The sequence below is a fragment of the Ruegeria sp. YKSE079 genome, from assembly GCF_059612845.1.
On sequence record NZ_JBXWRJ010000012.1, the window covers coordinates 1 to 55,543 of the forward strand.

A 55,543-nucleotide genomic window follows, 5' to 3' on the forward strand; every position below is an offset into this window, starting at 1 on the left:
CCTGTTTTCAACACCTTACAAGAAATACACCCGCCCAAATCAAACCAAAAAAACAAACACCACAAACACACATCCCAAAAAATAACAAAACAAAACCCCAAACAATCGGACCATCGCACCATATGTTGTGGACGCCCATCTTGGCGGCACAAGAATTCACTCCACCTGCAAGTACCGCGAGTCGGTTTTACCGCAGCACTTTACATCGGGCCTGTCGGTTTCGGCCCCGCATGCGCCCGGAAGTATTTGCCAGACGCCCCTAATTCCCTAGGGTTGCCGGGACAGTCGACAGCAAGGCGGACATGACGAAATGAAACTGATGCGTATCGGGCAGCCGGGGCAGGAGAAGCCGGCGATTCTGGACGATGACGGGCGGCGGCTGGACGCCTCGTCTCTGGTGGCGGATTGGGGGGGATCGAACCTCGAGCCGACCAAACTCGCGGAACTGGGTCAGGCGGTGCTGGCAGGACTGCCCGTCTTGCCGAATACCGAAAGAATCGGCCCTTGTGTTGCCGGGCCGGGCAAGTTCATCGGCATCGGCCTGAACTATTCCGACCATGCGGCGGAATCGGGGCTGCCGGTACCGACGGAACCCATTCTGTTCATGAAAGCCACGTCGTGCATCTGCGGGCCCAATGACGACGTGATCATCCCGAGGGGATCCGTCAAGACGGATTGGGAGGTCGAGCTTGCGGTGGTGATCGGCCGCGCGGCGCAATATGTGCCTGTCGCCGAGGCGCTGAACCATGTCGCCGGTTATTGCGTTGCCAACGACATATCCGAGCGCAGCTTTCAGATGGAGCGCGGGGGCCAGTGGGTCAAAGGCAAGAGCGCCGACACATTCGGCCCCATCGGCCCGTGGCTGGTGACAGCTGACGAAGTGCCGGATCCGCAGAACCTGAAGCTTTGGCTCAACGTCAACGGGACGGCCCGCCAGAACGGCAACACGGCCACGATGATCTTTGGCGTGGCCGAGCTTGTCTCTTACGTCTCGCAGTTCATGAGCCTGCATCCCGGCGACGTGATCAGTACGGGCACGCCACCGGGTGTCGGGATGGGACAAAATCCGCAAGTGTATCTGTCACCGGGCGATGTGGTGGAACTGGGTGTCGAAGGCCTGGGCGTTCAGCGACAGCGGCTTGTCTCGGCGGACCAGGCCCCCGGAACCACAATCGGCGAACACTAGGCAGGTTGCGTCAACTGTGCGAGGATAACCTTCGATGCCAACGGCTTGCAGGTCTCGCGCCCGCGCAGGGGCGGCACTTGTAGCGCAGGAACCGGGTATGATCGTTGAGTAACACCGAACAGACACAGGACACACCGCCCCTTGACCTGCCCGGTCGGGTTTCCCGTCTGCTGGCACATCCGCTGCTGAAACTGGTGGTGCCGCTGGTGATCGTGGCCATCGCCTTTGTCGTGCTGCGGGACCTGTCGGCGCATGTCAAATGGACGGACGTCAAGGCGGATGTCGCCGACAGCAAATGGAGCACATTGGCGCTGGCGCTGGTCTGGACGGCGGTCAGTTTCCTGTCGATCTCGTTTTACGACATTCTGGCCGTGCGCAGCGTGGCCGATGGCCAGGTTCCGGCCCGCGTGGCCGGGATCGCCGGGGCCAGCGGATATGCGATTTCCAACTTTCTGGGCTTTTCCTATATCACCGGCACTGCCGTTCGGTATCGCATTTATGCCTCGCTCGGGTTGGATCTTGGCCGCGTGGCGGGGGTGATCGCCACCTCATGGGTGGCGTTCTGGATGGGGCTGTGCCTGATACTGGGGGTTCTGTTGACCCTGCACCCCAGCGGTCTGTCCACTGTCCTGCCACTGTCGGACATGATCGAGACCGTGATCGGCATCGGCTTTCTGGTGGCGCTGGCGCTGCTTTTTGGCTGGCTGACCGGCGGCGCGCGGCGGTTCGATTTTCTGGGCTTCGGCTTTGACCTGCCGGGATTCCGGCTGGCCGCCCTGCTGACGCTGGCGGCCATCGGTGATGTCCTGGGGGCGGCGCTGACGCTCAAGGTGCTGATGCCCGCAGATCTGGTTTCGAGCTTTCCGTATTTCTTCACCATCTTCATTGCCGCCATCGCACTCGGCATCCTCAGCCACGCACCGGGCGGTATCGGCGTGTTCGAGGCCACGCTGATTGCCGGGCTGGGCGCGTCGGGCCGGTCCGACGTGATCGCCGCGCTGCTGCTCTACCGGCTGGTCTATACGTTCGTGCCCTTCCTCGTGGCCTGCACTACCATCGCCATAACCAGCGCCATCGCCCGACGACATGCGGTCAAGGGCGCGGCCACATGGGCCTATCGCATGACCCGCCCGGTGGTTCCGATGGCGGCAGCGGCGGTGGCGATGCTGGCCGGAGTGATCCTGCTGATTTCCGGCGCGCTGCCCGCCGACACCAGCCGGCTGGGTGTGCTGCGCGATTTTCTGCCCCTGTCCTTTGTCGAAGCCTCGCACCTTTTGGGCAGCGTGGTCGGCCTGTTGCTGGTTCTGGTATCGCGCGGCCTTTACCGCAAGCTTTACCGCGCCTGGGTGGTGGCGATGCTGCTGATGGCGGTGGGGTTTGTTCTGTCTCTGAACAAGGGGCTGGATGCCGAAGAAGCCATCTGCATGTTGTTCAGCATCACCCTGCTGGGCCTTTTTCGAGGCGCGTTCTATCGGGTGTCCGGCGCGTCGATCTTTCGCCTGAACATCCCGTGGTTCATCGGCATCCTCGCCCTGATGGCGGCGATCTTCTGGATCGGTATGTATGCCTATGGCCACGTGGCCTATCAGAATGCGCTCTGGTGGGATTTCGCGTGGCACGGCGATGCCTCCCGGTTCCTGCGCTCCAGCCTTGTAGTGGCGATCATCCTGGTTGCGGTTGCCTTCAACTCGTTCCTCAGCAAGCCGGTCAAGACCAGTGCGCCGGCGGAAATCCCCGAGGTGGTGCGGAAACTGGCGCTGGAAAGCCCCGATACCGAGTCGCAGATCTCGCTGTCCGGCGACAAGCTGTTCCTGATTTCGCCAGACGAAACGGCCTTTCTGGCCTATGCCGATACCGGCGCCTCGCTGATTTCCAAAAGCGAACCTGTCGGCGACGAAGAGGCCGGGCGTCAGCTGATCTGGCAGCTGCGCGAAATGGCCGACCGCGAAGGCAAGAAATGCGCCTTTTACAGCGTATCGCCCCGGTACCTGCCCACTTTCCTCGACCTCGGGCTGTCGATCCTGAAGATCGGCGAGGTGGCACGGGTCGATCTGACCGGGTTCACGCTGGACGGCTCGTCCAAGAAACGGTTCCGGCAAGCCCGCAACCGGGCCGAGCGCGAAGGCTATGTGTTCGAAGTGGTGCCGCGCAGGGACGTGCCTGCGATCCTGTCCGAACTGCACGGTATCTCGGACAGGTGGCTGACCAACAAGCAAGGCCAGGAAAAGGGTTTTGCCCTTGGAGCGTTCACCAATGCCTATATGTCCAATTTCGACCACGCGGTCCTGCGCAATGGCGAGGATGGCAGGATCGTGGCCTTTGCCAACCTGTTTCAGGGCGGGCACAAAAGCGAGCTGTCGCTTGACCTGATGCGCTATGAACCCGACGCGCCGAGCTTTGTCATGGACGCACTGTTTGCCGAAATGATGCTGTGGGGGTCACAGCAGGGGTTTCACTGGTTCTCGCTGGGTGCCGCGCCGTTCTCCGGGATCGAGAACCGGCAGCTGGCCTCGCTTTGGAATCGGATCGGCGGGCTGGTCTATGAGCATGGCGAGCATTTCTATCACTTCGAGGGGCTGCGCGCCTTCAAACAGAAATTCGACCCGGAATGGACGCCGAACTATCTGGCCAGTCCCGGCGGTCTGGCCGCCGCGCAGGTGCTGTACGAGGTCAATATCCTGATTTCCGGCGGCCTGCGCGGACTGGCCAAATAGGAGGCGGCGATGATCGACAAATTTCGCGACCACGCCGCCAACGAGCGCACTTTTCTGGCCTGGGTTCGGACGGTCATCGGGATCATCGGCTTTGGACTGGTTGCCGCGCGGCTGGGAAGCGACAAGGCGGCCTTCTGGTCCGAGGCCTCGATGCTGGGCGCCGGAGGTGTGGTTCTGGTGCTCGCCTATTTGCGCATGCGACACATCAAAAGGAACATCGCATCGAAGGATAACGTCGAGGACGACACGCTGGTGGCAGATGCGTTGCTGCTGCTTTTGATCGTGTTCCTGTTTGGCCTGCTTGGCGCCTTTGCGCTGCACGTATCTCAGTAATGTCAGCCGATCGCCCAGCGGATCAGCAGCGTCACCGCTCCCAGCACCACGACTCCTCCCGCCCAATAGAGGACGAACCAGCCCAGACGGGTGAACGTACGACGTCTGCCCATCAGTCATAGCTCTTTGACGGATCGACCTTGCCCCGGAAGATCCAATAGGAAAACCCGGAATAGGCCAGGATGACCGGCACCAGGATCAGCGCCCCGATCAGCGCGAACCTCAGGCTTTTGTCCGGCGCGGCCGCCTCGGCGATGCTCAGCGAGGGCGGCACCATGTCGGGATAGAAACTGATACAGACCCCGACATAGCAGATCACGAACAACAACTGCGCCGACAGGAACGGCCTCAGGTCCCGCCCGCTCGCAAGGCCATGCAACAACCGCCAGCCCGTGCCCAGAACCAGCAGCGGCATCGCAACCGAATAAGCGGCGGCGGGCCAGCTCAGCCAGCGGTCCAGATACTGCGGCTCCAGCAAGGCGGTGCGCCAAAGAACCAGGGCTATAAAGGCAAGAACCGCAAAAGTCAGACGGCGCGCCAGATGGCGCATCCGGGCCTGCAACTCCCCTTCGAGCTTGAGGTTCAGCCAGGTCGATCCCAGCAGGGCATAGCCCGTGACCACCGCCACCCCGCACAGGATCGAATACGGAGTCAGCCAGTCAAAAGTCCCCCCGGAGAATTCGCGGCCCGTAACGGATATGCCCTGAACCAGGCCGCCCAGAACGACGCCTTGCAGGAAGCCCGCTTGCAGCGACCCCCACCAGAACGCGGCGTCCCAGAACCAGCGCCAGTTCTGCGTGCGCCAGCGGAATTCGAACGCGACGCCGCGCAGAACCAACCCCAGAAGCATCCCGAAAATCGGAAGGTAAAGGGCGGGCATGATCACGGAATAGGCCAGCGGAAACACCGCGAACAAACCGCCTCCGCCCAGAACGATCCATGTTTCGTTGCCATCCCAGACGGGCACGACCGACTCCATCATCAGCGCCCGTTCGCGCGCCGATCTTGCCGCCGGGAACAGGATTCCGACCCCCAGGTCGAACCCGTCCAGCACCACATAGGCAAGAACCCCGAATGCGATGAGCGCGGCCCAGATGCTCGAAAGTTCGATCCCCAGCATCTCAGCCCCTCCTGTCCAGCGGATGGCGGCTGGCCACGTTCACCGGCTTGCCCGCATGTTCCGGCAGACCCACATCGGGTGCTGAGGACATGAGGCGGAGGATATAGGTGACGCCTGCGGCAAAAACCAAACCATAGACGACGATGAACCCCGTCAGGCTGGAGGCAACCGCCGAAGCCTCGACCGGCGACACCGAATCCGACGTGCGCAACACCCCGTAAACGGTATAAGGCTGCCGCCCGACCTCGGTCGTGACCCAACCCGCAAGTATTGCCACGAATCCGGCGGGCCCCAGCGCTACTGCGGCACGAAGCAGCCATGCGGACTGAAACAACCCCCCGCGCCAGCGCGCCCACACGCCCCAAAGACCCAGCAGCAGGATCGTCACGCCCAGCCCCACCATGATGCGGAAACTGAAAAAGACGATGCCGACCGGCGGCTGATCTTCAAGAGGCACCGTGTCCAGCCCGTCCAGCGGCGCGTTCAGGTCGTGTTTCAGGATCAGGCTCGAAAGCTTGGGGATCGAGATGTCATAGTCGATGCGCTGATTCTTCTGATCGGGAATGCCGAACAGAACCAGCGGTGCGCCATCCGGATAACTTTCGAAATGCCCCTCGATCGCCATGACCTTGACCGGCTGATAAACCAGCGTGTTGCGGCCCTGCGCGTCGCCCGCAAACATCTGCAGCGGTGCCAGGATGATCACCGCCCACATCGCCATCGAAAAACTGCGCCGCGCCGCCGGGTCGGCCCGGTCGCGCAGCAACACCCAGGCCGACGCACCACCAATCACCAACGAGGTGGTCAGGAACGCCGCAAGCACCATGTGGCTCAGCCGATAATGGAACGAGGGGTTGAAAATGACCTCTCCCCAATCGGTCGGCACGAATTGCCCGACGTCGTTGGTGGTGAACCCCGCAGGCGTCTGCATCCAGGAATTCACCGACAGAATCCACGTGGCCGACAACAGCGTGCCAAACGCCACCATGGCCGTTGCAAACATATGCAGCCCGTTGCCCACACGATCGCGCCCGAACAGCATTATGCCCAGAAAGCCGGCTTCGAGGAAAAAGGCGGTCAGAACCTCATAGGCCATCAGCGGCCCGATCACCGGGCCGGCCTTGTCGGCGAACCCGGCCCAGTTGGTGCCAAACTGAAACGACATCACCACGCCCGACACTACGCCCATGCCAAAGGCAACCGCGAATATCCGTCGCCAGTGATCGAACAGGGTGCGATAGACCTGCTCGCCTGTGGTCAGCCAGAGCGCATTCATCACTGCCAGAAAACTCGCCAGCCCGATGGACAGCGCCGGAAAGATGATGTGGAACGAGACGGTAAAGGCAAACTGCATCCGCGCCAGGGTTTCGGCGGTCAGATTGGCAAACATCCAAGCCTCACTTTCCCGACAGGAACCCGGTCACGTACCGCACCCGCCTCAGTCAAGACTCACCCCCGTCGGGGTTTTCTCCAACAGATCGCCCCAGTCGGTGCGATAGGCCATCTCGGCCAGAACCGTATCGGGCAAAAACTCGCGCCCCTGCCGGATCTGCCAGCCGCCGCCCAATCCCTTGTAGATGGCGATCAGGTTCTCCGACACCGAGGCCCGCGCATCGATCAGATCCGCCTCGGACCGCAGCAGGGCCGTCTGCGCGTTCAGCACCCGCGAATAATCCGCCGTCCCGTCGCCGTATTGCGCCACGGCAATGTCGGCGGCGCGTTTCGCCGCCTCGACGCTTTTCTGATAGAACCCTACCTGCTTGCGCGCCTCGCTATAGGCGACCATGGCGTTTTCGACCTCGGAATACGCAACCAGAACCGTGTTCTGGTAATTCGCCACCAAAGCCTGAAACGCCGCGTCCTGCGCCCGCACGTTGTTCTTGATCCGGCCATAGTTGAGCACATTCCACACCACCCCGGCGCTTGCCAGACTGGTGCCACTTGAGGAACTGAACAGGTCATTGCCCGACGACGCCTGCAAGCCGATGGAACCGGTCAGGATGAATTGCGGGTAAAGGTCCGCCATCGCGATGCCGACCTGTGCCGATTGCGCGGCGGCCTCCAGTTCCGCAGCGCGGATATCAGGGCGGCGGCGCAGCAACTCGGCCGGAACGCCGACCGCCACATTGGCTCGGCCCGAAGGGATACGACCGGAATTGCCCAACAGGCCGGTCATCCGCGACGGCGGCGCCCCCAGCAGCACCGCCAGGGCGTTCTTGGCCTGCTGCAGATCGCTTTCCAGCCCCGGCACCAGCGCCTTGGTGTTGTTGAGCAGCGCCGTGGCCTCCTGCACGTCCAGTTCCGTGGTGACGCCGTTGTTGAACCGCAGCTGCGCCAGATCAGAGGATTGCTGTTGCAGTTCGACATTTCTGCGGGCAACCGCCAGCGCCTCCTGCAATGCACGGATGTTGACATAGATCGCCGCGACATCGCCGGTCAGCGTTACCAGCGCATCATCGTAATTGGCCACCTGTGCTGCCAGATTGGCCTTGGCCGCCTGCGTGCCCCGACGCTGCGCGCCCCAGACATCCAGTTCCCACTGTGCGTCGAACCCGACTTCCGAGGTCGCAAATTCCGTATCCAGCGGAATGACGCGGCGGATATCGCGCACCGGGCCGATATTGTCGCTGATCTCGCGCCGCGTGGCCGAGGCGCCGACGACCTGCGATTGCGGGTAAAGCTCGCCAAAGGCGATGCCCAACTGCGCCCGCGCCTGCAACACGCGCGCGCCGGCAATCTGTAGCGTCAGGTTCTGGGCATAGGCCTCGGCCACCAGCTTGTTCAGCGTCGGATCGTTGAACGTCTCCCACCATTTCACCACCGGCGCACTGCGGGCGGTCAAACCGCTTTGCTGGCTGGCGCCGGGACTGTTGGCCTCGATCCACTGTTTCATGACCGGCGAGTTCGGACGAACAAAATTCGGACCCACCGGGGTACAGGCCACCGCCGCCATGAGGCACAGCCCCGCTAATTTGACCTGAACGCGTCTCACCATCCCAGGTTCATCCGAAAAAAACTCCATCAGATATCCAGTGGCCGGATAAAGTTGGCAAAGCTGTACAAGCGTATGTTGATCCGGCGCAGAAACTCAAAGCTTTTCCCCTGCCCCGTGTAAATCGCCACCGCCGCATGGCCGCCCGCCGGAAGCTCGTGCCCCTCGGGCAGGTCCACCGTGATCTGCACCGCAATCCGGCCCGGCAGCTTGGGCAGCACAAACTCGGGCAGACGCCCTGACGGCAGATACTGCCCCTGCGCCGTGGCCCACCAGACCGCTTCGACCCTGCCGGGCAGTATCTCGCCCGGATAGAGATCAAGGGCGACCTCGACCTCCTGCCCCGGCTCCACGAATTTCAGGTTTTGCTGGCGGTATGTGGCCAGAATGTACGGGTTGTCGTCGGTTACGAAACTGGCGATGGCCCCAAGGCGGACGTCGCCCACCACCAGACCGGGCCGGGCCTGCTGCGACACGATCATTCCATCCTCGGGCGCATAGATCGTCGTGTTCTGCAGAAAGTACTCGGCCTCGGCCAGTTGCGCACGGGCCTGCGCCACCCCGGTATTCACCCCGTCGATATTGGATTCCAGTGCCAATTCGGCCTTTTTCTGGTTGGCCTCGGCCTGCCGAACCTGCGCCTCGTCCTCGGTCACCTGTTCGACCCAGCGTTCCAGTTCATCCTGCCGCGCGCCACCGGCGGGCACCAGTTTCTCGTACCGCTGACGCTGATTGACTGCATATCCCAATTGTGCCGTCGCCCGTTCGACCGCCTCGGTCGCGGCCTTTACATCCTGTTCCATGATCTTGACGTTCTGCTCGGCGGCGGCCAGTTGCGCCTTGGCCGAATTCACCGCCAGCTCAAAGATCGTCTTGTCGAACCGATACAGAGGATCACCCTTCTTGACCGGCTGGTTCGGCGTCACCAGCACTTCGCTCAGGATCGTCGGTTGCGTCAGCTTGGGCACGATCTGGATCGTCGAACGCACCACATGCGCATCGACCGAGAAGGGCTGGAAAAACCGCAGAGCGACCAGAAAGATCAACAGCAGATGCGCACCCACCCAGAACGAGACGACGCCCCAGTAGATGTTGAATGTCAGCAGTTTCGCCTTGAAGAAGATGAACCAGACGAAAATGATGTAGAAAAGGGTGATGCCAACGGCGACGAACATATGGGGTCAACTCACTATCGGTTACGCCTTGGACTCTTCGTCGGTTGGCGGGTCCTGATATTCAGGCTTCACCTTTCCGCCAAGCCGTTCGATTTCCTTGCGGATCGCGTCGCGCTCTTGATCGGGGTTGCGGCGAATATCGACGGTGACGCCCTCGTGGAAGGCCCAGATAAAGGCATGCACCCACGGCACCACCGCCAGAAACCCCATCCAGCCCATGATCTTGACCGCTTCGGCATGAGGGTGATTGCGGCTGATGGCGATGCGGCCGGGCAATCCCATGATGAACAGCACCAGCGCCATGAACGCGACCAGCAACAGGATCAGCGCCGCAAAGGTCAGGTAGTCATAATACCCCAACGGTTGTCCCAGTAATCCCATCCGTCTCCTCCTCTTTGTCCTGGGTGCGTCACGACCCGCTTGTGCCCGCATCCTCCAGCAGCTTGTAATCCGTCGGCGGATCGGCACAGACCGTCGGCCCGCATTCCAGAAGCGCCGAGCCTGCGTTCAGCACAGCCAGCGCAAGCATCGTGAAGAAAGCAATCTTTGCCAGCCTGTTGCCGCCAAAGCGCTTTGCGGATTGCGGATCGGCGGGCCGTTCATATTGCCCTTCGGACAACAACATCACCGATGTGCCCACAATGACCAGAAAGAACGCGATCCCTGCCCAGGTATAATAGTGCAACCCCAGAACCGGTGACCCGTAATGCCCGGTGCCCGGCACGATATGCAGCAGAATCTGGCGGATGGACACGCTGCCACCATAGACCGCGGCGATCAGCATCAGCGCATAGTGGCGCGCACGCGGACCATAAAGCAGGTTCAGTCCTATCCCGAACCCAACCAGAACAAATCCGACCCTTTGCAACAGGCAAAGGGGGCATGGCAGTTCATAAAGCCAAAGCTGAAAGACAAACGCCAGCGCCAGCACAAGGCAAACCGCCAGCATCCCGACTGCGTTCAGAGTGCGTGAAGTTTCAAAACTCAACGTCATACGCACACCCTACAACTGAATCGTGAGGACAGAAGTTGCGTGGTATTTCAACCAATAGAGGCTGAGCAGAAACGTGACCGCAAACACGGAATAGGCAACGCGGTTCAGCGCGAAGAATGAAAGGATCATGCAAACAACCAAAAGCGCGAAAAGCAACGCAATCATCGCTCCGACCTCCTGTCTCGGGCGAAAACACATGTAACCAGTCCCGCCATAGTGGCAGCCCGGTTCTGTTGTGGCAAGCCTGCTGACATTGCGCCCCAAATGCCCGTGAAACGCCACGGCGGGCCCGCCGCTGCGCTGGATACATCTGAAGAAAATTTCGACCGTACATTGACCAAACCGCAGGAATTGGCTCACAAGGTTGCCCAATGGCATGAGGGACAAGATGAAAAACATACTGGTTACTGGTTCTGCGGGGTTTATCGGCTTTCATTTGTGCAGGCTCCTTTTGGCCGAAGGATTCCGAGTGCACGGCTATGACGGAATGACCGATTACTATGATGTCGCCCTGAAACGCCGTCGGCACCAGATGCTGATGCAGACACCGGGATTTACCGCGACCGAAGACATGCTGGAAAATCACGAGCGCCTGATGCGGGTAGCCGAGGAATTTCATCCCGATGTCATCATCCATCTCGCCGCCCAGGCGGGGGTGCGCTACAGCCTTGAAAACCCGCGCAGCTATGTCGAATCGAATGTCGTCGGCACCTTCAACGTGATGGAAGTGGCGCGCACCCTTCAGGTGGAACACCTGTTGATGGCCTCGACCTCGTCCATCTATGGCGCCAACGAGGACATGCCGTTCACCGAACTGGACAAGGCCGACAATCAGCTCACCATCTATGCCGCGACCAAAAAGGCGAACGAGGCGATGGGCCATTCCTATGCCCATCTGTGGAACCTGCCCACCACCATGTTTCGGTTCTTCACCGTCTATGGCACCTGGGGCCGCCCCGATCTGGCCTATTTCAAGTTCACCGACGCAATCCTGAACGACCGCCCCATCGACGTCTACAATCACGGCGACATGTATCGCGATTTTACCTATGTCGAAGATCTGGTGCGCGGTATCCGCCTGTTGATCGACGCGGTGCCGGTGCGCCCCGAAAGCGCTGCCGATATCGAGGATGGCGACAGCCTCTCGCCCATCGCGCCCTTCCGGATCGTCAATATCGGCAATTCCGACAAGGTGCGCCTGCTGGATTTCATCGAAGCGATCGAGGATGCGCTCGGCAAGAAGGCCGTTCGCAATTATATGCCGATGCAAAAGGGCGACGTGCCCGCCACCTGGGCCGATACCAGCCTGCTGCAGCGCCTGACCGGATATCGGCCCGAGACCAATATCCGCAAGGGACTTGCCGAATTCGTCGACTGGTATCGCGACTATTACGGCAAATAGTCCCCTCTCGCCGGTTCGGCGGGGAACCAAAGGTTCGGTGCATTCAGACGTCAATGCACCGAAAGCATCCCGCCTTCCACGCCTTCGGAAAATGACCGGAGCGCATCGACACTCTTGATCGTCACTTTTCTTTGCTGAATCGCCACGCCAAACGGCTTGAGACGACCGAACGCCCGCGACAGGCTTTCCGGTTTCATACCCAGCTTGCCCGCAAGCAGGTTTTTCTCGAACGGCAGCTCGATGTCCCCGTTCTCTGCCGAGCTTTCGGCCAGGCTGAGCAGATAGTCGGACAGCCGCTCGACACCTGTTTTGACCTTCAGCCGCTCGACATCGTCCATCAGCGCCTCGATATGGCCCGATGCGGCCGCCAGCACGACGGTCATGATCTCACGATGCGCGTCCTGACATGCAAAGACGCTCGACGGATCGAGATACAGAATTGTGCAATCGCTGACAGCCTGAGCCGATGCCGAACTGTGCCTGCCCTGCAGCGAGGCGATCTCATCAAAGCTTTGCCCTTCCTTCAGCGTCGCAAGGATGGCTTCGCCGCCGTTTTGTGAGATTCGATACAGCTTCACCCAGCCCGATTGCACGACCTTGAGTGTTCTGGTGGCTTCGCCCTGCAGGCAGATCGTCGAGCCGCGATCAAAGGTTCGCGTGCGCGCCTTGGCCAGCAGGCAATCCCTGACCTTTGCAGAAAGTTGTTCGAAAATAGAACCTTGCGGCGCATAACTTGCCATGCGTGTGAATCTCCTGTTCGCAATCGGAGTGCTAGGGAGATTTTCAAGGTCTCGTATTGAGCCAGATCAAATTGACCAGAAAGTATCGACGCACCGGAATCAAATGGCGGCGCGGTCGTAAACAGAGGTTCCGTCGCCGACAACGAAAAACCGGCGCATGTCGCGCCGGTGTCCTTTCTTACCCGCCGAAATCGTCGAGCATGATGTCTTCGCGATCCACGCCCAGATCCAGCAGCATGTTGATGACCGACTGGTTCATGATCGGCGGACCACACATGTAATATTCGCAATCCTCGGGTGCCGGATGGTTCTTGAGGTATTCCTCGAACAGCACATTGTGGATGAAGCCGGTATAACCTTCCCAGTCATCGCCCGGCTGCGGATCACTCAACGCCACGTGCCATTCGAAATTCGGATTCTCTGCGGCCAGCGTGTCGAAATCCTCGACAAAGAACATCTCTTTTCGGGACCGCGCGCCGTACCAGAACGAAATTTTCCGCTTGGAACCAAGTCGCTTGAGCTGGTCGAAGATGTGGCTGCGCATCGGCGCCATACCCGCGCCACCGCCGATGAACACCATCTCCTTGTCGGTATCGCGGGCAAAGAACTCGCCGAACGGGCCGGAAATGGTGACCTTGTCACCCGGTTTCAGGTTGAAGATATAAGACGACATCTGCCCCGGCGGGATGCCTTCGGCCCCCGGCGGCGGCGAGGCGACGCGAACGTTCAGCATGATCATACCGCGCTCTTCGGGATAGTTCGCCATCGAATAGGCACGTTCGATCGGCTCATTCACCACCGACTTGTACTGCCACAGATTGAACTTGTCCCAATCCTCGCGATACTCCTCCTGCACGTCGAAATCAGTATAGGAGAGTTGGTGCGCGGGCGCTTCGATCTGGATATAGCCCCCGGCGCGAAAGTTCACGTCCTCGCCCTCGGGCAGATCCAGCGTCAGCGCCTTGATGAAGGTCGCAACGTTGTCGTTCGAGCGAACAGTGCATTCCCATTTCTTGACGCCAAAGACCTCTTCGGGAACTTCGATCTCCATATCCTGCTTGACCGCAACCTGACACGACAGACGGTCGCCACAGGATGCTTCGCGCTTGGTGATATGGCTTTCTTCGGTCGGCAGGATAGAACCGCCACCGGAATGCACACGCACACGGCATTGCGCGCAAGTACCGCCACCACCGCAGGCCGATGGCACGAACAGTTTCTCGGCCGCCAGTGTCTGCAACAGCTTGCCGCCCGCAGGAACCGATATGGTTTTCTCACCGTTGATGGTGATGTTGACGTTTCCGGTCGATACCAGCTTGGACCGTGCGGCCATGATGATGGCCACAAGCGCCAGAACGATCAGGGTGAACAGGACAACGCCGAGCGAAAAGGTTTCCATTCTCACGCCCCCCTTACAGTTTCACGCCCGAGAAGGACATGAAGGCCATCGCCATCAGCCCGGCGGTGATAAAGGTGATGCCCAGCCCTTGCAGCCCGTCCGGCACGTCCGAGTATTTCAGTTTTTCGCGCACCCCCGCCATCGCGGTAATCGCCAGCGCCCAGCCGAACCCGGACGATACGCCATAGGTGGCCGCCTCGGCAAAGTTATAGTCGCGTTCGACCATGAACAGCGAGCCGCCCAGAATGGCGCAGTTCACCGTGATCAGCGGAAGGAAGATCCCCAGCGCGTTGTAGAGCGGTGGGAAATACTTATCGAGGATCATCTCGAGGATCTGAACCATCGCCGCGATCACGCCGATATAGGAAATCAGCCCGAGAAAGGTCAGGTCCACATCCGGGAACCCGGCCCATGCCAAAGCGCCCGGTTTCAGCAGGAAGGACAGCAACAGGTTGTTGGCCGGCACGGTGATGGCCTGCACCACCATGACCGAAATCCCCAGCCCCAGCGCCGTCGAAATCTTTTTCGACACGGCAATGAAGGTACACATGCCAAGGAAAAAGCTGAGCGCAAGGTTTTCGATAAAGACGGCCTTCACGGCCAGAGAGATAAGCCCTTCCATCAGTGCGCCTCTACCTGCTGGATTTTGTAATCACGTTCTTCGACCTGGTTCGGCTTCCACGTACGGAAAGCCCAGATCAGCAGGCCGATCACGAAAAACGCAGACGGCGGCAGCAGCAGCAACCCGTTAGGCACGTACCAGCCGCCATTGTTTACCGTCTGCAGGATCGTAACGCCGAACAGGCTGCCCGATCCGAACAATTCGCGGATGATGCCCACCAGCATCAGGATCAGGCCATAGCCCATGCCATTGCCCAGACCGTCGATGAACGACGCCACCGGCGGGTTCTTCATGGCGAATGCCTCGGCGCGGCCCATAACGATGCAGTTGGTGATGATCAGGCCGACGAACACCGACAGCGTCTTGGAAATCTGAAAGGCATAGGCCTTGAGGATCTGATCCACCAGAATCACCAACGACGCGATGATCACCATCTGCACGATGATCCGGATCGAGCCGGGAATCTGGTTGCGCAGCATCGAGATGAACATCGACGAAAACGCCGTCACCGACGTCACCGCTATGGCCATGACAAAGGCCACTTGCAGTGATGATGTTACAGCCAGTGCCGAACAGATACCCAGCACCTGCAAGGTGATCGGGTTGTTGTCGACAAGGGGGTCGACCAGCAGCTCTTTCTTGGTCTGCGACATCAGATCTCTCCTGCTTGCAACTTGGCCAGGAACGGCGCGTAACCCGCATCGCCCATCCAGAATTTCACAAGGTTGTCGACCCCGCGCGATGTCAGGGTCGCGCCCGCAAGCGCGTCGACGAAAAATTCGGGCCCGGCCGCAGGCTGCGACTTGGCGACGGTGATCTGCAACACACCCGCGTCGTCGCGCAGCTTCTTGCCGTTCCACAGTGCCTTCCAGCGCGGGTTGTCCACCTCGGCACCCAAACCGGGCGTTTCACCATGCTGATAGAATTGCAGGCCATAGATATCGTTGCCGTTATTCTCCAGCGCGATGAAACCGTACAGAGTGGACCACAACCCATAGCCATGCAGCGGCAGGATCACCTTGTCCAACGCCCCCGCGTCGTCGCGCAGCAGATAGATCACCCGGTATTTGGCCTTGCGGCCAATGCTTGCAGGGTCGTCGTCAAGCGCGACGCTCAGGTCCGGATCACCGGCAGCGGCCATATCATCAAAGGTGGTCGGGTCAAGCTGATCGTCCACAAAATCGCCCGTTGCCAGATCCAGCACATGCGGCTCGAATGCGGCAAATGCTTCGGTGATATTGACGCCGGGTTCATACACCCCCGCCACCTGCAGGATGTTGACCTGCTTGTCCTTCAGCTTGTTGGCCTCCTGCACCGGGCGCAGGCTCACTGCCGCGGCCGACACGATCATCGAAGCAACAAGGCAGACCGCCACGGCGATGAAGATCGTCTTGCCCACCGAATCCGGCGAGGCCGCCAGAAACCGGGCAATCGCGCCCTTGGGTTCAGGGGATTGCGTATCAGACATGGCGACGCGCCCTCCGTTTGATATTGGCCTGCACCACGAAATAGTCGATCAGCGGCGCAAAGACGTTGCCGAACAGGATGGCCAGCATCATGCCTTCGGGGAAAGCCGGGTTCACCACACGGATCAACACAACCATGACACCGATCAGCGCGCCATAGACGTATCGGCCCACATTGGTGTGGCTGGCCGAAACCGGCTCGGTCACCATGAAGGCGAGGCCAAAGGCGTAGCCGCCCAGCACGACGTGCCAGTACCACGGCATTGCGAACATCGGGTTCGTCTCGGACCCGATCAGGTTCAGCAGCCAGGTGAATGCGATGGTGCCCGCCAGACAGCCCAATATCAGGCGGTAATTGGCGATCTTGGTAATCAGCAGGAAGGCCAGACCGATCATGCAGGCCAGTGTCGAGGTTTCCCCGATGCTGCCTTGGATGGTGCCGTAAAACGCGCTCCACCAGGTAATGCCGTCAGCGGCCAGCGCCTGATATCCTTCGGCGGCCGACACCGCCAGAGCCGTCGCACCGGAAAACCCGTCGACCGGGGTCCAGACCGCATCGCCCGACATGTTCGCAGGATAGGCGAAATACAGGAACGCCCGCCCCACCAATGCCGGGTTGAGGAAGTTCTTGCCGGTACCGCCAAACACCTCTTTGCCGATCACGACGCCAAAGATGATCCCCAGCGCCACCTGCCACAAGGGCGTCGTGGCGGGCATGATCAGCGCATAAAGCATTGAGGTCACAAGGAACCCTTCGTTCACCTCGTGCCCGCGCACGGTGGCAAAGATCACCTCGAAAATCCCGCCTGCCACCAGCGTGACGATGTAGATCGGCAGGAAATACAGCAATCCGTGCATGAAATTGGCAAACATGCTGGTCGGGTCCAGCGAAATGCCGAACATCTGCAACAGGGCGATCCGCCAGCCGGTCGCGGCCTCGGGCCCCATCACCGCAAGCGCCGAGTTGGCCTGATAGCCGGTGTTCCACAGTCCCCACAGGATACACGGGATGGTGGCGATCACGACATAGGTCATGATCCGCTTCATATCCACGTAAGACCGCGCATGGGGCGCGACCGAGGTCACGGTTTTCGGCGTATAGATGAAACTCTCGACCATCTCGTAGACGGGAAAGAGTTTTTCGTACCGGCCGCCCTTGGTGAAATGCGGCTCGATCCGGTCAAAGAAGCTGCGCAATCCCATCCGGCTCAGCCCTCCTTTTCAATCTTGCTGAGGCAGTCGCGCAGCGCCAGCCCGTATTCGTACTTGGCCGGACAGGCAAAGCCCACAAGGCCCAGATCCTCTTCGTCCAGCTCCAGCGCGCCCAGCGCCTGCGCGGTGTCGGTGTCCATCACCAGAAGTGCGCGTAAAAGCTGTGTCGGCAGGTAGTCCTGCGGCATCAGTTCTTCGAACGTGCCCGTGGGCACCATCGCGCGGCGACCGCCGTTGAGGTTGCTGGTGAAGGCATAAACCTTCTTGGCAAAGGCCGACCCCAGCACCGGCTGCACCGCGTATTTCGACGGCATCGGACGGATCCAGCCCATCGGGATCTGTTCGCGATCCTCGCGGATCAGGGCCACCTGCCGCGCAAACCGGCCCAGATAGGCAAACGCACCCTCGGCATGACGCCCCGACAGGATCGACCCCGAAATGACCCGTACCGGGCCATCCACGGCAACCTCTCCCCGTGTCAGTTCCTCGGTCGAGGCACCCATGACGGTACGGATCAGACGCGGCTGCCGCGCGGCGGGGCCCGACAGGGCCACCACGATGCTCGGATCCAGATGCCCGGTCAACATCAGCCGGCCAATGGCGATCACGTCCTGATAGCCGATGGTCCAGACCTGCGACTCGGCCCTGAGCGGTTTCAGAAAATGGATATGCGTGCCGGCCAGCCCCGACGGGTGCGGCCCGGCAAAGGCGGCCGCCTCGACCCCCGGCAGGTCAGCGCCGGCGATCTGGTCCCCGTCTTTGTGACACAGATAGGTCTTGCCCTCGGTCAGCTTCGACACGGCGGCAAGACCGGCGGCAAACGCCTCTTGCGCCTCGCCGATGATCAGGGCCGCGTCGGCGGCCAGCGGTTCGCTGTCCATCGCGGTGACGAAAACCGCCTCGGGCGCGGCACCCGGCTGTGGCATCCTGGAATAGGGACGGGTACGGAACGCCGTCCACAGGCCGCCGGCGCACAGCCTGGCGGTCACGCCCTGGGCCGTGTCGGCATCACCCACACCCGAGAAATCGAGGCCAGCGTCACTGGCGTCGCCAACTTCGATCACCACGCTTTGCAGCACCCGCCGCGCACCCCGGTTGACGGCGACGACCTTGCCGCTCATCGGGGCGACCATCATCGCGTCGGGGGCATCCTTGTGACAGAACAGCGGTGTACCGCGCTGCACCTCGTCCCCTTCTTCGATCAGCATGCGCGGCTTCAGTCCGATGTAATCGGCCCCCACCACCGCAACCGTCGAAACTTCGGGGCCTTCGTGGATCTTCTGTTCGGGCGCGCCTTCGACCGGCAGGTCCAGCCCCTTTTTCAGTTTGAAAGTTTGCATGTCGCTACGTTCTTCCAAGCCTTTGTTCCAAGCCAGTGTGTCCCTACTGGTCGATGTCAGCAATGCTGATACCGGGAAGCGCAGGCCAAAGGCCTGTCAAATCCGCCAGAAACGGGCGGGAATCCGCAGGTATCGCGTTGGTTTGGGGGTCCGTTTACGCGGGGACGCTCTCGAACGCAAACCTGTTACCGCTCAACAAATCGTTCGGCCGCCGTTTTTTTGGCGAATTGCGCCGCAATCGGGCGCTTTCGTCGCGCCCCAACGCAAATCACCCTCGCACGGCAATCCGGCCCGGTATATGCAGCGGACATGACAACAGATGACGACATGGAAATCTTTCTGGTGGCCACACCCGGCCTGGAACAGCCGCTCTGCGCCGAGGCCGCCGAAAAGGGCTTCGCCAAGCCACGCGCAGTGCCCGGCGGCGTGGTCTGCAGCGGCAACTGGTCTGAAATCTGGCGCGCCAATCTGCAACTGCGCGGTGCAAACAAGGTGCTGGCGCGTATCGGCGCCTTTCCCGCCGTCCATCTGGCGCAACTCGACAAACGCGCCCGCAAGTTTCCCTGGGCCGACGTTCTGCGCCCCGACATGCCGGTCCGGGTCGAGGCGACAAGCCGCAAGTCGCGCATCTACCACGCCGGCGCCGCGCGCCAGCGGGTGGAAACGGCAATTTCCGAATCATTGGGCGTGCCGATCGATCCCGAAGCCGGGGTCCGGGTCATGCTGCGCATCGAAAAAGACCTGTGCACCTTCTCGCTGGACACCTCCGGAGAGCCGCTGCACAAGCGCGGCCACAAAGAGGCCGTGGCCAAGGCCCCCATGCGCGAGACCATGGCGGCGATGTTCCTGCGGGAATGCGGCTTCGACGGCACCGAACCGGTGCTCGACCCGATGTGCGGCTCGGGCACCTTCGTCACCGAAGCAGCGGAAATCGCGCTGGGGCTTGATCCCGGACGCTCCCGCAACTTTGCCTTCGAACAGCTTGCCTCGTTTCAGCCTCAGGCGTGGGCCAAAATGCACGCCGCCGGCCAAGCGCGGCAAACCGATCAACTGTTCCACGGATCGGACCGCAACGCAGGCGCGATCGAGGCCAGCCGCGCCAATGCCGACCGCGCCGGGGTGGCCCGGATCACCCGGTTTCACAACCGCACCATCAGCGATCTGAAGCCGCCCGAAGGCCCCACCGGCCTGGTCATCGTCAACCCGCCCTATGGCGGACGGATCGGGGACGAAAAGCGCCTGCGCTCGCTCTATGGCGCGCTGGGCAAAGTCTTGATGGACCGCTTCAAGGGCTGGCGCGTGGGCATTGTGACCAGCAATCAGGGGTTGGCACGGTCGACCCGGCTGCCACTGCTGGCGCCGGGGCCAATTGTCGATCACGGTGGTACAAAGATCCGCCTTTATCGGACCGATCCCCTGCCCTGACCCGCCCGCAAACGCAAAGCGCCCCACGCTTTCCGGGCGCGGGGCGCATGAGGCGTCAATCGAGGAAGGGATCGATCTCTACGCCTTGGGTTCGATGGACCCTCAGTTCACGGCCTTGGCGTCCACAACGTCCTTCTCGATGGCCTTGGCCGACGCGATCTCGATCCGGCGCGGTTTCAGCGCCTCGGGCACCTCGCGCTTCAGTTCGATATGCAGCATGCCGTTTTCCAGGCTGGCCCCGGTCACACGTACATGATCGGCCAGTGCAAACCGGCGCTCGAACGCGCGGGTGGCGATACCGCGATGCAGATAGGTGCGCTCGTTGTCCTCGTCGGCCTTGCGACCGGCAACGACCAGTGAATTCTCTTTCATCTCGACCGACAGGTCATTCTCGGCGAAACCGGCGACCGCCACCGAAATCCGGTAAGCGTCTGCTGCAGTTTTTCAATGTTGTAAGGGGGATAGCTCGGCTGAGCCACGTCGCTGCTCATAACGCGATCCATCATGTCGGCGATCTGGTCAAAACCGATGGTGGCGCGGTGCAGGGGTGCAAAATCAAACGTACGCATATTCGTCATCCTCATCTCTGGAGCGATTTCCGAGTTGTGCCCTCCGTCCGGACGGGCGGTTACGATATACCGGACCCCGAAAGCGGCGATCCGATACTCAGGAAATGGGAAGTCAGATGATCGAGTTCAAGACCCGCTTGAGCCAATGAACTTGGCCCCGCCCAGGGATTTTTCCGCCCCCACGCCAAGCCGCTTGATCGTGGGCTGTGGCCGCGGCGCGTCCCGGCGCAGGATCGCTTTCAACTCGGACACGATACGGGGCAGTTCCATGCCGAACCCCACGGTGCGCCCGCCAATCGACCCGCCCGCCGACACCACCGACAGAATCTGCCATCGCGGCCCGGATCTGGCCAATATGGCAGACCCGGAAGACCCAAAAGTGATGTTGCAGTCAAAGGCGATCAGCCCTTCGCCCCGCCGCAGAATATTGCAGGACCGCTGCCGCGTAATCGCCTCGGACCGCCCCCGGCCATAAGAGGCCACACTGACCTCAGAGCCAGAGATATCGCCCTGATGCAGCGCGAAGGCATTCGCCTCGCCAAACCCGATTGGCGCGTCCAGCCGCATCAGCGCCACATCCCGCTTGACCCGTTCTGCCGACACCCCGGCCCGGGCCGTGAAATCAGGCGGCACGGCGATCTGCACCACTTTGCGGTCGGCCACCGACTTGCCGTCATGCAGCCCGGCGCGAAAGGTCACGGCCCCGGACTCAAACGGTTTTCCGGTTCTTGCGTCAAACGCGCAATGGGCTGCGGTCAGCACCAGATCCCGCGCAATCAGCGTTCCGGTGCAAAACCCCGTATCCCCCAGATCCAGCCGCCCGACGGCCTCCCAGCCCAGCAGATCCTCGCGATCCGACAAGCGGCGCTGGCCGCTGTTCTGGGCAAGGCCTTGCGTGGACAGGACGCAAATCGCAATCAGGACAGAAATCAGACGGGTCATGGTTTCAGGAACTTGGCCCCGTTCTGGTTGCGCACGCTTCCGACACTGATCCGGCTGGCACCGTTGACCGGGGTTTTTGCGAACCCGCGTCCCGCCGACAACTCGGCTTGCAGCAATTCCAGCGATTCCTCCAGCGCGGTGCCCAGCGCCACCCGCTGGCCATCCAGTTCGGCCTTGGCCGAGACCACCGACACGATGCGAGGACGTTCGCCATCAAACGAAAAGACCGGCGCCCCGGACGAGCCGTAATCGACGTCGCACGACATCACCAGCACGCCGCGCTGCCGCGCCATGACGGAACAGACCTCCTGCAGCGATGGCGCCTCGGCCCGGTCCTTGGCGTATGAAACAATGCCGACGCCCTCGCCGCGCTTGGGCCTGCGGCCGGTGTCAAAGGGCAAAACCGTGGTGTTCCGGATAGGTTGCGACAGTTCGATCAACGCCACGTCATGGCGCACCCGTGCGGTCGAGGCCTCACCATCAAAGCGATAGGCCGGATGCACCACCGCCTGCCGAACCGACCGATAGGCCGAGGCCTGACCCCGCCGCCAGCCCGCCAGGAACTCGATCCGCGCCGGATCAACTCGCTCTTTGGTTTCCTTGTCGTACAGGCAATGCGCCGCCGTCAGCACCAGATTCGGGCCGATCAGCGAGCCGGTGCAAAACCCCGTGCCCCCGATATCCAGACGCCCGACCCCCAACCATTCGCGCCCCGCATCCGAGGTTTCAAGGCTTTCCAACGCCGAATCCTGTGCCACCGCTGCCACCGGCAACAGCGCCACGATGAAAGCTTTGACCCAGTTCCTCACCTGTTCCTCCGGCCTTGCCACAAGGCCAGAGTGATACCGAAGAGCTGCGGCAAAAATAGGGCGCGCCCATCAAGGCCCGCAACTGATGCCGCGCTGCATCAGTGACCGATCCTGCTCAGCGAAGGTTCGGCACCCCGGCCATTTCCGACATTGCGCGCGGTTTCGGCCCGCCTGTGGCCCAATCCAGCAACTCGACCGTGTGCACCACCGGAACACCGGTACCCGACCCGATCTGGATCATGCAGCCTATGTTGCCCGCAGCGATGACGTCGGGCCGCTTCGCCTCCAGCGTTTGCACCTTGCGTGCCTTCAGTTTGCCGGAAATCTCGGGCTGCATCAGGTTATAGGTTCCCGCCGAGCCACAGCACAGGTGACTGTCTGCCGGTTCAACCACCCTAAACCCCGCCTTCTTCAGCAGGTCCTTGGGAAAGGTCTTGACCTTCTGCCCATGCTGTAGCGAACAAGCCGCATGATAGGCAACTGTCAGCCCTTTCTCCTCGCCCTCCGGCACCTCCAGCCGCATCAGCAATTCACTGACATCCATCGCGATCCCTGACACCCGCGCGGCATCCCCGGCCAGCGGGTCGTTGCGGAACATATGCCCGTAATCCTTGACGGTCGTGCCGCACCCCGAGGTGTTGATCACGATGGCGTCCAACCCGTCGCCGTCCATTTCGCGCGCCCAGGCTTTGATGTTTGCTGCTGCCGTGTGGTGACTGTCGCGCGTCTTTCCCATGTGATGGGTCAGCGCGCCGCAACACCCCGCCCCCTCGGCCACCACGACCTCGCAGCCCAGCCGGGTCAGCAGGCGGATGGTGGCGTCGTTGATGTCGGTGTTCAGCGCCTTTTGCGCACAACCCGTCATCAGCGCCACCCGCATCCGGCGCGCGCCTTGGGGCGCAAAGCTTTGCGGATCGTCATTGCGGCTGACCGGCGGGATCGCCTTGGGCGCCATCTCCAGCATCGCCCTCAGCCGCGCGTCCGGCATCAGGAACCGAAACGGCTTGCCGATCTTCGCCCCCAGCAGCGCCAGCCGGAACCGTGTCGGATAAGGCAGGATTTGTGCCAGCACCCAGCGCAGCGCCCTGTCCCGCCAGGGCCTCCGGTAATGCGCTTCGATGTATTCGCGCGCATGATCCACCAGATGCATGTAATGCACCCCCGACGGGCAGGTGGTCATGCAGGCCAGACAGGACAGGCACCGGTCGATGTGCCTGACCGTCCTTTCATCCGGCACACGCTCGTTTTCCAGCATGTCCTTGATCAGGTAAATCCGGCCCCTCGGGCTGTCCAACTCGTCCCCCAGCACCTGGTAGGTCGGGCAGGTCGCGGTGCAGAACCCGCAATGAACGCAATTGCGCAATATCTCGTTCGACCGCCGGATGGCCGGGTCGCGCAGTTGCTCCGTCGTGAATGTCGTCTGCATCGCCTATCCCATCAGTCCCGGATTGAAGAGCCCCTTCGGGTCGAACCGCTGCCGCAGCCCACGGCTCAATGCCGCGACGCCCGCCGGTTCCGGCTGAAACCGCCCCAACCGCCCAGTCGTCTCTGCCGAGGCGCGCACCAGCGTCGCGTGCCCCGCAATCGCGCCCAGCCGCGCCCGCAGATCGGTGCCTTCGGCCACCAGCGCCCAGATCAGCCCGCCGCCCCAGTCGAACAGCAGCCCCTCCGCCCCGGCCCGCGCGGCAATCTCGGACGCCTCTGTCGGCTTGACCGAGATCCGCCAGACGTCCCCCTGTCGCTTGTGAAAGGCCTCCACATCCCGAATGCCGCACCAGGTATTTTCGCTATCCGCCAATGGCCCGGCTTCGCCCCCCAGCAATTCGGCCAGCCGCCCAAGTCGATAGGAAACCGACTCCGCAAACCCCTCCACCCGCAGCAGCGCCCTCCCCGCGACCGGATCATAGGCGGCCCCGCTCACCTCATAGGGCGAGCCCAGCGCGGCCGACATCACCTGAACACCCGATTGGGTATCCGGCACGGACACGGCCAGCGTCTCGGCCATTTCGGCCTTGGGCAGAACCTTCAGCGACACCTCGCTCAAAACGCCCAATGTCCCCCAGGACCCGGCCATGAGCTTGACCAGATCGTATCCCGTTACATTCTTCATCACCCGGCCGCCGTTCTTGATCACCTGCCCGCGCCCGTCGACATAGCGCACCCCCAACAGGAAATCCCGGCACGCCCCGGCCTGCACCCTGCGCGGCCCCGAGACATTGGCGGCCACGACCCCGCCGATAGTCGGCTCGCCGGATGTTGCCAGCAGCCCGCGATAATCCATCGGTTCAAAGGCCAGGCGCTGCCCTTCTGTCGCCAGCGCCGCCTCGATCTCGGCCACCGGTGTCCCGGCCCGCGCCACCAGCGTCAGCGCCCCCGGCTCATAAAGCGTGATCCCGCGCAACCCCGCCACGCTCAATTCCGCGCCCGGCCCGCCAACCCCACGGGTGCCGCCGCCAACGATCCGCACCGGCGCACTCAGCCCGGCCACCATTCCGGCCAGTTCGGTCTCTGTCTCTGGTCTCATGACATTCATCTTTTCGAAAATACTCTGGGGGTTTGGAGGCAAAGCCCCATCATTCCGCCGCCATCCGCCGCGCTGCCGAACTGTCCAGCGGGAACACCTTGGCCGGATTCAACAGCCAGGCCGGATCGAACACGTCCTTGACTGCCATCTGCGCCTCCAGATCCTCACGCCCGTACTGATGCACCATCAGATCGCGTTTCTCGATCCCCACCCCATGCTCTCCGGTCAGACACCCGCCCGCCTCGACGCACAGCTTCAGGATCTCGGCCCCGAACGCCTCGCATTTCTCCAGATCACCAGGCTTGTTGGCATCGAACAGGATCAGCGGGTGCATGTTGCCGTCGCCCGCATGGAACACGTTGCCCACCGGCAGGCCATAATCTTCGCTCATCTCGCCGATCCGGCGCAGCACCATGGGCAGCGCCGAAACCGGGATGGTGCCATCCAGACACATGTAATCGTTGATCTGTCCCATCGCGCCAAAGGCCGATTTCCGCCCCAGCCAGATCTTGGCGCTTTCCTCCGCCGACTGGCTTTCGCGCAGTTCCACCGGGTTGTGACGGCGGGCAATCTCGATGATCCTGGCCAACTGGCTGTCGATTTCGGCCTCCGATCCTTCGACCTCGACGATCAGCAGCGCCTCGCAGTCCGGATAACCCGCATGGGCAAAATTCTCGCAGGCCTGAATGCAAAGCTTGTCCATGAATTCTATCGCCACCGGCAGGATGCCCGATTTGATGATGTCCGACACGCATTGCCCCGCCACCGCGTTGTCGTCAAAGCCCATCAGAACCGGCCGCGCGCCCTCGGGCTTGCGCAGGATGCGCAGGGTTGCCTCGGTCACCACGCCCAACTGCCCTTCCGAGCCGCAGATGACCCCCAAAAGATCCAGCCCGCCCGCATCCAGATGCGCGCCGCCGATCTCGACGACCGAGCCATCCATCAGCACCATCGTGACGCCGAGCAGATTGTTGGTGGTCACGCCGTATTTCAGACAATGCGCGCCGCCCGAGTTCATCGCGATATTGCCCGCAATGGCGCAGGCCAGTTGCGAGGACGGGTCAGGGGCATAAAAGAAATCCTCTTCTTCCACCGCCCCGGTCACGCTCAGGTTGGTGCGGCCCGACTGAACCCGGATGAAACGGTTGTCATAGTCGACCTCCAGCACCTCGTTCATCCGGGCAACGCCCAGAATCACGCAATCCGCCGTCGGCAAGGCGCCACCCGCCAGCGACGTGCCCGAGCCGCGCGGCACCACCGGCACCCCCTCCTCGTGGCATATGCGCAAGACGTCCGAGACCTCCTGTGTCGAGGCGGGCAGAACCGCCAGCATCGGAGGGCATTTGTACGCGGTCAGCGCATCGCATTCATAAACGCGGGTTTCGGCCTCGTCATGGATCACCGCATCCTCCGGCAGTACCTGGGCCAACCGCTCTCGCAGCCGATCCTTGCGCGCCAGCACCGCAGTATCGGGTTTCGGCATTTCCATGGCAATCTCCTCCGTTTGGTAAATTAATATTACCAATTTACCGATCTGGCAAGTTCAACCGGTAAGCCTTACTGTCGCAGCCATGACATGGATCGACCGCGCCCTGCTGTTTTCACCGCTGGATTATGCCGCCATCGCGCTGTTGTTGGGGGCATGGGTCTGGATCGGCTGGCGGATCGAGAATCCCGCACCCGGCAAACCGTCTGTGGCCCGCATGATGGACGACTTTCGCCGCGGCTGGATGAAAGAGATGGTCACCCGCCAGCCCCGGATGTTCGACGCGCAACTGGTCGCCAGCATGCGGCAGGGCAGCACCTTCTTCGCCTCGACCTCGATGATCGCCATCGGCGGCGGGCTGGCGCTGATCGGCAACACCGACCGGCTGGCGGGCGTCGCGCAGGATCTCGCGATTGGAACCGCACCCGACATGGTGTGGGAGATCAAGATCCTGATAACGCTCTTGTTTCTGTCCAGCGCGTTTCTGAAATATGTCTGGGCGCATCGTCTGTTCGGTTATTGCGCCGTCCTGATGGCGGCGGTCCCGAACGACCCGGACCATCCCGAGGCCTATCCCCGCGCCGGGCAGGCCGCCGAGATCTGCGTCACCGCTGCCCGCAGTTTCAACCGGGCCCTGCGAACGACCTATTTCGCGCTGGCCACGGTCGCCTGGCTGCTGGGGCCGCTGGCGCTGATCCTTGCCACGTTGGCGACGCTGGCGGTGCTCTATCGCCGAGAATTCGCCTCGCATTCCCGCACAATCCTGCTGACCCGCCCACCTCACACGCAGTCGTGAACCCCATGTCAGCCGGACACGCCTATGGTTGCCGCATGAGATACCTGATCCTGATCGCATTACTGGGGCAACCGGCCCTTGCCGATGAACCCGTCATCGAAAACGCCACCGCCCACCGCTCGGGCGACACATGGCGAATCGACGTGACACTTTCCCACCCCGATACCGGATGGGATCATTATGCCGACGGCTGGCGGGTGCTTGACCCCGACGGAAACGAACTGGGCCTGCGCGTGCTGCTGCATCCGCATGAACACGAACAGCCCTTCACCCGCTCGCTCAGCGGTGTTTCGATCCCTGCGGGTGTCACCGAGGTTCGGATCCAGTCCCGTTGCCTCGTCGACGGGTGGAGCGGCCAGACCTATACCCTGAGCCTCGACTGAACGTCAGAACGCCCCCATGCTCAGCCCCGCGCCCAGCGCCATGCCAAGCTCGCGGCACTGTTCCAGTTCGGCTTCGGGAATGACCTTTTCCGCCAGTATCTGTTCGGGGGTCTGCGCGTGAGTACACACGATCATGGCGGGCTGAACCTCCTTCAGACGCCAGCCCTGCGCGATCCGGGCGACCTGGCGCACCGCATTTTCGCCATCTGACCCGGCGCAGACCATCTGCGCATAGGGTCGCCCCTCGATCCGGCCCAGAACCGGGTAATAGCAGCGGTCAAAGAAATCCTTCATCACGCCCGATATCGCCGCCAGGTTTTCGGGGCAACAAAAGACATAACCGTCTGCCGCCAGCAAATCATCCGGCCCCGCCTGATCGGCGGGTTTCAGCACCACCTGCGCCTCGCCGCGCGCACCCGCCCCGGCGGCCTCGGCCATCTGCCGGCTGCCGCCCGTGCGTGAATGGTAGACGATCAAAAGCTGTGCCATGACCCCGTCATACCCGGTGATAGGGGCTTCCGGCCAGTATCGTGGCCGCCCGGTACAGCTGTTCGGCCAGCATCACCCGCACCAGCATGTGCGGCCAGACCATCGCGCCAAAGGATATCGAGAAATCCGCCTCGGCCCGCAAGTCCGCGTCGATTCCGTCGGCCCCGCCGATGATCAGCGCCAGATCCTGCCGCCCGGCATCACGCCACCCGGCCAACTTGTCCGCGAAATCGGGCGATGAAAGCGTCCTGCCGCGCTCGTCCAATGTGCAGATCACCGCGCCCTTGGGCAGCGCCTTGCGCAGCAAGACCGCCTCGGCGCCCATGCCCGCGTTCTTCTTGTCCTCGACCTCGATCACACATGCCGGGCCCAGGCCCAGCGCCCGCCCCGTCCGGTCGAACCGGGTCAGATAATCGTCAATCAGGGATTTCTCCGGTCCGGCCCGCAATCGGCCGACCGCGCAGATGCTAACACGCATTCAACTCTCGCTTCCGGCCCGAAATCGCAGGCCGGGATAGCGCCTCAGTTCGCCGAGGCGCTGCTACCCTGCGGCAGCCACATCTTTTCCAGCTGATAGAATTCCCGCACTTCGGGGCGGAAGATATGAACGACCACGTCGCCCGTATCGATCAGCGCCCAGTCGCCGGCATCCTTGCCTTCGACCTTGCAGGTGAATCCGAACTCCTGCTTGATGCGGTCCATCAGCTTTTCCGCCATGGCCGAGACCTGACGTGTCGAACGTCCGGACGCGATCACCATGTAATCCGCTACCGACGACCTGCCGCGCAGATCGATCTGCACAACGTCTTCGGCCTTGTCATCGGATAGTGAGGAAAGGATGCGCTCAAGCAGCTTTTCGCTGGTAAGCTGAGAGTGGGCCATCATTGCGGCCCCGTTATCGGCGGGCAAACCCGCCTGTGTACTGAGAGACAGGACATAGTCCTCCTTTGAAAAGCACCGGCCAACCCCCCGGCGCGGGGGTAAGTTGAATTTAGCAACCAAATTTTGTCATTTCAATGAAACCCGGCGTCACGGGCGCTCACTCTTCAGCAAGTTGTTGCGAAACCGTCTCTTTTCCGGCGTCATCGTTGAGCAGGCGAACCTCTCGCTGCGGGAACGGAATCGAGATGCCTTCGGCCTTGAACGCGTCCCAAAGCGCCAGAAACACGTTGCCCCGTATGTTGGTCAGGCCGGCCGTCGGATCGCTGATCCAGAACCGCAGGATGTAATCGACACTGCTGTCACCGAACCCGGTTATGTGACAGACCGGCTCATGCCCCGGCCCGGACAGCACCCGACGAACGGATTTGACCGCCTTGATTGCCACCGCGCGCACCTGATGCGGATCGTCATCATAGGCGGTGCCAAAATTCAGGTCCAACCGCACGAACCGATCCGAATGCGACCAGTTCACCACCTGGTTTGTGATCAGATCCTCGTTCGGTATCAGATACTCGCGGCCATCCCGCGTCACCACCGACACATATCGCGCGCCCAACGCATTGATCCAGCCAAAGGTGTCGCCCAACGAGATGACATCGCCTGGCTTGATCGAGCGATCCATCAGGATGATGATGCCCGAGATCAGGTTCGACACCACTTTCTGCAACCCAAACCCGATGCCGACACCCACAGCACCCGATAGCAGGGCTATGCCGGTCAGGTCGAACCCGAGAGTCCTGATCGCAACCATCAGGACCAACCCATAAAGCGCCACTTGAATCGCCTTGGTCAAAAGCACCTGCATTGACGGTGTAAGGTCGTCATTCTGCTCAAGCCCGCGCGCGGCTGCCTGAGTAACCAGTCGCGTCAGCACCAAAAGGACACCGATCAGCAGCGTTGCCTTTAGAATACCCAATATGGAAATGTGCAGATCGCCGATAGAAATGGCGACGCCATCCAGGAACCCGGCCACATCATCAGTCAGATTCAGTGCGACCAGTGTCGCATAAACCCACATGGACCACTTGAAGATCTGCCTCAGTGTTCGGTTCCGAACCAGCCGCGCCAGAAAACCGATGATCAGCCACGCCGTCGCAAGGGTCGCGAAAACCCCGATGATGTAACTCCGCGATGGCCACGTCGCCTGCTGCATCACCAGATAGACCGCCCAGGACAACAACGCGAAATAGGCCAACGTCAGACGGCGCATGATCTGCACCAGCACGCGCAGCCGCCATTTCGGCCAACCCTCGCGGGTGCGTGCCCACGCATCCCAGCGGTTTTTTGTCAGTACCTTCAGGCAATAGGCGATCGCCAGCAGAACCAGCAGAATCAGCATCTGGTATTGCCGCCAACCGGGGGTCAGGAACAGATCGACAAGTTTCGCGCCTTGCGTCGTGAACGCGTTGATCACGTCCGTGAACGTGGTCGGCAACAGGTCTGGGTCCATTCGCGTACCTCCTGCCCTCAGCATGGCCGGGCCGGGCGGCCAAGCGCAAGGCCCGTCGTGATGCCAAGATCAACCTTGATTGCCACTGTGCCCCGTTATATCTGGTGCACATGAGACACTACCCGGCTCCGAACCCGTATCTTCAGGACCGCGCGCGGTTGCGTGAACGGTTTTTCGGGGCTGCCCGCACGGTTCTGGCGCGCCTATAATCGGCGTCCAGCCACCATTTGCCAGCTATTCTCAAAAAACGGGAGAGGACCGATGTCCCCCAAGACACTCTATGACAAGATCTGGGATGCCCACGTCGCACACGAAGCCGACGATGGCACCTGCCTTCTCTATATCGACCGCCACCTCGTGCACGAGGTCACCAGCCCGCAGGCCTTCGAAGGGCTGCGCATGGCGGGCCGCAAGGTGCACGCACCGGATAAAACCATCGCCGTACCGGACCACAACGTGCCCACCACGCCGGACCGCGTGAACGGGATCGAAAACCCGGAATCGCGCATCCAGGTCGAAGCGCTGGACAAGAACGCCAAGGATTTCGGCATTCACTATTACCCGGTGAATGACGTCCGTCAGGGCATCGTGCACATCGTCGGCCCCGAGCAGGGCTGGACCCTGCCCGGCATGACCGTGGTTTGCGGCGACAGCCACACAGCGACCCACGGTGCATTCGGCGCGCTGGCCCATGGCATCGGCACGTCCGAGGTCGAACACGTTCTGGCCACCCAGACTCTGATCCAGAAGAAGTCCAAGAACATGAAGGTGGAAATCACCGGCAAGTTGCAGCCGGGCGTGACCGCCAAGGATATCACTCTGGCCGTGATCGGTGAGACCGGCACCGCCGGGGGTACCGGCTTTGTCATCGAATATTGCGGCGAAGCAATCCGCGATCTGTCGATGGAAGGTCGCATGACCGTCTGCAACATGGCGATCGAAGGCGGTGCCCGCGCTGGCCTGATCGCGCCGGACGAGACCACCTTTGAATACGTCAAGGGCCGCCCCCACGCCCCCAAGGGCGCGCAGTGGGAAGCCGCGCTGAACTGGTGGAAAACGCTCTACTCCGACGACGACGCGCATTTCGACAAGGTCATCACCCTCAAGGGCGAGGACATCGCACCCGTCGTGACCTGGGGCACCTCGCCCGAAGACGTGCTGCCGATCACCGCAACCGTGCCAAACCCCGAGGATTTCACCGGCGGCAAGATCGACGCGGCCCGCCGTTCGATCGAATACATGGGGCTGACCGCTGGCCAGAAGCTGAGCGATATCGAAATCGACACCGTCTTCATCGGCTCCTGCACCAACGGCCGCATCGAAGACCTGCGCGCCGCGGCCGCGATCCTCAAGGGCAAGAAGATCAAGGACGGTATGCGTGCCATGGTCGTGCCCGGCTCGGGCCTTGTCCGCGCCCAGGCCGAGGAAGAAGGTCTGGCGGATATCTTCAAGGAAGCCGGGTTCGAGTGGCGTCTGGCCGGGTGCTCGATGTGCCTTGCCATGAACCCCGATCAGCTCAGCCCCGGCGAACGCTGCGCCGCCACCTCGAACCGCAACTTCGAGGGCCGTCAGGGCCGCGGCGGGCGCACCCACCTGCTGAGCCCGGCAATGGCTGCCGCAGCGGCAATCACAGGACGGCTGACAGACGTGCGCGAGTTGATGTAAGCTACCCTCATAATTGAGTTTTTGAGGGAGAGACTGAAATGAGTGACTGGCTGAAACTGTTCCTTTTGGGAATACTGTTCATCGTGTTCGGGGTCATCGTCCTGGGCGCGCCTGTCGTCGCATCCGTGGCCATCGCGACGCTCACCGGAATCCTGCTGCTCATCGGCGGCGGGCTTCAGGTCATCGGCGGCTTCACCGTCGAAGGCACCGGTGCCAAGATCCTGTCCATCATCATGGGCGCGATCATGCTGTTTCTGGGCTGGTCATTCCTGTCTCATCCGCTGCAGGGCGTCATTTCGCTGGCCATGCTGGTTCTGATCCTGTTCATGGCCGGCGGTATCGCCCGCATCATCCTGTCGTTCCAGATGCGCGGAACACAGTTTTTCTGGCCCACACTGATCTCGGGCGTTCTGTCGATGGTTCTCGCCGCCATCATCTGGAACTACGCGGCGGAAGATCCCACCTGGCTGCTGAAACTGCTCGGCATCCTTCTGGGCATCGAGATGCTGTTCAACGGGTTCGGCCTGATCTTCATGGCGCTGTTCTTCAAGGGCGCCGGAAACCAAATCAAACAAGGATAGCGCGGGGAACGGGGCTGGCCCTCTCCCGCAGGAGTGAAAAAATGGAAAAGTTCGAAAAAGTCCACGGGGTGGCCGCCCCAATGCCTTTGATCAATATCGACACCGATATGATCATTCCCAAGGTTCACCTGAAAACCATCAAACGGTCGGGCCTTGGCGTCGTCCTCTTCGACGAGATGCGCTATAACGATGACGGCAGCGAAAAGCCCGATTTCGTGCTGAACAAACCTGCCTATCGCGAGGCTGAAATTCTGGTCGCGGGCGACAACTTCGGCTGCGGATCATCGCGCGAACACGCGCCGTGGGCGATCAAGGATTTCGGCATCAAGTCGGTCATTTCGACCAGCTTCGCCGACATCTTTTTCAACAACTGCTTCAAGAACGGTATCCTGCCGATCGTGGTCACCCCCGATCAGCATGAGGTTCTGATGCAGGACGCGCACAAGGGCGAGAACGCGCGAATGACGATCGATCTGGAAACTCAGGAAATCACCACGTCTGACGGCGCGGTCATCAAGTTTGACATCGATCCGCACCGGAAACACTGCCTTCTGAACGGGCTGGATGACATCGGGCTGACGATGAAAAAGGCGGAACATATCGCAAAATTCGAATCAGAAGCGGCCCAATCCCGTCCCTGGGTGTAAGACTGACCCTACGTTAACCACAAAGGCCGCCCTGCGCGGCCTTTGTTCATTTGGGGCCGAATTTTACACAACCACAAAATGTAGTGCAAAATTATGAACACACGTCGAATTTGAGTCACCATTGATGCATTGCGGCACCACTCTTGCCATCTTTTTGCCTCAAATCATGTGTTTGTTGCCCTAGTGTCTTGAGAGGGATGTCTGTTGTCGGCACAAATATGCCTATAAGAGGCATCCGCTTTGCAAAGCGGGCACAAGTTGGAACAAGGGTGCGGCAAAGAACCGGCCTGTCCAGTTTGAAGGGATTCGGATAGTGTTTGCACGCACAACAGGGGCGGCGATACGTGGGTTGCTTGTGGCGCTTTTGGTGCTCACACCTGCGTTGTACCTGCCTGGTTCAGCTTCGAATGCGACAGAGATCGTGGTGTTCCTCGCGATTCTCGCATTTGTACTGACGTTTGCCGAATACAACTCCGCCTTTCCCAGCTTCATCGAATTTCGTGATGCGCCGCCTTTGAACCGGCTGCGGTTCGTCGGCCTGATGTCGATGGTCACCTTCCTGACATTGGTCTGCAAACACGTCTACGCGCCCACAGGATTGACCACCTTGTTTGCCGGTGTCGGCATACTGATCTCGAATGTCGTCGATTTCCCCTATTCGCCCGTGCGTCTGGTGGTCTTGATGCTGCCGCCGGATGCCAGTTCCGGTCTGGTCAATCTGGTGCGGATGTCGGCGGGAATCGCCTATATCGCCGCGCTGGTCACCGTGGCCACCTTTGCCTACGCGCTGCGCTTTCGCGGCTGGCCCCTGGGCAACGGGGCCTTCAACGTTTGGGTGAACCTTCCTCTTTTCGACCCGACAACCGGCGGCGATGTCGTTACCCGGTTGCAACGCGACGGTCGGCTCAACGTCACGGTGGGCGTGCTGCTGCCCTTCCTTATTCCGGCAGTGATCAAGCTGGCATCCGATGTCATCGACCCGATTTCGCTGGGCAATCCGCAAACCCTGATCTGGACCATGAGCGCCTGGGCCTTTCTGCCCGCCAGCATCATCATGCGAGGCATGGCCATGATGCGAATCGCCGGCCTGATCGAGGAAAAACGCCGCCGCGCCTATTCCACCGCCGAGGCCGCCCAGACCGCATGATCCGGGCCTTTCTGCCGCTTCTGCTGTTGCCAACGCTGGCACAGGCAGATGTTTTGCGTATCGCAACCTACAACACCGAACTCAGCCGCAAGGGCCCTGGCCTGTTGCTGCGCGACATTCAACGAAGCGACCCGCAAGTCACGGATGTTGTCACGGTGATTTCAACCGTCGCGCCGGATGTGATTGCCCTGCAAGGTATCGACTGGGACCATGACGGTTTGGCCCTGAACGCCCTGGCAGACCTGCTCAGCAAGGCAGGTATCGACTATCCCCACCGCTATTCCAGCCAACCCAATTCCGGCATCGAAACCGCGCTCGACCTTGACGGCGATGGGCGCACCTTTGGCCCCGGTGACGCGCAGGGTTGGGGCGAGTTTTCCGGGCAAGGCGGTCTGGCCGTCCTGTCCCGTTACCCGATCATAAACGAGGCGGTCGTTGAATTCACCAACCTCCTGTGGCGCGACCTGCCCGGCGCGCAACTGCCGCAGACGGCTTCGGGTCCCTTCCCCACGGCAGAGGCGCAGGCGCAACAACGCCTGTCTTCCACCGCGCATTGGGCGATTCCAATCGATGCGCCAGCGGGTCGGTTTCATCTGATGACCTTCCATGCCTCACCGCCGGTCTTCGACGGCCCCGAAGATCGCAACGGCCTTCGCAACCGTGACGAAATCCGGCTGTGGCAAGCCTATCTGGACGGCGCGCTTGGCCCTGCCCATGCTACGAAATTCGTCCTCGCCGGTGATGCAAATCTTGACCCGCACGACAGCGATGGTCGCACCCAGACCGTCCGCACCCTGCTGTCCGACCCACGCCTGCAAGACCCCGCTCCACAAAGCGCCGGTGCTGCGCGTGCCGGAAACCAGAACCACCGCTCGCCTGACGCACATGACACAGTGGACTGGCCCGGGATCGGTCGCTTTCGCGTCGATTACGTCTTGCCATCCTCGGACTGGTCGGTGGCAGATGCCGGGGTGTATTGGCCCGCCCCCGATGTGGACGGGCATGAGGCCGCGTCACGCGCCAGCCGTCACCGGCTGGTCTGGGTGGATCTCTTGGCCGAGTAGTCCCGCCGGGACCGCCGATGCCAGCGCGGTCGTGAAATCGGTTTGTACAAATGGGCCAACTAGGGTCTCAAAATGCGTACAATCCAGACAATTCGGCGTGTTCCACAAGTACCGCATCTCGATCAGGTGCCGCGCCATTGGCCAGAACGGCTGCGCCAGTTCAAGCGGCCACCACGACATTTCCTTTACCGAAACCGGTCGCCTCAGAACCCGCGACAACCCCTCGGCAATGTCTCGCCCGGTCACTGTGAACCCTGCAAAAGGCACCTCCGCGAACCGCGGCAATTCACCTCGGATTTCCGCCAAGGCAACGGCTGCACGGGCAAGATCGGGCAGATAGGCCCAGGCGTGCGGTATGTCCGGATCGCCGGGATAGACGAATTTGCCCTTTGCCAAAGGCTTGATCATGACCTGATCGAACCAGTTGCCCGAAGCTTCGGTGTCGATGAAATCCCCTGCCCGCAACAGGATCGTACGCACGGTCGAGGCGCGATAGGCCTCTTCCATATGTCTGCGAATTCGTCCCAGTGGATTGGTCGCCAGGTGTGGTGTCGCGCCCGACCACGGCCCCGGCGTATCTGCACCGAAGACATATACATTTCCCGGCACAATCACCGTCGAACCGCTGAGTTTCGCAGCCTCGATCACCTTTGCATGAAGGGGGACAACCTGCTTGGCCCACTCTGTATAGGGCGGGTTCCAGGCGTTTACGATCACATCCGCACCTTGTGCTGCAATCAGCAAGTCGTCTGACTTTCGGTCAAATCCGCGCACGGTCCAGCCAGCCTTTGCAAACGCCAATACAGCATTTCGGCCAAACCGTCCCGAGGCCCCGAGAACAAGTACTGTCTGTGTCATGAGTATTCTCCTCTTCTCGGGGGCAAGATACCCATTCGATTACGTTATTGAATTGCAGAAAAACGCAGATCATGTATTCATTTCTGAATGGATAAATCGCTCATTTCCGCTGACTGGTCCCTGATTCAAAGCTTTCTGGCTGTCGTCGAAACCGGTTCCCTGTCTGCCGCAGCCCGAAATCTGAACAGCAGCCAACCAACTCTGGGCCGTCAGATTCAGGCTCTGGAGCAATCCCTGGGCGTGTCGCTGTTCCACCGGCACACCCGTGGTCTGAGGCTGAGCGATACTGGCGCGCAACTGTTACCCATGGCAATCCGCATGCGCGATGCCATGCAGGAGATTTCACTGATCACCGCAGGCGAAGCCAAGAGCCTTGCAGGTACGGTCAGGATCACAGCCTCGGTCTATGCTTCCCACCACAACCTTCCGCCAATCCTTGCCCGCATCCGAGAGTTGGAGCCCGAAATTCAGTTGGAATTGGTGCCGACCGACGCCACCGAAAACCTGTTGTTTCGCGAGGCGGATATCGCCGTTCGCATGTACCCGCCCCGGCAACTCGACATTGTGGCACAGCACATCACGGATATCGAACTGGCCGCATTTGCCGCCAAATCCTATCTGAACCGCGCAGGAATGCCTGAGAAAATCGAAGATCTGATGGACCATGATCTCGTCGGGCTGGACGCGGACGAGGCGATCATCACCACGATGCGAGAAATGGGATGGCCTGCCACGCGCGGGATGTTCGTCGTGCGGTGCGACAACCACAGCGCTTATTGGGAACTGGTGCGCGCCGGATGCGGCATCGGCTTTACGCAGCGCTCTGTGGGACAGGCCGATCCGACAGTGCAAGAGCTGCCGTTCGATCTGCCCATCCCACCTCTGCAGGTCTGGCTGGCCGCGCCGCAAGCCATGCGGCAAACCCCCCGCATTCGCCGTGTATGGAACCTGTTGGCGGAGGGTTTGCTTGGGTTGAACCGTTAGGCCGGAAGCGGGCCAGTATGAGTTCCGCGTGGTGGATAGTTGTTATCCAGCGCGTATTTGATGCCACCCTTGATATCCGCCACGGACGGACGACCAAACGGTGTCGATTGCTGCCAGGCAAAATACAAAGAGCGATCCGGGGCGACATAGAAATGGCCGGGTTCGGCGAAATAGGGCGCCTCGGCGGTGCCTTCACGGCCTTTCGACATATACAGCCCCCAATCATCCCGCGCCGCCGCAAGCGGCAGACCGTGCCCGACGCGCAAGCGAGAGGTTCCGGCCTTTTCGACGGTTTGCGCCGCGCGTTCCGCCGTATCCGTGCTGAGCATGATGACTTCGACACCAAGTTCGGCAAAGTCATCCAGCGCTGCCTCCAGCTCGCCCATCTGCCGGACGCAGATCGGACAGTGCACGCCTCGATATTGAATCACCAGCGTTCCGTTTTTCCCTTTGTCCCGGTCCAAGTCGAAGCTTCCGTGCGCCACGGTTTCGATTTTCAGTTCAGGGACCGCATTTCCCGGTATCAGCATGTATTTTCCTCGTGTTTTGGCCGGATCGTCTCATTGACCCGTTGCCGCGCACACGCTAGGGCGATGGCAACGAAACGCAAGGAGACCGTTCATGCCCAACCCTTCGCTCCTCATCCTGCCCGGAGACGGAATTGGCCCGGAAGTTATGGCCGAAGTGCGCAAAATCATCGACTGGTTTGGTACAAACCGCGGTCTTCACTTTGACGTGAGCGAAGACCTGGTGGGCGGTGCAGCCTATGATGTGCACGGCAAGCCGCTGGCGGACGAGACCATGGCCAAGGCGCAGGACGTGGATGCTGTGCTGTTGGGTGCCGTAGGCGGGCCGAAATATGACGACCTGGATTTCAGTGTGAAGCCCGAACGCGGGCTGTTGCGTTTGCGCAAGGAAATGGATCTCTATTCCAACCTGCGCCCCGCCCAGTGCTTTGACGCGCTGGCCGATTTCTCGTCGCTGAAAAAGGACATCGTCGCGGGTCTCGACATCATGATCGTGCGCGAACTGACCTCAGGCGTCTATTTCGGAGAACCGCGTGGCATCTTCGAGGAAGGCAACGAGCGCGTGGGCATCAATACTCAGCGCTACACCGAAAGCGAGATCGAACGTGTTGCCCGCTCGGCCTTCGAACTGGCAATGCGCCGCAACAAGAAGGTCTGCTCTATGGAGAAGGCCAACGTGATGGAATCGGGCATTCTGTGGCGCGAGGTGGTGACCCGCGTGGCCAAAGATTATCCAGAGGTCGAATTGAGCCACATGTACGCCGACAACGGCGCCATGCAGCTGGTGCGCGCGCCGAAACAGTTTGACGTGATCCTGACCGACAACCTGTTCGGTGACATCCTGTCCGATTGCGCCGCGATGCTGACCGGCAGCCTGGGCATGCTGCCCTCGGCGTCGCTGGGCGCCCCCATGGCCAATGGCCGCCCCAAGGCGCTTTACGAGCCCGTACACGGCTCGGCCCCTGACATCGCAGGTCAGGGTAAGGCCAACCCCATCGCCTGTATCCTGAGCTTCGCCATGGCGCTGCGCTACAGTTTTGATAATGGGGCCGAGGCTGACCGTCTGGAAGCGGCGGTTGAAAAGGTGCTAGCCGATGGTGTTCGCACCGGCGACCTGCTGGCCGATGAAGGCGTCAAACCGGTGTCGACCACGGAAATGGGCGCTGCCATCATCGCCGCGTTGGACAACAGCCTGTAATTTCTACTGGCCTGCGGCGGATGTTTCTGCCGCAGGCTCTGCGACCGGGCTGTGCGGCTGGTAGTGCGCCACCCGCTCGGCATGATGCAGTATCCTGTCAAGCCAGCGCATCGCGTCGGTATGCGCAAAGACTTCTTCCAGAGAATAAAGCCCTGCATGTTCCCCCAGCATCATCGCGCGGCGGTGGCGCTTGGCCCGACGCTGGACAAGCGCTTGCAAGCGCAGCAGGCGGACCGCGACCGTCGGAGACGCCAGATCGCCGGCCGCCAGCGACAGCGCCACGCCTGCAGCCAAGCCGGGTCTGCGCAACAGGCGGTCCGACAACAGCGTTTCCATCCGGCCTCTCTGTCCGGCCCGGCGCAACAGACGGTCCAGATGATCAATTTGATGAAGCAAGGCGGCAAAGGCTTCTTCTTCGGCCGCTCGCCCTTCGGTGAGACGAATGGCGGCAAGGTATTTCCTCAACTCCTCCAACGCGTCAGCGCATACGCCAAGAGCCGCGAGAGGGCGCAAATCCGGTTCGGGCTGCAGAGCCGATCCGATTGCAGTGAACAACCGCGCCGCAATGGACGAAACGGCTGTCTGCGCCGCGAGAATGGCGGTACCCGGATCGCTGAGCAGCCGTTCGTCAAGGTCGATCAGACGCTCCCGCTTGTCGGGCAGAATGCGCGCAACCAGACCAGAAAACTGGCGTGTTATCGGTAGGAACAACGCTGTTCCGGCCAGATTGAACCCGGTGTGGAAAACCAGGAGCGAGGTCATTTCGTCGGTTGACGCCGCGATATGCTCCAGATTCGTACGGAACAGGAACAATAACGGAAACGCGATCACGGATGTCGCAATGTTGAAGATCAGGTTGGCAATCGCCGTTTGCCGCATCGGAACCGATCCACCCAGAGAGGCAAGCAGGGCGGTGAACGTGGTGCCGATGTTCATGCCGATGACAAGGCTGGCCGCCTGGATCATCGAAATCGCCCCCGCCGACAGCATCACCAGCGACAAGGCCATCGCGGCGCTTGAGGATTGCATGAGAATGGTGATGGCTGCACCTGCTCCCACCAGCGTCAGCAACCCCAGAAAGGTTGCACCCGGCAGCATGGCAGGCGTCACGGTCTCGGTCAGATCGCCCATTCCCGTCTGCATCAGTTCCAACCCGACGAGCAGCAGGCACAGGCCGGACAACACCCGCCCGAACCGGGCCACCGGCCCATGTGCCAGCAAATCGACCAGCGCGGCCGGGAACAGCAAGGCCAAGGCCACGTTGCCCAGTTTGAGCTTGAAGCCCAGAACGGAGACCAGCCAGCCGGTCGCGGTCGTGCCGATATTGGCGCCGTAGATCACGCCCATAGCTTCGGGCATCGTCAGCAAGCCGGCCCCCACGAAACCGACTGTCATGACCGTCGTCGCGCTAGAGGATTGCACAACAGCAGTCGTCGTCGCCCCCGTCAGCACGCCGCGCAAAGGTGTGGTGGTAAACGTCGTAAGAATGCGGCGCAAACGACTGCCAGCAACCTCGCGCAAGGCGTTGGTCATGATTTCCATGCCCACAAGGAACATGCCAACGCCACCAACCAGATAGAATAAATTCCCGTTCATGCCAGACCCTCGATTGAGCCTACCGTCTGACAATTGCCGCCTTCCGGCAAGAGAGGCAATTTCCCGAGCTACTATCAGAATCCCTCTTGCAACTGTATGCCCGCGAGTATAGATCACCCGCCACGGTCGGAGTGTAGCTCAGCCTGGTAGAGCACTGTCTTCGGGAGGCAGGGGCCGGAGGTTCGAATCCTCTCACTCCGACCAATAAAACAAGGCCTCTGACTGGGCCTTTTTTGTTTTCCGGTTTGTTAAACTGCCCCTTTTTTTTTGACCGTCATCGGCGTCAAGGAGCCTTTTGAGACGGTTTTCCAAGCATATGCTGTAATCGAGACCAGATTGCGTTTAAGCCCACCATTGGTCGATTGCGGCAATGTCCTCATCGGACCAGCCGAAATGATGGGCGAACTCGTGAATTACGACATGGGCGATCAACTCGTCCAGTTCGACGTCACCACGCTCACGCCACTCAGTCAGAATGGGTTGACGGAAGAGCCAGACGGAATCTGCTGGTAGCGCCACATCGGAAAACGATTTCTCGGTCATCGGTATCCCCTCGTAGAGCCCAGTCAACTCAAGGGGGTCAGCGATACTCAGTTCATTCAAAATGTCGGGCGTCGGCCAATCGGAGATGCGCAGGATGACGGCCTCGGCTGCGGGACGGAACGCCATTGGCAGCGAGGCGATGGTATCACGGGCGATCTTCTCAAAGTGGTCGAGGTCGTTTTGCATGCCACGGATATGGCATCTGGGAGCGGCACAGTGAAGCATGAAACACAATGTGGCAAAACCAAGCGCCGTAGTTGGCCGCTCTGCTTGGGTTTTGGCCGTCGTTCAATAACCCATCTGGCTGCTGCCCAAGGGATCATGACCAGGTGCCACCAACAAGGTTGGCCATCGCAGCACAGACCTTTACAACGGCTTGGCATTTTAAAACGGAGACTCGGCACCTTCTCAATCCGCCGTCGATCCTTCGGTATCGCGGCGGGCGTGCATACGGGCCTTGACGATGCGACCCACGAAAAGCGGCAAGATGAAACCTGCGATAGCAACCGCCCACAGGGCAATCGACAATCCGCTGTCGACCAGCGTCCAGTAGTCCCCGTTCGAGATCGTAACCGCGCGACGCAAGTTGTTTTCCATCGTGTTGCCCAGCAGCGTCCCCAGAATCACCGGCACCAGCGGCACATCAAGCTTACGCAAGACCCAGCCCATCACACCAAAGCCAATCATGACCAACAAGTCGAATGATGAACCCGAGATTCCGTAGATACCAACGAAACTAACCATCGCCACGATCGGCATCAGAATACGCGGTGGCACCATGAGTACGCGGGTAAACAGCCCGACCATTGGTATGTTCATGGCCAGAAGCATAAAGTTTGCAATGAAAAGTGCGGCGATCAGCCCCCAGACAACATCCGGGTTCTGTGAGAACAGCAACGGGCCAGGCGTGATATTGAGCGAAAGAAGAACGGCTAGCAACACCGCCGTGGTACCAGATCCCGGCACACCCAACGCCAGCATGGGCACCAGCGCGCCACCGGCGGCGGCATTGTTTCCCGCTTCGGGCGCGGCCACCCCTCGCGGGTCGCCTGTGCCGAAGCTGTTTTTCCGGTCGACCAACCGCTTTTCCATCGAGTAGGAGATGAAAGACCCAAGCGATGCCCCCGCACCCGGCAAAACGCCCGCGATAAACCCCAGACCGGATGCCCGCAGCATAGTGGCAAAGGTCGATTTCAACATGCTCCACGAGGGCGTCAATCGACCCACCTGAACTTTTTTTCTATCGGCGTCGGCCTCGCCGTGGCGATGTTCGAGGAAGATAAAGACCTCTGACAAGGCAAACAGCCCGACGATGGCAACAAGAAAGTCGAGGCCATCATAGAGATGCACCTCGCCGAAAGTCAGCCGCGGCACGCCAGTCTGGGTATCTACCCCGATCACGGCAAGACCAAGCCCTAGCATCGCGGCAAAGGCAGATTTCGCCTGATTGGTTGACGACACGCCTCCTAGCGTCGCGAAGGCCAGTACGAACAGCGCGAAATATTCGGCGGGGCCGAAGAGCAGGGCAAACTTGACCAGTTGCGGCGCCAGCAGGATGAGGCCCCAGGTGGCCAGAAATGCGCCGACAAAGCTTGCCACACCAGATAACGAAAGCGCTTCGCCCGCCTGTCCCTTCAACGCCATCGGATGGCCGTCCAGGCACGTCATCATCGCTGGCTCATCTCCGGGTATATTGAGAAGGATCGAGGAAATCCGGCCTCCATACATGGCCCCGTAGTAGACCGAGGTGAGCAGGATCAGCGAAGGCGTAGCCCCTAGCCCAAGCGTGAAAGCCAAGGGAATGAGGATGGCGACGCCGTTCGAGGGGCCAAGCCCCGGCAAAGCGCCCATCATAGTCCCCAGAAACGTGCCAAGCAGGGCAAGCGCGAGGTTCTGGAGGGAAAGTGCGGTGGCAAAGCCGTCGCCGAGCGAGGCAAGAATGTCCATCAGAGTATCCCTTTCTCAGAATCCGAGCGGACCGCGTGCAAGCGACAGTCCAAGAATGAGTTTGAATACGACGTAAATGCCGACCGAGGTCAAAACGCCGACCAGAACCGCCTGCAGTGGCCCGGTTCCAAGCCGCCAGGTCAGGTAGGTGGCAGCCAATGCAGTGGCGATGACAAAGCCCAGAGAGCCAAGCAATTCTGCATAGAGAACCATCACCACAACAGCGGCAAAGATCTCGGCCAGCCGCGCGAGGCTTGGCCACTCCGGCTCGGCATCGGGGCGCAGTAAAATGGCAAGCGAGGACAGGCCCAGGATCACGGCAATTGCGAGCGGAAAGGTTTTCGGCCCGACGGCGTCCGACAGAAAGCTTTCTTCAATCTGCAGCGTCGCCCATGCATAGAACAGTGCCAGACAAATGCCGAAGGCTCCGAAAATGCGATCGCTCATGCGGTTCTCCCTGAATTGGGTGCGCGGCAGGGCACGGCCCCGCCACGGCACGTGGTTAAAGCGTTATTTGATGATTCCGATGTCGCGCGAGATCTGCTGGATCTGCACCACGGAGTCGGACACGAAGGCTTGGAAATCGGCCCCTTGCAGGTCAAGCGGGGCCAGACCGTTGGCTGCCATCACCTCTTTCCACTCGTCCGAAGCGTAGAGGGTCCCGATCTTCTCGACCCATTCTCCATAGGCCTCGTCGGACATGCCACCGGGCGCATAGAAACCACGCCAGTTGGCGCCAATTGCATCAATGCCCTGTTCCTTCGCCGTCGGGAAATCCGCGAATTCGCCTGTCAAACGTTCAGGACTTAGCACCGCGATAACGCGGATATCGCCTGAATCGACGAACCCCTTGGCCTCTGAGATATCACCGGTGAAGGCCTGAACCGAACCGGCAAGCAACTGTGTCACTGCCTCACCACCGCCGTCAAAGGCAATGTATTTCACGCTGCGCACATCGTCGATCCCATAGGCGTTTGCGGCGATCAGTACTTTCAGGTGATCCCAGCCTCCCACGGCTGAACCGCCTGCAATCGACACACTGGTCGGGTCCGCCTTGATCTGGTCTAGCAGCTCGGGAAGCGTCTGAACTGGACTGTCCTTGGACACCGCGATCACGCCGTAATCGGCACCGATCGAGGCCAGCCAGCGCACCTGATCCATTGTGTTGCCGGGATAGGCCCCTTGTGCCAGGCGGGTTGCCGTAGCCGACGAGGCCGCAACGATCAACTCGTTGTCATCGCCACGCTTGTTGACCACCTCGGCAAAAGCCACGCCGCCGCCGCCGCCAGCCAGATTGACCACCTGCATCGTCTTGTCGATCAGCCCGAGATCCTGAAGCGATTTGCCCACTTGCCGGCAGGTGAAATCCCATCCTCCGCCGGGGTTGGCTGGCGCGATGCATTCCTGCGCCGCGGCGCCGGTAGCAAGGCCAAGACCCGCAGCCGCAATGGCCGCGCGAACCAGATTTAATGCCATAACATTTCTCCTCTGTGGTCTCCGGCTCATCTCCTCAGCCGAAGTTCCCGAGCACAATACAGGTTGAAGCTGTCACCAACCTGTCACATCCTTTTCGAAAGGAAGGAGGGCGGATGCGGGTTCTGCTGGTCGAAGATTCCGAGGATTTGGCCGAGGCCACCCAACGGCGGTTGTCGCGTTCGGGGATGGCCTGTGATCTGGCGGCGAACCTGGCCGATGCGCGGGCCTGTTTCGAGGTTCAATCCTATGATGCCGTCATATTGGATATAAATCTGCCCGACGGCGCCGGAACAGACCTCTTGAGCGAAATGCGGCGCGCCGGGCAGGTCGTCCCGGTATTGATGCTGACAGCGCAGTTCTCTGTCGATGACAAGCTGTCGGCCTTCAGCCTTGGAGCTGACGATTATCTGGTGAAACCCTTTGATCATCGCGAACTGGAAGCACGGCTTCACGCAATCCTGCGCCGCGAACAGGCTGACAGATCTGCCGAACAGATTGTGGGGGAGCTGAGCTATAACGCGACGTCCGGCATCGCCACGCTTGCCGGTCGGCCCCTTGATCTGACCCGGCGTGAGTTCTCACTACTGGGGCTTCTGGTTAAGAACCGCGGGCAGGTTCTGTCAAAAGAGCGGCTGATCGATGGGCTTTACGCCTTTGATGACGCGGCGCCAGGGGTGAACGCCATCGAGCTTTACGTGGCGCGCCTGCGCAAACGGCTGGCTGGCGGCAATGTCGAGATTCAAACCCTGCGCGGGCTTGGCTACAAACTGGACGCGACTGACGCTGTGGAAGAGCGCGATCGGATTCCATGACCAAACCTGCCCGCACCACTCCGTCCCTGTCGCTATCGGCCCGTTTGGTAATCGGTTTGACCGGGCTCTTGATCATCGGGGGCGTGGTCCTTTCAATGGCGGCCTTTGCCTATGGCCGTGCGGCGGCGCGAGAGGCCTATGACAGGTTGCTGATGGGTGCCGCCAATGACATTGCAGCCTCGGTCTCGGTTATTGACGGCCTGCCCATCGTCGATCTGCCGGTTTCGGCATTTGAACTTCTGGCCCTCGCGTCCGACGATCGCGTCGCCTATCAGCTGCGCGGCCCGGATGGCCAAGTGCTGACGGGTTACGACAGCCTTCCACTTCCGCCCGACAATGCGCCGGATACGGTTATGTATGATGCTGAGATCAGCGGCGAGGCGGCTCGGTTCATCAGGGTGACGAGAAGGTTTGCCGAACGCCGCTTTTCCGGGCAGATCGAAATTGTCGTCGGACAAACGATGCTTGCCCGCAACGAACTGGCATTCGACATCACACGGAATGCGCTCGGCGGGCTCGCCGTGGGCGGGTTGGCCATGCTCGCCTTTGCGGTTGTTGTCGTGCGCCGGTCGCTGCGCCCGCTCGACCGTCTTGCCAACAGTCTGACGGCGCGAGACCCCCGCGACCTGACCCGCATCGACGCATCGGTCCCGCGTGAAGTGGACACGATGGTGCAGGCCATCAATGGTTTCATGGGCCGATTGAATCAGCAGTTCGCGACAATGAAGAACCTGATATCTGACACCGCCCACCAGCTGCGCACACCGGTTGCTGCTCTGCGTGCTCAGGCTGACTTGGCCGCGGACGAAACCGACGCGGCCCAACGCGTTCAAATCGTGGAGCAGATTCATGACGGAACGGTTCGCCTCAGTCACCTGCTGGATCAGATGCTGTCGCGTGCCATGGTCATCCATCGTGGCGATGCAGCCCGCCGCGAACAAGTCGACCTGCGAGACATTGCGCTTGATATCTTCGAGGAGGGCGACTACCGCCTACTCGCACCGCAAGCCGAAATCCGGTTGGAGATCGGCGAAACGCCTGCGTTTGTCATGGCCGACGCGCTGTCCCTGACCGAGGCGGCCAAGAATCTACTTGGCAACGCACTGGCACACGGGCGCTCTCCGGTGACGATAGGCGTTCATCAGAGCGGAAAGACGGTCTGCCTTTGGGTGCAGGATTCCGGTCCAGGCCCGTCTGCTGACATCCTCAAGGCTCATGGTCAAAGATTCACAACCCGAAGCGCGCGCGGTACGGGTCTTGGCCTGTCGATTGCCCAAGCAGTGGCCAACGCTTTTGGCGGGCGGCTGGAGATGGAGGCGGGTGCGCAAGGATTCCGTGCCTCAATCGTGTTGCCCGGAAAGGTGGCCTGATGATCCGCTGTATCATCTTTGCGATCCTGCTTTGCTTCGGCTTCATGGCAAGTCCGGCAGGCGCGCAAGAAGACGTTCGCATGTTTGGCCCACCTGATGCCGTAATCAGCCTTACCCTTCGCACGACAACCGACATTTCGATTTTTGCGCCAACCATCACCGATTTTCTTGCCACACGACCGGATCTGTCGATCCGATATGAACAATGGGGATCAAACGAACTTTACACCCAGACGGCACGCGATTGCACTATTGGAGCGGCGGGAGCCGATATTGTGATCAGCTCCGGCGTTCATCAGGTTGTGAAGCTGGTCAACGACAACTGCGCAGCAACCTGGATGTCTCCGGAAACCCGTTCCCTGCCAGAATCGCTGCGCTGGCGTGACCAGGTCTGGGGCATTTCACGTGAACCGGCGGTGATGGTCTATAATCGGGATCTGGTGCCACCGGACGAGGTCCCGCGCACCCGTTTCGATCTGCTAGATCTGCTGAGGCCGGACGGATCGCCCTATGCCGGGCGAGTCGCCACTTATGACATTGAATCCTCCGGGCTTGGATATCTATTTGCCTACATGGATTCGCAAGAGGCGACGAGTTTTGGCGGGTTGCTGGAAGCCTTTGCAAGATCCGGCGCCGTCGCAACCTGCTGTTCGGCCGAGATCATTTCAGGCGTGAGCAACGGTGATTATCTGGTCGCCTACAACGTTCTGGGGTCATACGCAGCCGAGGCTGCGACCGCTGACCCCACACTCGGCATCGTCGCACCGGAAGACTACACGCTGATCCTGTCACGGGCTGCTATCCTGCCAGGAAGCCAGCCCAGCCCACACGCCACAGCGTTTTTGGATTACATACTGTCCACAGAAGGGCAACTGATGATGACAAAATCTCATCTGGTGACCCCCTCCATGGCGCCGTTTTCCGCGGATGAGTTAGAGGAAACGACCGCCAGAACGCGATTGATACAGCTTGGACCACCACTCCTTGTTGCTATGGACCGGATGAAATCAGCCCAATTCCTGTCACGATGGCAACAGGCACTATCCCGTTGATCGACCGAGCATGTTATTTGGATCGCACCGGATAGCGCTCGCCTTTCTCGTTTATCAGGATCAGACGACCACCGTTGCGAACATAGAGATCACACCTGTTGAACCCATTTTGGAACTCTGTGCAGACGCTGCCATCTTCTGCAATCCGATATGTTCCAAACGCAGTCCCACCGCCGTTTGCCAGCGAATAAGTATAGGAATAGGCACCTCCGGCAGAGTATTTGGATTGACCATCATCATAGAACGTCAACGTTTGGCCAGGGAGATTTTTCAGTTCTTCGTGGCTGAGAGGGACGTCCCCAGGACGGGTATGCCAATCGGCTGCAGCGACCGGGGTCGCGGACAACAAGAAAAATACGGCGACAGTTTTCATTGGGCGATTTTGGCGCACATTGCCTTGGACAGGGAGTCACGATGCGGTGAGCAGACCGACTTAAGGCCGCACGCTGATCTGAACCCGCAGGCGCATTTGGCCGGTCCCTTCTCGCGAATAGAGCATCAGCTGATCTTTTTCGATCAGAAAATCACAACGGCTGAACACCTTTCGAAGGCTGACGCAAAATGCGCCGTGCCATTTGAACTGAACCATTCCAATTGAAATCCCATCGCCAAACCGTTCCCTCAGCGAATGCGCGTGGTGAACTGGTGCGTGTCTGGTCGAAGTGTCAAGCAGCAGGGATTTAGACAAACGAGGAGTGGTCGGGTAGGCAGTTTCGCCGCCCATAGACCAGAACTGCGCAGATTGGATGTCTTGCGCCTGCGACGGCGCGGACATGATCGCCAGAACACAAAACATAAGCAGAACTAACATACTAAGATGATAGCAGAAATCTTGACGTTTTGCCACTTTGATTGTCTAGGCGACCATCGCCTCGGCTTTCTTGAGGTCGACCGAGACCAACTGGCTGACGCCCTGTTCCTGCATAGTCACGCCAAACAGCCTGTCCATCCGTGCCATCGTCACCGCGTGGTGGGTAATGATCAAGAAACGAGTATCGGTCTGGCGGCACATTTCGTCCAGAAGGTCGCAGAACCGGGTCACGTTGGCATCGTCCAACGGTGCGTCCACCTCGTCAAGCACGCAGATCGGGGCCGGGTTGGCCAAGAACACGGCAAAGATCAGGGCCATTGCGGTCAGCGTCTGCTCGCCCCCCGACAGAAGGCTGAGAGTCGAAAGTTTTTTGCCCGGCGGCTGACACATGATTTCCAGGCCGGCATCCAATGGATCGTCGCTTTCGACCATGACCAGATTGGCCTCGCCGCCGTTAAAAAGATGCTTGAACAGCATAGCAAAGTTGGTGTTCACCTGCTCGAACGCCGTCAACAACCGCTCGCGCCCCTCACGGTTCAGGCTTGAGATGCCACTGCGCAGGGCCTTTACCGCCTCTTCCAGATCGGATTTCTCGGAATTCAGAGTATCGTATTCTTCCTGAACCTCACGAGCGTCCTCCTCGGCTCGCAGGTTTACCGCGCCCATCGCATCACGCTGACGCTTGTGGCGGTTCACCTCGGCCTCCAGCGCATCTGCCGACGGCATCCGGTCGGGATCGACATCCAACTGGTTCAATAGCTGGTTGGGGGTCAGTTGCTGATCCTCGGCGATCCGCTCCGCCGCGGTCTGAACTGTTTCGCGCGCCGCCTCGCAACGCGCTTCGGCGGCGGCCCGTGCCTCGCGCACTTCGGAGGCCAATCGTTCCGCCTCACGCTCAGCCAGAATGGCGGCGCGCTGTTGGTTTTCGGCCTCAGCCAACCGATCAGCTGCTTCGGCCCGTCGCGCCTCGGCGGCTTCGATCTGTTCGTTCAGATTTTCGCGGGCCTCTGCAATTTCTCCCGGCAGCGCCATGGCTTCGGACAACTCCTCTTCTGAGGCTGCCTTTCGCTCGGTCAGTTCCCCAATCCGCTTGCCTGCAGTTTCAAGCCGATGCCGCCAGCCACTCAGATCCTTCGCCACTTCCTGAGAGCGGCGCGTGCGCGCCTCGCCCTCGCGGCGCAATTCGTCATGGGTCGAACGGTGGGTCAACATCGTGATCCGCGCGGCTTCGACTGTCTGCTTGATGTCCTCGACATGGGCGCGGGCGCTGTTGACATCGCCCAAACTCGCCAAGGCGCCCTCGGCCTCGCGCAGTTGCACGCGGGCGGCCATGGCGTCTTCCTTGTGGCGGTCCACTGACAAGGACAGGGTTTCCAGCTTGCCCTGTGCAAGATTTCGATCCGCCTCAGCACGGCTGAGCGAGCGGGCGGTTTCGGCCACACGCTGATCGGCAGCGCGGCGCGCCTCGCGAGCGCGGCGGTCGGCCTCGGTCACTTCGGCCAGTTTGCGCGACAGGCTGTCATGGGCGGCTCGGGCACCATCGGCCTGTGCTTCGGTGCGGGCCAGTTCCTGTTTCAGCGCTTCGAGACGGTTCAACTGTTCCAAGCGCATCGCGGCAGCACTTGGCGCATCTTCGGCCCAGGTACGGAATCCGTCCCAACGCCACAGATCCCCCGATTGCGACACCAGTCGCTGCCCGGGTTTCAGCAGGGGCTGCAGCCGCGCGCCCTGTTCTGTTTCGACGATGCCGATCTGAGCAATACGTCGGCTCAGACGGTCGGGACCCGAGACATGCAAAGCCAACGGTTCCGCTCCATCCGGCAAATGTTGGTCTTCATCATAGCCGGGCACCTTGACCCAACCGGACGGGCCGTCTCTTTCGACCACCGGAGCACGCAAATCGTCAGCCAAAGCCGCACCCAAAGCTTTTTCAAAGCCAGGATCGACACGAAGAAGGTCCATCACCTGCCCGCCCTCGGCAGTGTCGCGTGCCACAAGCTTGGCCAATGCGCTGGTTTCAGCGCGGATCGCGCCAAGTTCACCTTCGGCCTCTGACCGCTTGGCGCGCGCATCTGCCTCGCGCGCTTGCGTATCGCTGCGCAGTTCATCGGCAGCAGCGAGCGCCTCTTCGGCCACTTCGGCGGCTTCGCGGGCTTCTTCTTCGGCCTCCTGAGCCGCCCCGTACGCCTCCTCCGCGCGGCTTAGCGCTTCGTGGGCGTCGTCCATCGCGGCACGAGCCTTCTCTTCTTCGGTCTCCGAACGCGCCAAAGTCTTGCGACTGTCTTCGACTAGGCGCTGCGCCGATTGGTGGCGGGCGACGAGGCGGGCCATATCCTCGGTTTCCTGAGACAGGTGATCTTCGCGTTCCTGCAGTACCGCCGCCGCTTCGCGCGCGGTTTCGGCAGCCTCGGCAAGCTTGTCACCATGACCTTCGGCGGCTTTCGCGAGTTCGCGTGATTCCCATTCCAGCCGCTCTATGGTTTCGCCCGCGTCACGATTCAAGCCGGTCTCGCGCTCGATATCGCGGGCCAGTTGCAGAATGCGGGCCGTCAGGGTTTCGATGGTCTGACGGGCGCGGGTCTCCTGATCGGCAAGCGCATCGCGCTGAACCTGCTGGCGCTGCAGGATGGCGGCAGCGATTACCTCTTCCTCGCGCAGTGGTGGCAGAACCTCGTCGGCTTTTGCACGTGCCGCTTCGGCCTGCCGCGCCCCGGCCTCGGCCCTCGACGCCTCGGTAATACGTTCGCGCAGCTTGTCCTCAGCCATTTGGCGGGCAAGATCTGCTTCCTTCCAACGGCGATACAGCAGCATGCCTTCGGCCTGGCGCAGCTGTTCTCCGATTTCGCGATAGCGCGCAGCCTGTCGGGCCTGGCGTGCCAATTGCGCCAACTGCGCGCCCAGTTGTTCCAACACATCATCGACGCGGGTGAGGTTGGTTTCTGTGCCTTTCAGCTTCAGCTCGGCCTCGTGCCGGCGCTGATAGAGACCCGAGATCCCCGCCGCCTCTTCCAGAATGCGACGTCGCGCCTTGGGCTTGGCGTTGATCAGTTCGGCAATCTGGCCCTGACGGACCAGCGCCGGCGAATGCGCACCTGTCGAGGCGTCAGCAAAGAGCATCTGAACGTCACGCGCCCGAACGTCCTTGCCGTTGGTTTTGTAGGCACTGCCGACATCTCGGGTGATGCGACGGATAATTTCCAACTGGTCGCTGTCATTGAAGCCCGACGGGGCCAGACGTTCCGAATTGTCGATTGTCAGCGCCACCTCGGCGAAATTGCGGGCGGGCCGGGTGGCGGCACCTGCAAAGATCACGTCCTCCATCCCGCCGCCGCGCATCGCCTTGGGACGGTTTTCACCCATTACCCAGCGCAGTGCCTCAAGCAGGTTGGACTTGCCGCAGCCGTTTGGGCCGACCACGCCTGTCAAACCGTCCGCTATGATCAGATCGGTCGGATCGACGAAGCTTTTGAAGCCGGTCAGTCTGAGCTTGTTGAAACGCAACGGTGGACCTGTCCCTTGATTCCCGTAGGTGTCCGAGTCTGCGCAATGGAAGGGGCCTGTGTCAACGATGATACGCTGTATATGGCGCGATCGCGCCAGTTATCCACAATATCTTGCCGATTCCCCCAGTTCAGGGACCTTAGTAAGGGTAGCACTCAAAATCTGTGTAGTAGGGACCGGCGACTTCGAAACAATCGTAGTTGGGCGTGGACCTGGCAATCTGCAACAGCTTCTCTCCTGTAGCCCTGTCGCATCCGAGAATGCCGGTGGTCACGGCGGAATCGCCCAGAACGACCAGAACTTCGCATCCGGAAACCTGGGCCATCGCCATCCCTGCGCGCTGGCGGATCGGCCCCAGCCGGGGAGCGTATTGACCGTTGACCCGAACAGCCTCAGCCAGATTGCCCCTTACCCTCACGTCGAATATACTGCCGTCGATATCGACACGCGTTGGCGTAACGCCCTTGAAATGAGGGGTGGCTGTCGCGCAGGAAGCGAGGAGGACGAAGGGCAGACAACGCAGCATGCCTACCAGTCTCAGTTATTGGTTAACGGAATGTTTCCAACGAGCTATGCCGACAACAGGACCTGACTCAACCGACGGATGCCTTCCTGAATCGTTGGTTCGTCCGAACAGGAGAAACTCAGCCGCAGGGTGTTGGCCCCGGACCCGTCGGCAAAAAACGCCTGGCCGGGAACAAAGGCGACCTTGACGGTGTCCAGCGAACGTGCCAACAAATCTGCTCCATTCATCTCTGCCGGTAACGTAACCCAGATGAACATGCCGCCCTCTGGACGGGTCCATTTCACGCCGTCTGGCATGTGCCGCACCAAAGCGTCCAGCATTGCATCCCTCCGCCGTTGATAGACGGCACGCAGCTTGGGAATGTGCGTTTCAAAGCAGTTTTCCGCGACGTGGGCGATTGCCATCTGGTTGATAGTCGAAGAATGCAGATCGGCCGCCTGTTTCAGCAATACCATCTGCGATATGACCGGCTTGGCCGCAACTGCCCAGCCCACGCGCAAACCCGGAGCAAGGGTTTTCGAAAAACTGCCACAATAGATAGTGCGGCAGTCTTCAATCGACCCTTTCCGCTCAATTTCCAAGGCGAGCATCGGTGGTACGTCTTCGCCATCATAGCGCAGCGACTGGTAGGCTGCATCCTCGATCACGGCGCAATCCAGTTCTTCGGCCAAATCCAGTAACGCCTTGCGTCCGCGAAGATCGACGGTTTCACCGGTCGGGTTGGCAAAATCCGGTGAGAGATAGGCGACCTTGACCTGCCCACCCGCCTGACGCGCGGCATCTTGATAATCCAACGCGGGACGATTGCCATTTATCGACAATTGGTCAAAACGCGGTTCGTAGGCATTGAATGCGGCCAATGCCCCAAGATATGTGGGCCAGCCAACCAGCGCTGTGTCCCCCGGCGACAGGAACAGCTTACCCAGATAGTCGAGCGCCTGCTGCGAACCTGACGTGATCAGGATGTTGTCGATGTCGCAAACGATCCCGATTCGGGCCATCTCTTCTGAGATCCAGCGCCTCAACGGGTGGTATCCTTCGCTTACTGAGTATTGTAGCGCCTGCGCCTGATGCGCAGGATCAAGGGTCGTGGCAAACGCCTCGGCAAAGGCGTCCGCAGGGAAAAGCGCCGGGTCAGGAATACCGCCAGCAAAAGAGATGATGCCCGGCTGGTCCAGCAGTTTGAGCAACTCGCGGATTTCCGACGCCTTCATGCGAGACGCACGGGTTGCAAATATCTGGTCCAATGACATGGCTTTTCTCCGACAATGCGATTGCAGAGCCTAGGAAGGCCGAAAATAAAGTCAATAACTCTGACCTAATGTTTCAATCCTCGTGATCAGCAAAGGACCGATCTTGCGAAATCTGACGCCCCGTGGTCATGTGTTCTTACCAATTCGAACGAGTTCTGCATGCCTTTCCAGAAAATCCAGTCAGAAAAACTGTCTACAGCTGTCGTCCGTCAGATCGAATTGCTGATCCTCCGCGGGATTCTGCGCCCGGGTGAGAGGCTGCCCTCGGAACGCGAACTTGCCGAGCGACTTGGTGTGTCGCGACCGTCGCTGCGCGATGCAATTGCCGAGTTGCAGGAGCAGGGACTGCTGGCCGCCAAAGCAGGTTCGGGCATCTATGTTGCCGAGGTTCTGGGGTCGGCGTTTTCCCCTGCCCTCATCCGGCTTTTTGGCACCCACGACGAGGCGGTGTTCGACTATCTGTCCTTTCGCAAGGATATGGAAGGCTTGGCCGCTGAGCGCGCCGCGCGGCTGGGATCGGACAGCGACCTGAAGGTGATCCAGACAATTCTGGACAAGATGGAAGCCGCTCACAAACACCGCGCGGGCGACGATGAAGCTCAGTTGGACGCACAGTTTCACATGGCCATCATCGAGGCCAGCCACAACGTCGTGATGCTGCACATGATGCGGTCAATGTTCGATCTGCTGCGCCAGGGCGTATTCTATAATCGAAAAATCATGTTCCATCAGCGCACAACGCGAGAAGCAATCCTGGGCCAGCACAGGGCCATAAACGCCGCCCTGCAGGCGCGAGATCCAGACGGTGCACGTAGCGCAATCGAGCGGCACCTCAGTTTTGTGGAGCAGTGCCTTGCTGACCAACAGAAGGCCGAACAGAACGAAGCCATTGCGCGGCAGCGCTTACAGCATGAGACCGGGGTTTCATAACCCTCTGGACACAATCCCTTACTTTTAAACGCGTTTTTTCATTTCGTTGTAGTCCTGCTCTCCCAGACTGGACTTCCGGAACTGGCGGTCCAACTTCCGCCGCTTCCAACCATTCGGCCATTTGAGGCTAGGTAATGTCGTGAAAGCGTAGACATCACCTTTGATCCGAATTTTTTTCATCCCCAGTTCGTCGGCGATGAAATCCAGACACTGTTCAGAAAAGAAACTGATGTGCTGGCCCGTTTCAAAAGCCCAGTACCACCAATCAGTCTCAGGAATGGCGGTCGGATCAAAACAAGTTGCCGAAAAAAACAACGTATCGAAACCAAACTGCTTGCGCGCATCCCGAAGGTAATCCAGCGGGTTTGGCAAATGCTCGAGCACTTCGAACGCCGCCGCCACTTGATACTTCCCTCCATCGGCTTCAAAACCGCGTGCAAGCAAGTTGTCGGCATACGGGTCCAACCAGTGGAAATTCAACCCGTTGTCCCTTAGTCCGCGGACAAGAAGCCCATAGCCGGCTCCAATATCAATTCCTCTGGCTT

54 protein-coding genes, 1 tRNA gene and 1 pseudogene (1 of these 56 cut by a window edge) are annotated in these 55,543 nt (G+C 60.6%); 19 read left to right on the forward strand and 37 right to left on the reverse strand.

Going from position 1 to position 55,543, the window contains the following annotated elements:
- Window positions 1-310: 310 nt before the first annotated feature.
- The 3 genes from AC2FMY_RS12410 (at window position 311) to AC2FMY_RS12420 (ending at window position 4,233) form a co-directional block, all read left to right on the forward strand.
- On the forward strand, window positions 311-1,186 hold the full coding sequence (locus tag AC2FMY_RS12410) for a fumarylacetoacetate hydrolase family protein (RefSeq protein ID WP_496747168.1): 876 nt from the start codon (window positions 311-313) through the stop codon (window positions 1,184-1,186).
- Window positions 1,187-1,290: 104 nt separating this feature from the next.
- Complete coding sequence (gene mprF, locus AC2FMY_RS12415) at window positions 1,291-3,900, forward strand: bifunctional lysylphosphatidylglycerol flippase/synthetase MprF (protein ID WP_496747167.1); 2,610 nt, start codon at window positions 1,291-1,293, stop codon at window positions 3,898-3,900.
- Window positions 3,901-3,909: 9 nt separating this feature from the next.
- Complete coding sequence (locus tag AC2FMY_RS12420; RefSeq protein ID WP_480750601.1) at window positions 3,910-4,233, forward strand: YidH family protein; 324 nt, start codon at window positions 3,910-3,912, stop codon at window positions 4,231-4,233.
- 112 nt (window positions 4,234-4,345) lie between these two features.
- Here the strand turns inward: AC2FMY_RS12420 and cydB are convergent, their stop codons facing one another.
- Genes cydB through AC2FMY_RS12455 form a run of 7 tightly spaced genes read right to left on the reverse strand, consistent with a single transcriptional unit; the run spans window position 4,346 to window position 10,679 of the window.
- Window positions 4,346-5,353 carry a cytochrome d ubiquinol oxidase subunit II gene (gene cydB / locus AC2FMY_RS12425; RefSeq protein WP_496807454.1) on the reverse strand — a complete coding sequence of 336 codons (1,008 nt, stop codon included), beginning with the start codon at window positions 5,351-5,353 and terminating at the stop codon, window positions 4,346-4,348.
- A gap of 1 nt (window position 5,354) precedes the next feature.
- Entirely contained in the window at window positions 5,355-6,743 is a 1,389-nt protein-coding gene (locus AC2FMY_RS12430) for a cytochrome ubiquinol oxidase subunit I (protein WP_480750603.1), read from the reverse strand.
- A gap of 48 nt (window positions 6,744-6,791) precedes the next feature.
- Entirely contained in the window at window positions 6,792-8,348 is a 1,557-nt protein-coding gene (locus AC2FMY_RS12435) for an efflux transporter outer membrane subunit (protein ID WP_496747163.1), read from the reverse strand.
- 26 nt (window positions 8,349-8,374) lie between these two features.
- On the reverse strand, window positions 8,375-9,520 hold the full coding sequence (locus AC2FMY_RS12440) for an HlyD family secretion protein (RefSeq protein ID WP_496807455.1): 1,146 nt from the start codon (window positions 9,518-9,520) through the stop codon (window positions 8,375-8,377).
- A gap of 21 nt (window positions 9,521-9,541) precedes the next feature.
- The gene (locus AC2FMY_RS12445; protein ID WP_480750606.1) at window positions 9,542-9,901 is read right to left on the reverse strand and encodes a DUF3302 domain-containing protein; all 360 of its coding nucleotides are present in this window, start codon (window positions 9,899-9,901) and stop codon (window positions 9,542-9,544) included.
- Window positions 9,902-9,929: 28 nt separating this feature from the next.
- Complete coding sequence (locus tag AC2FMY_RS12450; RefSeq protein WP_496747159.1) at window positions 9,930-10,514, reverse strand: disulfide bond formation protein B; 585 nt, start codon at window positions 10,512-10,514, stop codon at window positions 9,930-9,932.
- 9 nt (window positions 10,515-10,523) lie between these two features.
- The gene (locus tag AC2FMY_RS12455) at window positions 10,524-10,679 is read right to left on the reverse strand and encodes a DUF5993 family protein (protein ID WP_480750608.1); all 156 of its coding nucleotides are present in this window, start codon (window positions 10,677-10,679) and stop codon (window positions 10,524-10,526) included.
- 223 nt (window positions 10,680-10,902) lie between these two features.
- Here AC2FMY_RS12455 and AC2FMY_RS12460 point away from each other — a divergent pair, with 223 nt between their 5' ends.
- Window positions 10,903-11,916: an NAD-dependent epimerase/dehydratase family protein gene (locus AC2FMY_RS12460; protein ID WP_496807456.1), complete on the forward strand. Its 1,014-nt coding sequence runs from the start codon at window positions 10,903-10,905 to the stop codon at window positions 11,914-11,916.
- 50 nt (window positions 11,917-11,966) lie between these two features.
- Here AC2FMY_RS12460 and AC2FMY_RS12465 read toward each other — a convergent pair whose 3' ends face one another.
- The 7 genes from AC2FMY_RS12465 to AC2FMY_RS12495 all read right to left on the reverse strand — a co-directional run bounded on the left by AC2FMY_RS12465 (window position 11,967) and on the right by AC2FMY_RS12495 (window position 18,695).
- On the reverse strand, window positions 11,967-12,656 hold the full coding sequence (locus AC2FMY_RS12465; RefSeq protein ID WP_480750610.1) for a Crp/Fnr family transcriptional regulator: 690 nt from the start codon (window positions 12,654-12,656) through the stop codon (window positions 11,967-11,969).
- 178 nt (window positions 12,657-12,834) lie between these two features.
- Window positions 12,835-14,055, reverse strand: coding sequence for an NADH:ubiquinone reductase (Na(+)-transporting) subunit F (nqrF, locus tag AC2FMY_RS12470; RefSeq protein ID WP_496747155.1), 1,221 nt, complete (start codon window positions 14,053-14,055; stop codon window positions 12,835-12,837).
- A gap of 13 nt (window positions 14,056-14,068) precedes the next feature.
- A complete protein-coding gene (nqrE, locus tag AC2FMY_RS12475; RefSeq protein ID WP_480750612.1) occupies window positions 14,069-14,677 on the reverse strand; it encodes an NADH:ubiquinone reductase (Na(+)-transporting) subunit E in 609 nt (202 codons plus the stop codon).
- A complete protein-coding gene (locus tag AC2FMY_RS12480; protein WP_496747153.1) occupies window positions 14,677-15,330 on the reverse strand; it encodes an NADH:ubiquinone reductase (Na(+)-transporting) subunit D in 654 nt (217 codons plus the stop codon). Before AC2FMY_RS12480 ends, nqrE begins: the two co-directional genes overlap by 1 nt.
- Window positions 15,330-16,145: a Na(+)-translocating NADH-quinone reductase subunit C gene (locus AC2FMY_RS12485; RefSeq protein ID WP_496807457.1), complete on the reverse strand. Its 816-nt coding sequence runs from the start codon at window positions 16,143-16,145 to the stop codon at window positions 15,330-15,332. The genes AC2FMY_RS12480 and AC2FMY_RS12485 overlap by 1 nt, the downstream gene beginning before the upstream one ends.
- Window positions 16,138-17,346, reverse strand: a complete 1,209-nt coding sequence (locus AC2FMY_RS12490; RefSeq protein ID WP_480750615.1) for an NADH:ubiquinone reductase (Na(+)-transporting) subunit B — start codon at window positions 17,344-17,346, stop codon at window positions 16,138-16,140. Before AC2FMY_RS12490 ends, AC2FMY_RS12485 begins: the two co-directional genes overlap by 8 nt.
- A 5-nt stretch (window positions 17,347-17,351) precedes the next feature.
- Entirely contained in the window at window positions 17,352-18,695 is a 1,344-nt protein-coding gene (locus AC2FMY_RS12495; protein WP_496807458.1) for a Na(+)-translocating NADH-quinone reductase subunit A, read from the reverse strand.
- 309 nt (window positions 18,696-19,004) lie between these two features.
- Between AC2FMY_RS12495 and AC2FMY_RS12500 the strand changes: the two genes are divergently transcribed.
- Entirely contained in the window at window positions 19,005-20,120 is a 1,116-nt protein-coding gene (locus tag AC2FMY_RS12500) for a THUMP domain-containing class I SAM-dependent RNA methyltransferase (protein ID WP_496807459.1), read from the forward strand.
- Window positions 20,121-20,222: 102 nt separating this feature from the next.
- On the opposite strand, the pseudogene AC2FMY_RS12505 reads toward AC2FMY_RS12500, so the two are convergent.
- The 6 genes and pseudogenes from AC2FMY_RS12505 to AC2FMY_RS12530 form a co-directional block, all read right to left on the reverse strand.
- A pseudogene (locus AC2FMY_RS12505) lies at window positions 20,223-20,689 on the reverse strand (Hsp20 family protein).
- A gap of 126 nt (window positions 20,690-20,815) precedes the next feature.
- Window positions 20,816-21,631 (reverse strand): trypsin-like serine peptidase, encoded by an 816-nt coding sequence (locus tag AC2FMY_RS12510; RefSeq protein ID WP_480750619.1) that lies wholly within the window; start codon window positions 21,629-21,631, stop codon window positions 20,816-20,818.
- A complete protein-coding gene (locus AC2FMY_RS12515) occupies window positions 21,628-22,440 on the reverse strand; it encodes a trypsin-like serine peptidase (RefSeq protein WP_480750620.1) in 813 nt (270 codons plus the stop codon). Before AC2FMY_RS12515 ends, AC2FMY_RS12510 begins: the two co-directional genes overlap by 4 nt.
- Window positions 22,441-22,555: 115 nt before the next feature.
- Entirely contained in the window at window positions 22,556-23,866 is a 1,311-nt protein-coding gene (gene glcF / locus AC2FMY_RS12520; RefSeq protein ID WP_496807460.1) for a glycolate oxidase subunit GlcF, read from the reverse strand.
- 3 nt (window positions 23,867-23,869) lie between these two features.
- A complete protein-coding gene (locus tag AC2FMY_RS12525) occupies window positions 23,870-24,964 on the reverse strand; it encodes an FAD-binding protein (protein ID WP_496807461.1) in 1,095 nt (364 codons plus the stop codon).
- 49 nt (window positions 24,965-25,013) lie between these two features.
- Window positions 25,014-26,453: an FAD-linked oxidase C-terminal domain-containing protein gene (locus AC2FMY_RS12530; RefSeq protein WP_496807462.1), complete on the reverse strand. Its 1,440-nt coding sequence runs from the start codon at window positions 26,451-26,453 to the stop codon at window positions 25,014-25,016.
- An 82-nt stretch (window positions 26,454-26,535) separates the two neighbouring features.
- Between AC2FMY_RS12530 and AC2FMY_RS12535 the strand changes: the two genes are divergently transcribed.
- Both AC2FMY_RS12535 and AC2FMY_RS12540 read left to right on the forward strand, forming a co-directional pair.
- The gene (locus AC2FMY_RS12535; RefSeq protein WP_496807463.1) at window positions 26,536-27,246 is read left to right on the forward strand and encodes a DUF599 domain-containing protein; all 711 of its coding nucleotides are present in this window, start codon (window positions 26,536-26,538) and stop codon (window positions 27,244-27,246) included.
- 35 nt (window positions 27,247-27,281) lie between these two features.
- The gene (locus tag AC2FMY_RS12540; protein WP_496807490.1) at window positions 27,282-27,629 is read left to right on the forward strand and encodes a hypothetical protein; all 348 of its coding nucleotides are present in this window, start codon (window positions 27,282-27,284) and stop codon (window positions 27,627-27,629) included.
- Between the two features lie 3 nt (window positions 27,630-27,632).
- Here AC2FMY_RS12540 and AC2FMY_RS12545 read toward each other — a convergent pair whose 3' ends face one another.
- The 4 genes from AC2FMY_RS12545 to AC2FMY_RS12560 form a co-directional block, all read right to left on the reverse strand.
- Entirely contained in the window at window positions 27,633-28,118 is a 486-nt protein-coding gene (locus tag AC2FMY_RS12545) for a flavodoxin family protein (protein WP_496746033.1), read from the reverse strand.
- Between the two features lie 7 nt (window positions 28,119-28,125).
- Window positions 28,126-28,596 (reverse strand): 23S rRNA (pseudouridine(1915)-N(3))-methyltransferase RlmH, encoded by a 471-nt coding sequence (rlmH, locus tag AC2FMY_RS12550; RefSeq protein WP_496746031.1) that lies wholly within the window; start codon window positions 28,594-28,596, stop codon window positions 28,126-28,128.
- A 44-nt stretch (window positions 28,597-28,640) separates the two neighbouring features.
- Window positions 28,641-29,003: a ribosome silencing factor gene (gene rsfS, locus AC2FMY_RS12555; protein ID WP_496807464.1), complete on the reverse strand. Its 363-nt coding sequence runs from the start codon at window positions 29,001-29,003 to the stop codon at window positions 28,641-28,643.
- 154 nt (window positions 29,004-29,157) lie between these two features.
- Window positions 29,158-30,510 (reverse strand): mechanosensitive ion channel family protein, encoded by a 1,353-nt coding sequence (locus AC2FMY_RS12560; protein ID WP_480750629.1) that lies wholly within the window; start codon window positions 30,508-30,510, stop codon window positions 29,158-29,160.
- 261 nt (window positions 30,511-30,771) lie between these two features.
- Between AC2FMY_RS12560 and leuC the strand changes: the two genes are divergently transcribed.
- The 5 genes from leuC to AC2FMY_RS12585 all read left to right on the forward strand — a co-directional run bounded on the left by leuC (window position 30,772) and on the right by AC2FMY_RS12585 (window position 35,614).
- On the forward strand, window positions 30,772-32,175 hold the full coding sequence (gene leuC / locus AC2FMY_RS12565; RefSeq protein WP_496807465.1) for a 3-isopropylmalate dehydratase large subunit: 1,404 nt from the start codon (window positions 30,772-30,774) through the stop codon (window positions 32,173-32,175).
- Between the two features lie 38 nt (window positions 32,176-32,213).
- Window positions 32,214-32,756, forward strand: coding sequence for an HdeD family acid-resistance protein (locus tag AC2FMY_RS12570; RefSeq protein WP_496746027.1), 543 nt, complete (start codon window positions 32,214-32,216; stop codon window positions 32,754-32,756).
- A gap of 41 nt (window positions 32,757-32,797) precedes the next feature.
- Window positions 32,798-33,403: a 3-isopropylmalate dehydratase small subunit gene (gene leuD, locus AC2FMY_RS12575; protein WP_496746025.1), complete on the forward strand. Its 606-nt coding sequence runs from the start codon at window positions 32,798-32,800 to the stop codon at window positions 33,401-33,403.
- Between the two features lie 313 nt (window positions 33,404-33,716).
- On the forward strand, window positions 33,717-34,550 hold the full coding sequence (locus AC2FMY_RS12580; protein ID WP_480750633.1) for a hypothetical protein: 834 nt from the start codon (window positions 33,717-33,719) through the stop codon (window positions 34,548-34,550).
- A complete protein-coding gene (locus AC2FMY_RS12585; RefSeq protein WP_496746023.1) occupies window positions 34,547-35,614 on the forward strand; it encodes an endonuclease/exonuclease/phosphatase family protein in 1,068 nt (355 codons plus the stop codon). Before AC2FMY_RS12580 ends, AC2FMY_RS12585 begins: the two co-directional genes overlap by 4 nt.
- Here the strand turns inward: AC2FMY_RS12585 and AC2FMY_RS12590 are convergent.
- Window positions 35,564-36,472 (reverse strand): Rossmann-fold NAD(P)-binding domain-containing protein, encoded by a 909-nt coding sequence (locus AC2FMY_RS12590; RefSeq protein ID WP_496746021.1) that lies wholly within the window; start codon window positions 36,470-36,472, stop codon window positions 35,564-35,566. The two genes, AC2FMY_RS12585 and AC2FMY_RS12590, sit on opposite strands and share 51 nt — an antisense overlap.
- 87 nt (window positions 36,473-36,559) lie before the next feature.
- On the opposite strand from AC2FMY_RS12590, the gene AC2FMY_RS12595 reads away from it, so the two are divergent.
- Window positions 36,560-37,456 (forward strand): LysR family transcriptional regulator, encoded by an 897-nt coding sequence (locus AC2FMY_RS12595; protein WP_496746019.1) that lies wholly within the window; start codon window positions 36,560-36,562, stop codon window positions 37,454-37,456.
- Here the strand turns inward: AC2FMY_RS12595 and AC2FMY_RS12600 are convergent.
- Window positions 37,453-37,986 (reverse strand): redoxin domain-containing protein, encoded by a 534-nt coding sequence (locus tag AC2FMY_RS12600; protein WP_496746017.1) that lies wholly within the window; start codon window positions 37,984-37,986, stop codon window positions 37,453-37,455. The genes AC2FMY_RS12595 and AC2FMY_RS12600 overlap by 4 nt on opposite strands.
- A 91-nt stretch (window positions 37,987-38,077) precedes the next feature.
- Here AC2FMY_RS12600 and leuB point away from each other — a divergent pair, with 91 nt between their 5' ends.
- Entirely contained in the window at window positions 38,078-39,181 is a 1,104-nt protein-coding gene (gene leuB / locus AC2FMY_RS12605; protein WP_480750638.1) for a 3-isopropylmalate dehydrogenase, read from the forward strand.
- A gap of 3 nt (window positions 39,182-39,184) precedes the next feature.
- Here leuB and AC2FMY_RS12610 read toward each other — a convergent pair whose 3' ends face one another.
- Window positions 39,185-40,777 (reverse strand): Na/Pi cotransporter family protein, encoded by a 1,593-nt coding sequence (locus AC2FMY_RS12610; protein WP_496746014.1) that lies wholly within the window; start codon window positions 40,775-40,777, stop codon window positions 39,185-39,187.
- A 127-nt stretch (window positions 40,778-40,904) separates the two neighbouring features.
- Between AC2FMY_RS12610 and AC2FMY_RS12615 the strand changes: the two genes are divergently transcribed.
- Window positions 40,905-40,981, forward strand: a tRNA-Pro gene (locus AC2FMY_RS12615).
- Between the two features lie 138 nt (window positions 40,982-41,119).
- Here the strand turns inward: AC2FMY_RS12615 and AC2FMY_RS12620 are convergent.
- The 4 genes from AC2FMY_RS12620 to AC2FMY_RS12635 form a co-directional block, all read right to left on the reverse strand.
- Window positions 41,120-41,506 carry a metallopeptidase family protein gene (locus tag AC2FMY_RS12620; protein WP_480750650.1) on the reverse strand — a complete coding sequence of 129 codons (387 nt, stop codon included), beginning with the start codon at window positions 41,504-41,506 and terminating at the stop codon, window positions 41,120-41,122.
- Between the two features lie 222 nt (window positions 41,507-41,728).
- Complete coding sequence (locus tag AC2FMY_RS12625; RefSeq protein WP_480750651.1) at window positions 41,729-43,267, reverse strand: tripartite tricarboxylate transporter permease; 1,539 nt, start codon at window positions 43,265-43,267, stop codon at window positions 41,729-41,731.
- 15 nt (window positions 43,268-43,282) lie between these two features.
- Window positions 43,283-43,714 carry a tripartite tricarboxylate transporter TctB family protein gene (locus tag AC2FMY_RS12630; protein ID WP_480750652.1) on the reverse strand — a complete coding sequence of 144 codons (432 nt, stop codon included), beginning with the start codon at window positions 43,712-43,714 and terminating at the stop codon, window positions 43,283-43,285.
- Window positions 43,715-43,777: 63 nt separating this feature from the next.
- On the reverse strand, window positions 43,778-44,743 hold the full coding sequence (locus AC2FMY_RS12635; RefSeq protein WP_480750653.1) for a Bug family tripartite tricarboxylate transporter substrate binding protein: 966 nt from the start codon (window positions 44,741-44,743) through the stop codon (window positions 43,778-43,780).
- A gap of 113 nt (window positions 44,744-44,856) precedes the next feature.
- Here AC2FMY_RS12635 and AC2FMY_RS12640 point away from each other — a divergent pair, with 113 nt between their 5' ends.
- From AC2FMY_RS12640 to AC2FMY_RS12650, 3 genes are read left to right on the forward strand one after another with little or no spacing between them, the layout of a single operon-like run.
- On the forward strand, window positions 44,857-45,555 hold the full coding sequence (locus AC2FMY_RS12640) for a response regulator (protein ID WP_480750654.1): 699 nt from the start codon (window positions 44,857-44,859) through the stop codon (window positions 45,553-45,555).
- Window positions 45,552-46,925, forward strand: coding sequence for a sensor histidine kinase (locus AC2FMY_RS12645; RefSeq protein ID WP_496807466.1), 1,374 nt, complete (start codon window positions 45,552-45,554; stop codon window positions 46,923-46,925). Before AC2FMY_RS12640 ends, AC2FMY_RS12645 begins: the two co-directional genes overlap by 4 nt.
- Window positions 46,925-47,977, forward strand: coding sequence for an ABC transporter substrate-binding protein (locus tag AC2FMY_RS12650; protein ID WP_496807467.1), 1,053 nt, complete (start codon window positions 46,925-46,927; stop codon window positions 47,975-47,977). Before AC2FMY_RS12645 ends, AC2FMY_RS12650 begins: the two co-directional genes overlap by 1 nt.
- Before the next feature lie 13 nt (window positions 47,978-47,990).
- Here AC2FMY_RS12650 and AC2FMY_RS12655 read toward each other — a convergent pair whose 3' ends face one another.
- The 5 genes from AC2FMY_RS12655 to AC2FMY_RS12675 form a co-directional block, all read right to left on the reverse strand.
- Entirely contained in the window at window positions 47,991-48,350 is a 360-nt protein-coding gene (locus AC2FMY_RS12655) for a hypothetical protein (protein WP_480750657.1), read from the reverse strand.
- A 60-nt stretch (window positions 48,351-48,410) separates the two neighbouring features.
- Window positions 48,411-48,788 (reverse strand): hypothetical protein, encoded by a 378-nt coding sequence (locus AC2FMY_RS12660; RefSeq protein ID WP_496807468.1) that lies wholly within the window; start codon window positions 48,786-48,788, stop codon window positions 48,411-48,413.
- 45 nt (window positions 48,789-48,833) lie between these two features.
- Window positions 48,834-52,289 carry a chromosome segregation SMC family protein gene (locus tag AC2FMY_RS12665; protein ID WP_496807469.1) on the reverse strand — a complete coding sequence of 1,152 codons (3,456 nt, stop codon included), beginning with the start codon at window positions 52,287-52,289 and terminating at the stop codon, window positions 48,834-48,836.
- A gap of 139 nt (window positions 52,290-52,428) precedes the next feature.
- On the reverse strand, window positions 52,429-52,815 hold the full coding sequence (locus AC2FMY_RS12670; RefSeq protein WP_496807470.1) for a hypothetical protein: 387 nt from the start codon (window positions 52,813-52,815) through the stop codon (window positions 52,429-52,431).
- A 44-nt stretch (window positions 52,816-52,859) separates the two neighbouring features.
- Window positions 52,860-54,068, reverse strand: a complete 1,209-nt coding sequence (locus tag AC2FMY_RS12675) for an aminotransferase-like domain-containing protein (protein ID WP_496807471.1) — start codon at window positions 54,066-54,068, stop codon at window positions 52,860-52,862.
- 159 nt (window positions 54,069-54,227) lie between these two features.
- On the opposite strand from AC2FMY_RS12675, the gene AC2FMY_RS12680 reads away from it, so the two are divergent.
- A complete protein-coding gene (locus tag AC2FMY_RS12680) occupies window positions 54,228-54,998 on the forward strand; it encodes a FadR/GntR family transcriptional regulator (RefSeq protein ID WP_480750662.1) in 771 nt (256 codons plus the stop codon).
- A gap of 24 nt (window positions 54,999-55,022) precedes the next feature.
- Here the strand turns inward: AC2FMY_RS12680 and AC2FMY_RS12685 are convergent, their stop codons facing one another.
- Window positions 55,023-55,543: the 3' portion of a class I SAM-dependent methyltransferase gene (locus AC2FMY_RS12685; RefSeq protein WP_496745999.1), read on the reverse strand. The gene runs 241 nt beyond the window's last position; 521 of the gene's 762 nt are visible here — the last part of the coding sequence; its start codon lies beyond the right edge, outside the window; its stop codon occupies window positions 55,023-55,025.

What these genes read in the sequence shown, in the direction of transcription:
- AC2FMY_RS12410 (WP_496747168.1), top strand. Translation starts at nt 311, where the DNA reads ATGAAACTGATGCGTATCGGGCAGCCGGGGCAGGAGAAGCCGGCGATT.
- AC2FMY_RS12420 (WP_480750601.1), top strand. Translation starts at nt 3,910, where the DNA reads ATGATCGACAAATTTCGCGACCACGCCGCCAACGAGCGCACTTTTCTG.
- cydB (WP_496807454.1), bottom strand. Translation starts at nt 5,353, where the DNA reads ATGCTGGGGATCGAACTTTCGAGCATCTGGGCCGCGCTCATCGCATTC.
- AC2FMY_RS12430 (WP_480750603.1), bottom strand. Translation starts at nt 6,743, where the DNA reads ATGTTTGCCAATCTGACCGCCGAAACCCTGGCGCGGATGCAGTTTGCC.
- AC2FMY_RS12435 (WP_496747163.1), bottom strand. Translation starts at nt 8,348, where the DNA reads ATGGTGAGACGCGTTCAGGTCAAATTAGCGGGGCTGTGCCTCATGGCG.
- AC2FMY_RS12440 (WP_496807455.1), bottom strand. Translation starts at nt 9,520, where the DNA reads ATGTTCGTCGCCGTTGGCATCACCCTTTTCTACATCATTTTCGTCTGG.
- AC2FMY_RS12445 (WP_480750606.1), bottom strand. Translation starts at nt 9,901, where the DNA reads ATGGGATTACTGGGACAACCGTTGGGGTATTATGACTACCTGACCTTT.
- AC2FMY_RS12450 (WP_496747159.1), bottom strand. Translation starts at nt 10,514, where the DNA reads ATGACGTTGAGTTTTGAAACTTCACGCACTCTGAACGCAGTCGGGATG.
- AC2FMY_RS12455 (WP_480750608.1), bottom strand. Translation starts at nt 10,679, where the DNA reads ATGATTGCGTTGCTTTTCGCGCTTTTGGTTGTTTGCATGATCCTTTCA.
- AC2FMY_RS12460 (WP_496807456.1), top strand. Translation starts at nt 10,903, where the DNA reads ATGAAAAACATACTGGTTACTGGTTCTGCGGGGTTTATCGGCTTTCAT.
- AC2FMY_RS12465 (WP_480750610.1), bottom strand. Translation starts at nt 12,656, where the DNA reads ATGGCAAGTTATGCGCCGCAAGGTTCTATTTTCGAACAACTTTCTGCA.
- nqrF (WP_496747155.1), bottom strand. Translation starts at nt 14,055, where the DNA reads ATGGAAACCTTTTCGCTCGGCGTTGTCCTGTTCACCCTGATCGTTCTG.
- nqrE (WP_480750612.1), bottom strand. Translation starts at nt 14,677, where the DNA reads ATGGAAGGGCTTATCTCTCTGGCCGTGAAGGCCGTCTTTATCGAAAAC.
- AC2FMY_RS12480 (WP_496747153.1), bottom strand. Translation starts at nt 15,330, where the DNA reads ATGTCGCAGACCAAGAAAGAGCTGCTGGTCGACCCCCTTGTCGACAAC.
- AC2FMY_RS12485 (WP_496807457.1), bottom strand. Translation starts at nt 16,145, where the DNA reads ATGTCTGATACGCAATCCCCTGAACCCAAGGGCGCGATTGCCCGGTTT.
- AC2FMY_RS12490 (WP_480750615.1), bottom strand. Translation starts at nt 17,346, where the DNA reads ATGGGATTGCGCAGCTTCTTTGACCGGATCGAGCCGCATTTCACCAAG.
- AC2FMY_RS12495 (WP_496807458.1), bottom strand. Translation starts at nt 18,695, where the DNA reads ATGCAAACTTTCAAACTGAAAAAGGGGCTGGACCTGCCGGTCGAAGGC.
- AC2FMY_RS12500 (WP_496807459.1), top strand. Translation starts at nt 19,005, where the DNA reads ATGACAACAGATGACGACATGGAAATCTTTCTGGTGGCCACACCCGGC.
- AC2FMY_RS12510 (WP_480750619.1), bottom strand. Translation starts at nt 21,631, where the DNA reads ATGACCCGTCTGATTTCTGTCCTGATTGCGATTTGCGTCCTGTCCACG.
- glcF (WP_496807460.1), bottom strand. Translation starts at nt 23,866, where the DNA reads ATGCAGACGACATTCACGACGGAGCAACTGCGCGACCCGGCCATCCGG.
- AC2FMY_RS12525 (WP_496807461.1), bottom strand. Translation starts at nt 24,964, where the DNA reads ATGAGACCAGAGACAGAGACCGAACTGGCCGGAATGGTGGCCGGGCTG.
- AC2FMY_RS12530 (WP_496807462.1), bottom strand. Translation starts at nt 26,453, where the DNA reads ATGGAAATGCCGAAACCCGATACTGCGGTGCTGGCGCGCAAGGATCGG.
- AC2FMY_RS12535 (WP_496807463.1), top strand. Translation starts at nt 26,536, where the DNA reads ATGACATGGATCGACCGCGCCCTGCTGTTTTCACCGCTGGATTATGCC.
- AC2FMY_RS12540 (WP_496807490.1), top strand. Translation starts at nt 27,282, where the DNA reads ATGAGATACCTGATCCTGATCGCATTACTGGGGCAACCGGCCCTTGCC.
- AC2FMY_RS12545 (WP_496746033.1), bottom strand. Translation starts at nt 28,118, where the DNA reads ATGGCACAGCTTTTGATCGTCTACCATTCACGCACGGGCGGCAGCCGG.
- rlmH (WP_496746031.1), bottom strand. Translation starts at nt 28,596, where the DNA reads ATGCGTGTTAGCATCTGCGCGGTCGGCCGATTGCGGGCCGGACCGGAG.
- rsfS (WP_496807464.1), bottom strand. Translation starts at nt 29,003, where the DNA reads ATGATGGCCCACTCTCAGCTTACCAGCGAAAAGCTGCTTGAGCGCATC.
- AC2FMY_RS12560 (WP_480750629.1), bottom strand. Translation starts at nt 30,510, where the DNA reads ATGGACCCAGACCTGTTGCCGACCACGTTCACGGACGTGATCAACGCG.
- leuC (WP_496807465.1), top strand. Translation starts at nt 30,772, where the DNA reads ATGTCCCCCAAGACACTCTATGACAAGATCTGGGATGCCCACGTCGCA.
- AC2FMY_RS12570 (WP_496746027.1), top strand. Translation starts at nt 32,214, where the DNA reads ATGAGTGACTGGCTGAAACTGTTCCTTTTGGGAATACTGTTCATCGTG.
- leuD (WP_496746025.1), top strand. Translation starts at nt 32,798, where the DNA reads ATGGAAAAGTTCGAAAAAGTCCACGGGGTGGCCGCCCCAATGCCTTTG.
- AC2FMY_RS12585 (WP_496746023.1), top strand. Translation starts at nt 34,547, where the DNA reads ATGATCCGGGCCTTTCTGCCGCTTCTGCTGTTGCCAACGCTGGCACAG.
- AC2FMY_RS12590 (WP_496746021.1), bottom strand. Translation starts at nt 36,472, where the DNA reads ATGACACAGACAGTACTTGTTCTCGGGGCCTCGGGACGGTTTGGCCGA.
- AC2FMY_RS12595 (WP_496746019.1), top strand. Translation starts at nt 36,560, where the DNA reads ATGGATAAATCGCTCATTTCCGCTGACTGGTCCCTGATTCAAAGCTTT.
- AC2FMY_RS12600 (WP_496746017.1), bottom strand. Translation starts at nt 37,986, where the DNA reads ATGCTGATACCGGGAAATGCGGTCCCTGAACTGAAAATCGAAACCGTG.
- leuB (WP_480750638.1), top strand. Translation starts at nt 38,078, where the DNA reads ATGCCCAACCCTTCGCTCCTCATCCTGCCCGGAGACGGAATTGGCCCG.
- AC2FMY_RS12610 (WP_496746014.1), bottom strand. Translation starts at nt 40,777, where the DNA reads ATGAACGGGAATTTATTCTATCTGGTTGGTGGCGTTGGCATGTTCCTT.
- AC2FMY_RS12620 (WP_480750650.1), bottom strand. Translation starts at nt 41,506, where the DNA reads ATGCAAAACGACCTCGACCACTTTGAGAAGATCGCCCGTGATACCATC.
- AC2FMY_RS12625 (WP_480750651.1), bottom strand. Translation starts at nt 43,267, where the DNA reads ATGGACATTCTTGCCTCGCTCGGCGACGGCTTTGCCACCGCACTTTCC.
- AC2FMY_RS12630 (WP_480750652.1), bottom strand. Translation starts at nt 43,714, where the DNA reads ATGAGCGATCGCATTTTCGGAGCCTTCGGCATTTGTCTGGCACTGTTC.
- AC2FMY_RS12635 (WP_480750653.1), bottom strand. Translation starts at nt 44,743, where the DNA reads ATGGCATTAAATCTGGTTCGCGCGGCCATTGCGGCTGCGGGTCTTGGC.
- AC2FMY_RS12640 (WP_480750654.1), top strand. Translation starts at nt 44,857, where the DNA reads ATGCGGGTTCTGCTGGTCGAAGATTCCGAGGATTTGGCCGAGGCCACC.
- AC2FMY_RS12645 (WP_496807466.1), top strand. Translation starts at nt 45,552, where the DNA reads ATGACCAAACCTGCCCGCACCACTCCGTCCCTGTCGCTATCGGCCCGT.
- AC2FMY_RS12650 (WP_496807467.1), top strand. Translation starts at nt 46,925, where the DNA reads ATGATCCGCTGTATCATCTTTGCGATCCTGCTTTGCTTCGGCTTCATG.
- AC2FMY_RS12655 (WP_480750657.1), bottom strand. Translation starts at nt 48,350, where the DNA reads ATGAAAACTGTCGCCGTATTTTTCTTGTTGTCCGCGACCCCGGTCGCT.
- AC2FMY_RS12660 (WP_496807468.1), bottom strand. Translation starts at nt 48,788, where the DNA reads ATGTTAGTTCTGCTTATGTTTTGTGTTCTGGCGATCATGTCCGCGCCG.
- AC2FMY_RS12670 (WP_496807470.1), bottom strand. Translation starts at nt 52,815, where the DNA reads ATGCTGCGTTGTCTGCCCTTCGTCCTCCTCGCTTCCTGCGCGACAGCC.
- AC2FMY_RS12675 (WP_496807471.1), bottom strand. Translation starts at nt 54,068, where the DNA reads ATGTCATTGGACCAGATATTTGCAACCCGTGCGTCTCGCATGAAGGCG.
- AC2FMY_RS12680 (WP_480750662.1), top strand. Translation starts at nt 54,228, where the DNA reads ATGCCTTTCCAGAAAATCCAGTCAGAAAAACTGTCTACAGCTGTCGTC.